The organism is Streptomyces sp. NPDC091649 (assembly GCF_044756785.1).
Classification (GTDB): domain Bacteria; phylum Actinomycetota; class Actinomycetes; order Streptomycetales; family Streptomycetaceae; genus Streptomyces.
Genome location: NZ_JBIVTR010000011.1, coordinates 111,529 through 164,551 on the forward strand (window position 1 = coordinate 111,529; position 53,023 = coordinate 164,551).

Here is a 53,023-nt window from a genome sequence, read left to right on the forward strand (position 1 = left end):
CTGGACATCGCCCGCCGGGTGATCGCGCTGACCGGGTCCCCCTCCCCGCTCGCCTTCATCGAGCGCCCCGAGGACGACCCCGAGCGGCGTCGGCCCGACACCACCCTGGCCCGCGAACTCCTGGGCTGGGAGCCGCGCGTGAGCTGGGAGGAGGGCATCAAGCGGACCATCGCCCACTTCTCCGCCACGCCCGGCCCCGCATCCCCTGCCCCGCAGTACTGACGGAGGTTCCCATGCGCGTCCTCGGCGTCAACGCCCTCTTCCACGACCCGGCCGCCGCCCTGGTCATCGACGGCACCATCGTCGCCGCGGCGGAGGAGGAGCGCTTCAGCCGTCGCAAGCACGGCAAGCGACCCGTCCCGTTCTCCGCCTGGGAGATGCCCGAGCTCAGCGCCCGTTGGTGCCTCGAACAGGCCGGCCTGCGCCCCGCGGACCTCGATGTGGTCGCCTACTCCTACGACCCCGGTCTCGCCGCCCCCGCGGACCGCCTGGGCCTCGACGACCCGTGGGACCATCTGCGGCAGGAGTACGCGCGCCGCGCCCCGGAATTCCTCGCCGAAGCCCTGCCGGGGCTCGACGCCGGGAAGGTCCGCTTCGTCCCCCACCACGTCGCCCACGCGGCCTCCGCGGGCCAGGCGTCCCCCCACCCCGACTGCGCGGTCCTCGTCCTCGACGGGCGGGGCGAGTGCGGCTCCCACCTCTCGGGCCGCTATGTCAACCGTCAACTGACCGTCCTGGCCGCCCAGAAGCTGCCGGACTCCGTGGGCCTGTTCTACGAGGACCTCACCCAGCACCTGGGCTTCCTGCGCAGCAGCGACGAGTTCAAGGTCATGGCGCTCGCCTCCTACGGGAAACCCCGCTTCGCCGACCGGCTGCGGGAGTTCGTCCACACCGACGGCGCGGGCGGCTTCACCGCCCGCCCGGTGCCGTGGGAGTCCCTCGTGCCGGGACGGGCGCCCGGCGCCCCCTGGACGCAGGAGCACGCCGACGTCGCCGCGAGCGCCCAGGCCCGCCTGGAGGACGTCCTTCTGGAGCTGGCGTGGTGGCTGCACGGCCGCACCGGCGAGGACGTGCTCGCCCTCGCCGGGGGAGTCGCGCTCAACTGCGTGGCCAACACCCGGCTGTACCGCGAGAGTCCCTTCCGGGAGATCTGGGTGCAGCCCGCGGCGGGCGACGCGGGAACCGCCCTCGGGGCCGCTCTCCACGTGGCGTCCGAGAAGGAACCCGTGGACGCGATGCCGACCGCCGCGCTCGGGCGGGGCTGGAGCGACGAGGAACTGCGCGGCTGGCTGGAGCGGGCGGCCGTACCGTACGAGGAACCCGACGACATCGCCGAGACGGTGGCGGAGGAGCTGAGCCGGGACGGAGTCGTCGCGTGGTTCCAGGGGCGTTCCGAGTTCGGTCCCAGGGCGCTCGGCCACCGCTCCCTGCTGGCCCACCCGGGACGGGCCGCGAACCTGGAGCGGCTGAACGCGGTCAAGGGACGCGAGGAGTTCCGGCCGGTCGCGCCCATGGTGCTGGAGGAACGGGCCGCGGAACTCTTCGACGGGCCGGTGCCGAGCCCGTACATGCTGTTCGTCCATGACGTCGCCGAGGAGTGGCGCGAGCGCATCCCCGCGGTCGTCCACGTCGACGGCACCGCCCGGGTCCAGACCGTGAACGCCGCGTCCGAGCCTCTCGTGGCCCGCATGCTCCAGGCTTTCGAACGGCGTACCGGCCTGCCCGTCGTCGTGAACACCAGCCTCAACACGGCCGGCCGGCCCATGGTCGACGACCCCCGCGACGCCCTGGAGTGCTTCGGGTCGGCTCCGGTGGACCTGCTGGCGCTCGGTCCCTTCGCGGTGCGGCGAGGGAAGGTCTTCGCATGACGGGGCCCGCGGATTACGCCGTGGTCGTCCCCACCATCGGCCGCGCCTGCCTGGACGACTGCCTGCGGGCCCTGGCCGCGTGCGCCGGGCCGCCGCCGGCGGAGGTCGTCGTGGTCGACGACCGGCCCGCGCCCGGCGGCGCTCTCCCGCTGGGGTCGGCCGGAGACCTCCGGGTGCGCACCCTCGCCACCGGCGGGCGGGGCCCCGCCGCCGCCCGCAACGCCGGCTGGCGAGCGGTGGACGCCCCCTGGGTGGTGTTCCTCGACGACGACGTGCGGGTACGGCCAGACTGGCGGCACCGCCTCGCGGCGGACCTCGCGGCGGCCGACGGCGACACCGGCGGCGTGCAGGGGCGGCTGACGGTGCCCCTGCCCGCGTTCCGCAGGCCCACGGACTGGGAGCGGGGCACCGCCGGCCTGGAAGGGGCTGCCTGGGCCACCGCCGACATGGCCTACCGGGCGGTTGTGCTCAAAGAGGTCGACGGCTTTGACGAAAGGTTTCCGCGCGCCTATCGGGAGGACGCCGACCTCGCGCTGCGCGTCATGGACGCCGGGTGGTCGCTGCGCCGGGGCGAACGCGTCACCCACCATCCCGTCCGACCGAGCGACCGCTGGGCCTCGGTGCGCGCCCAGCGGGGCAACGCCGACGACGCCCTCATGAACCGCCTCCACGGACCCGGATGGTGGACCCGGGCCCAGGCGTCGCGCGGCCGGCTGCCCGGCCACCTCGCCATCACCGGCCTGGCGGGCGCGGCCGTCCTCTGCGCCGCCGCCCGGCGCCCCCGGGCCGGGGCGCTCGCCGCCGGACTGTGGGCCGCGGCCACGGCCGAGTTCGCCTGGGCCCGCATAGCCCCCGGCCCCCGGACCCGGCAGGAGGTGGTCACGATGGCCGCCACGAGCGTGCTCATCCCGCCCCTGGCCTGCTGGCACCGCCTCGCCGGCGAGGTCCGGCATCGCTCCGTCCGGCCGGCGGGAGGTGCCCGATGAGCAGCCTCGACCCCGCTCCCCGCCCGGTCTCCGCCGTCCTCTTCGACCGGGACGGCACCCTGGTGGAGGACGTTCCGTACAACGGCGACCCGGAGAAGGTGCGGCTGCTGCCCGGTGCCCGCGAGGCCGTCGGACTGCTGCGCGACGGAGGCATCGCCACCGGGGTGGTCAGCAACCAGTCGGGCATCGGCAGGGGACTGGTCTCCGAGGACGACGTCATCCGGGTCAACCGTCGGACCGATGAACTCCTGGGCGCGCTCGGTACCTGGGTCTTCTGCCCCCACGTCCCCGAGGACCACTGCGCCTGTCGCAAGCCGCGGCCGGGGATGGTCCTGGAGGCCGCCCGCCGGCTCGGCGTGCCGCCCACCGCCTGCGTGGTGATCGGCGACATCCGCGCCGATGTCCTCGCCGCGCGGGCGGCCGGAGCGCGAGGCGTCCTCGTCCCCAACGCGGCGACGCTGCCCGCCGAGGTGGAAAGGGAGCGCTGGACGGCCCCCGACGTGCTGAGCGCCGTCCGGCTGGTACTGGAGCGACAGGGGGACGTGTGGTGAAGGCACTGGTCGTACGGTTGGACAGCTTCGGCGACGTGCTACTGGCGGGCCCCGCCGTCCGCGCGGTCGCCGCCCACGCGTCTCACCTGACGATGCTCTGCGGACCCCGTGGCGAAGCAGCCGCCCGACTGCTTCCCGGGGTCGACGACGTGCTCGTCTGGGAGGCGCCCTGGGAAGGCGTCAGCCCCCCGCCCGTGGACCCGGCCGATGTCGACGCGCTGGTCCGCCGCGTACGGGCAGGCGCGTACGACAGCGCGCTCGTCCTCACCTCGTTCCACCAGAGCCCGCTGCCCGTCGCCCTGCTGCTCAGAATGGCCGGGGTGGCGCGAACCGGCGCCGACAGCGTCGACCATCCCGGCCGCCTGCTCGACGTCCGGAACCACCGGCTCCCCGGGCGCCACGAAGCGGAGGCCGCGCTCGACACCGCCGTGGCCATGGGGTTCGCCCCGCCGCCCGGCGACGACGGGCGGCTGCGCGTGCTGCCCGCCCCCGACACCGTGCCCCTGACCGGGAACGGCCCCTACGTCGTCGTCCACCCCGGCGCCAGCGCACCGGCCCGCGCCTGGAGCCCCGAACGCTGCGCCGCCACGGTCCGGAGCCTCGCCGACGCCGGCCACCGGGTCGTCGTCACCGGCGGGCCGGACGAGAAGGCGCTCACCCGGCACGTCAGCGGTGAGACCGCCCTCGACCTCGGAGGCCGCACCGACCCCCGCACCCTGGCGGGCGTCCTGCGCAACGCCGACGTGCTGGTCAGCGGCAACACCGGACCGGCCCACCTGGCCGCCGCCGTCTCCACCCCCGTCGTCTCCCTCTTCGCCCCCGTGGTCCCCGCCGAACGCTGGGCCCCCTTCGGGGTGCCGTCCGTCCTGCTCGGCGACCAGTCCGCGAAGTGCGCCGACAGCCGCGCCCGCCACTGCCCCGTCCCCGGCCACCCCTGTCTGAACGACGTCACCCCCCAAGAAGTGGTGCGAGCCGTTCGGGAGCTCATCGAGGAGCACGCATGAACATCCTCATCTGGCACGTCCACGGCTCCTGGGCCACCTCGTTCGTCCAGGGTCCGCACACCTATCTCGTGCCCGTCACCCCGGACCGCGGACCGGACGGCCTCGGCCGGGCGGCCACCTGGCACTGGCCGCCGAACGTCCGCGAGGTGACGCCGCGGGAGCTGCGCGAACAGGACATCGACCTCATGGTGCTCCAGCGCCCGCACGAGATCTCGCTGGCCCGGCAGTGGACCGGACGGCGGCCGGGCGCCGATGTCCCGGCGGTCTACGTCGAGCACAACAGCCCGGACGGCACACCCGTCGGCACCCGCCACCCGCTGGCCGACCGCGACGACCTCCCCCTCGTCCACGTCACCCACTTCAACCGGCTGATGTGGGACAACGGCCGGGCCCCCGCCACCGTCATCGAGCACGGCGTCATCGACCCGGGCCCGCTGTGGACCGGTACGGAGGCCAGGGCCGCGGTCGTGGTCAACGACCCGGTGCGCCGGGGCCGTACGACGGGGACCGACCTGCTGCCCCGCTTCGCCGGGGCCGCGCCCCTGGACGTCTTCGGCATGCGCACCGAAGGACTCGGCGCCCACCTCGGGCTGCCCCCCGGCCGCTGCCGCACCCGCGACCTGCCGCAGGGCGAACTCCACCCCGCCATGGCCCGCTGCCGCCTCTACCTCCACCCGGTCCGGTGGACCTCGCTCGGACTGTCGCTGCTGGAGGCGATGTTCCTCGGGATGCCCGTCGTCGCCCTGGACACCACCGAGGTGCGCGAGGCCGTGCCCGACGACGCGGGGGTCGTGTCCAACCGCCTCGACGTCCTCGAAGAGGCGGTACGCGCCTTCCTCGCCGACCCCGAACAGGCGTCGTACGCGGGGCAGCGGGCCAGGGCGGCGGTACAGGCCCGGTACGGGGTCCAGCGCTTCCTGGACGACTGGGAACACCTGATGAAAGAGGTCACGCGATGAGCCCCACCCACTCGGCCCCGCTCCGTGTCGCTCTCGTGTCGGAGCACGCCAGCCCACTCGCCGACCTGGGGGGACCGGACGCCGGCGGACAGAACGTGTACGTCGCCCAGCTCGCCGGCCACCTCGCCCGGCGCGGCCACGAGGTCACCGTCTACACCCGCCGGGACGGCCCCGGCCTGGCCCCGGAGCTGACCACCGCACACGGAGTGAAGGTCGTCCACGTGCCGGCCGGACCGGCCTCCCGCGTACCCAAGGACGAACTTCTCCCGTGCATGCCCGAGTTCGGGGCGTTCCTCGCGAAACGCTGGAGGACCGCCCCGCCGGACGTGGTGCACGCCCACTTCTGGATGTCCGGCACGGCGGCCCTGGCCGGTGCTCGCGGCCTGGGGGTCCCCGTGGTGCAGACGTACCACGCGCTCGGGACGGTGAAGAAGCGGCACCAGGGGAGCGAGGACACCAGTCCGCCCCAGCGCCTGGCCGTCGAGGCGGCGATCGGCAGGGCCTGCCGGCGCGTCCTGGCGACCTGTGCCGACGAGGTGGCCGAACTCATCGCGATGGGGGTGGACCGCGACCGCGTCTCCGTCGTCCCCTGCGGCGTGGACCCGAGGCACTTCGCACCGGTCGCGGGCGCCCGCACCGCCGCCGGGCCCCGCCGTCTGCTCGCGGTGGGCCGGCTCGTACGGCGGAAGGGCTTCGACCGTGCGATCGGCGCGCTCGCCGCGGTCCCCGACGCCGAACTCCTCATCGCCGGCGGGCCCGAGGCGGAGCTGCTGTTCGCCGAGCCGGAGGCGGAGCGGCTGAGGAAGGTCGCCGAGGACCACGGGGTCGCCGACCGGGTCACCCTGCTCGGCGCGGTGGCCCACGACCGGATGCCCCGGTTGATGTCCGGCGCGGACCTGGTGCTGTCCCTGCCCGACTACGAACCCTTCGGCATCGTGCCCATCGAGGCCATGGCCTGCCGGACCCCGGTGGTCGCCACCGCCGTCGGCGGCCACCTCGACACCGTGGTGGACGGTGTCACCGGCGCCCTGGTGCCGCCCGCAGCACAGGGCGGGCAGGAACACCTCGCCCGGGTGATCCGCACGTTGCTCGACGATCCGGAACGGCTGGCCCGCTACGGCAGGGCCGGCCGGGAACGCGTTCTCGCGCACTACAGCTGGGACCGTGTCGCCGACGGGGTCGCCCGCGTCTACAGCGCCGTGCGCGCCACCTCCTCACTCTCGGGAGCCGTCCGATGAACCCCACCCGCCACGCTCAGCACTGCGACGACCTGACGGAAGCCCTCGCCGCGTTCCGGAGCTCGTGCTCCGTCCTGCACCGCTGGGGCGGCGAGCTGGCAGGCCGCCTCGGCGGCGGCGCCAGGCTGCTCGTCGCCGGCAACGGCGGGAGCGCGGCGCAGGCCCAGCACCTGACCGCCGAACTCGTGGGCCGCTACCGCGAGGACCGGCCGCCGTTCTCGGCACTCGCCCTCCACGCCGACACCTCCTCCACGACCGCCATCGCCAACGACTACGGTGTCCAGGAGGTGTTCGCCCGGCAGACCTGCGCCCACGGCCGCCCCGGCGACGTCCTGATGCTCCTGTCGACCAGTGGTGCGAGCGCCAACCTCCTCTCCGCCGCCGCCGAGGCCCGCCGCATCGGCATGACCGTGTGGGCGCTGACCGGCCCGGCCCCCAACCCGCTCGAAGCGGCCTGCGACGAGGCCCTGTGCGTGGCCGCCCCCGCCTCGGCGACCGTTCAGGAACTCCACCTCGTGGCGGTCCACATGCTCTGCGAAGCGTTCGACCAGGTATGTGAGGAGCGGGCGTCGGTCTCGCGACGGCCCTCCCCCTCTCCCTCCCCGGTGGCCGTCGAGAGGGGCGCGCTGTGACCGTGCCCGCACCCCTCCTCGTCGTCGGGGACGCCCTCCTCGACCACGACCTGTCCGGCCGGGCCGACCGGCTGGCCCCCGACGCACCGGTCCCCGTGGTGCACGGCGCCCGTCGCAGCACACGGCCGGGCGGCGCGGCGCTGGCGGCCTACTTCGCGGCCGCCGACGGCCGCGAGGTCACCCTCGTCACGGCGCTGGGCGACGGCGAGGCCGACCGTACGCTGCGGCTCCTCCTCCAGGACCGCGTCCGCCTCGTCGAACTGCCGCTCACCGGTGAACTCCCCCGCAAGACACGGGTCATGGCCCAAGGGGTCCCGGTGCTCAGGCTGGACGACGGCGACGGGCGAGCGGCCGGGGCGACGGACGAGGCGCGGGCGGCGATCGGCGCGGCCGGGGCCGTCCTGGTCGCCGACTACGGCCGGGGCGCCGCCGACGTCCTGCGGGAGGCGCTCACCCGGGCGGCCCGCACGGTCCCCGTGGTCTGGGACCCGCACCCCCGGGGCGGGCCGCCGGTGAAGGGCACCAGGCTCGTCACGCCCTCGGCCGCCGAGGCCCGCGCCTTCGCCGCCCGCACCGGGGACGAGCCGCCGGGGGAACGTCCCGGTCCCGGCGGCGATCCGCACCGCCCGCGGCCCGACCTGCACCGCGCGGCCGACGACGCACGGGAGCTGATCCGGGCCTGGGGCGTCGCCTCCGTCGCGGTGACCCTGGGGTCGGACGGGGCGCTGCTCTCCCACGGGGACGACCCGCTGCTGGTCTCCGCCCCCCGTACCGCGTCGGGGGACGCCTGCGGAGCGGGCGACCGCTTCGCCGCGACCGCCGCCGGGCTGCTGGCCGACGGCGCGCTGCCCGAGAAGGCCGTGCAGGCGGCGGTACGGGCCGCCACGCGGTACGTCACCGACGGCGGGGCGGCGGGCCTGCGGTACGACCGCCCCGCCGCCCCGCCGGACCCGGACGCCTCCCCGAACCCGGAGTCGGCGCGGCTGGCCGACCGCGTCCGTGCGCAGGGCGGCACCGTCGTGGCGGCGGGCGGCTGCTTCGATCTGCTGCACGCGGGCCACGTCGCCCTGCTCCAGGCGGCCCGCCGTATCGGCGACTGCCTCATCGTGTGCGTCAACTCCGACGCCTCGGTCCGTCGGCGCAAGGGGCCGACCCGGCCGCTCGTGCCGGTCGCCGACCGGGTCCGGGTCCTGCTGGCGCTGGGCTGTGTCGACGCGGTCGCGGTCTTCGACGAGGACACCCCCGAGCAGTTGCTGAAGGAGCTGCGTCCCCACATCTGGGCCAAGGGCGGCGACTACGCGCTCGCCCAGCTCCCCGAGACGCCGCTCGTGCGGAGCTGGGGCGGCGAAGTGGTGCTCCTGCCCTACCTCAACGGCCGTTCCACCACCGATCTCGCCGCCCGGGCCGCCCTGGTCCCGGCCGAACGGGCCACCGGACGCGCCCGTACGGGCAGGAGGTGACGACCATGTCCGGCCCGGCCGCCGCCGCCCGGCCCCGCCTGCTCGTCCTCCGGGCCCTGGGGCTCGGCGACCTGCTCACCGCGGTGCCCGCCCTGCGAGGGCTGCGCCGCGCCCACCCCGGCCACGAGATCGTCCTCGCCGCCCCCTCGTCGCTGCGGGACGCGGCCCTGGCGACCGAAGCGGTGGACACCCTCTTCCCGGCCCAGGCGCCCGGACGCGGAGTCCCGACCCTCACCGGCTGGTACGGGGGCCCGCCGGACGTCGCCGTCGATCTGCACGGCAACGGGCCCGAGAGCCACGCCGCCCTCGCCGCCCTCGGACCGCGCCGCATCCTCTCGTACGCCTCTCCGACGCCGACGATGTCGTCGGCCGGGGCCGCGCCGCCCGTGTGGCGGCACGAGGACCACGAGCGCGAACGCTGGTGCCGCCTGCTGGCGGCCTACGGCATCCCGGCCGATCCCGCAGACGTCCGGCTGCCCCAGCCGTCCCGCCCCTCACCGGCTCCCGGCGCCGTGGTGGTGCACCCGGGAGCCGAGGCGGCGGCCCGGCGCTGGCCGGCCCGGCACCACGCCATCGTCGTGCGGCGGCTGCTGGCGGAGGGCTGCCGCGTCGTGGTGACCGGTGGGCCGGGGGAGGAGGAACTGGTCGCGGACCTGGCCCGCGCCGCGGGCCTCGGCCCCCGGGACGTCATGTCCGGCGGGCTGCCGTTCGCGGAGCTGTCCGCCCTGGTCGCAGGCGCGGCCTGCCTCCTCAGCGGCGACACCGGACCCGCCCACCTCGCCGTCGCCCACGGCACACCGTCGGTGACCCTCTTCGGCCCGGTGGCGCCCCGTCTGTGGGGGCCGCCGCCGGACCCGCGGCACACGGCCCTGTGGCACCCCGGCCCGCCGGGTGACCCGCACGGCGCCGTTCCCGACCCCGCGCTGATGCGGATCGGCACCGTCGAGGTGCTCGCCTCCGTCCTGGCCCAGGTCCGCCGGGGCAGGGCGGGGTCCCGGAGCGCGGCGAGCGAGTCCGCGGGGGCGAACGGCCATGGCTGAGCGGTCCGGCGGGAGCCCGCCGGGAGGCGACGCCCGGACCACCGTCGCCATGATCACCCGGAACCGGCCGGACAGTGCCCTGCACACCCTGGACCGGCTGGCCGAGCTGCCCGAGCGGCCCCCGGTCGTGGTCGTCGACAACGGCGTCGACCCGGCGGTGACCGCCGCCCTGCGCGCCCACCCCGTCGGCGCCCGGGTCCTCGCCCCGGGACGCAACACCGGGGCCCTGGGCCGCAACCTCGCCGTACGCCGCGCGACGACCCCGTACGTCGCCTTCAGCGACGACGACTCCTGGTGGGGCCCCGGCTCCCTGCGGCGCGCCGCCGACCTCCTCGACGCCCATCCGCACCTCGGCCTGCTGGCGGCCCGCAGCCTGGTGGGGCCCGACGAACGGGACGATCCGCTGAACGACCTGCTGGCGCGCTCGCCGCTCCCCCCGGAACCCGGTCTGCCGGGCCGCCCCGTCCTGGGCTTCCTCGGCTGCGCGTGTGTCGTGCGCAGGCAGGCATATCTCGACGTCGGCGGATACCATCCGCTGCTCTTCTTCGGCGCGGAGGAAACGCTCCTCGCCTACGACCTGGCGGCCGCCGGCTGGGGCGTCTCCTACGAACCGTCCGTGACCGCCCACCACCACCCCGACCCGGGCGCACGGCCGGGCCGCTCCGCACTGCTGCGCCGCAACGCGCTGCTCACCGCCTGGCTCCGCCGCCCGGCCCACGTGGCGCTGCGGCACACCCTGGAGCTGGGCGCCGCCACGTTCCGGGGCGAGGACGGTGCCGCCACGGCGCTGCGCGGGGCTCTGGCCCGGGCCCCCCGGGCCGTACGGCAGCGCCGCCGGCTGCCCGCGCGGACCGAACAGCGGGTACGGCTGCTGGAAGGCAACGCCCGCGCGGCGAAGGGCCTCTCCGGGGCCGGGAAGAAGGGAAGCGCCGCATGACCGACGACCGGATCACCGTCGTGGTGATCACCCATGGCCGCCGCCCCGAACTCCTGCGTACCCTGCGGGCCCTGCGAGCCCTGCCGGAGGCCCCGGCGGTCATCGTCACGGACAACGACTCCCAGGACGGCACCGCCGAGGCGGTGGCGCGCCTGTTCCCCGAGATGACCCTGCTGACGCCCGGCCGCAACCTCGGAGCCGTCGGCCGCAACCTGGCGGTCGAGCGCGTACGAACCCCGTACGTGGCCTTCTGCGACGACGACACCTGGTGGGAGCCGGGCTCCCTGCGGCACGCGGCCGATCTCCTCGACCGGCGGCCGCTGCTGGCCGCGGTGACGGCGCGCATCGTCGTGGAACCGTCGGGCGAGGAGGACCCCGTCGTCGCCGAGCTGCGGGATTCACCGCTGGAGGGGCCCGCCTGGCTGCCGGGGCCCGCACTCGGTTCGTTCCTCGCCGCCGCCACCGTGATGCGTACGGACGCCTTCCGGTCGGCCGGCGGTTTTCACCCCGGGCTGTGGCTGGGAGGCGAGGAGGAGCTACTGGCCACCGATCTGCTCCGGCGGGGATGGTGGCTCAGCTACGTGCCCGAGCTGCTGATCCACCACGCCGCCTCTCCGGTCCGCGACAGCACCGCGCGGCGAACGCTGGGTCTGCGGAACACCCTCTGGTTCACCTGGCTGCGCCGCCCGTGGGCCCCGGCTCTGCGCCGTACCGCCCACCTCCTGGCCACGGTCCCCCGGGACCGCGCCTCGCTCCGGGCGTTCGCCCAGGCCGCCGAAGGACTGCCGTGGGTGCTCAAGCAGCGGGCCCCGGTGCCCCGCGAACTCGAAGCCCGGCTGCGGGCGCTGGAACGGGCGCGACGGACGTCGGCCGCGCGGCGCTACGTCGGCTGACACCGGAAGCGTTCCCGGGCCCCCCGGGACGCCGTGCTGGACGACGGCGAACAGGTCCTCCCGGACGTCGGACACGGCCATGGGAGGCAGTCCGCCGCGTGCCGAGACCATCAGGAGGCCCGCCGGACGGGCGTCCGTGAACGTCACGCTGTGGGAGACCGGGCGATGCGCCGGCACGGAGGAAGCGACGATCTCGTCGAGGCCGGCGGACGCTTCGGCCACCTTCTGAGCACCAGGGGCCGCCGAGCCCGGGGATCTGAACACGGTCTCGGCCCGGAGCCCCACCGCCCGCGGCCCCGGGAGGCCACCCGCGATCCCGGCGGCGGAGACCGGCCCGTCCTCCGCCGAGGGCAGGAACGATCCTTCGCCGCCACCCCGCCGCCGGTCCGCGTGTCGGGTGCAACGGGCCCGCGGCCCCTGCCTATGCTCCCTGCGGTGGAGGGACGTACCGGACACACCGCGTCCGCCCTTCCGCCGACAAGCCGGCCGGGCGAAGAAGTCAGCCAGCCGCGGGTGGGACCCCACGACGGCCGCTGCCGTGCCCGGGGGTTCACCGGCAGGTGTGCTCGCCCCATGAGCCGCACCTGCCTCGGGGCCCCTGCGACGCCCCCCGCAGGGGGCCCGGCCCATGTATCCGAGCACTGCCCCGGCAGGCTCCGGCCGACGCCCGTCCGTGCGCGGCCGGGGCGGAGTGATGGACAGACAGGGAAGCCGGAAGGAGCAACCAGGCATGCGGGAACCACTCGACCAGGACCACAGCACGTGCACCGCGGCGTCGGGCGGCGAGAGCCCGGCACAGTCCGCCCGCCTGCCGGCGGCCGACATCGCCGCTCTGCGGAGCGAGCTGGAGGGGCTGCGCGCCGCACTCAGCAGTCGGCCGGTCATCGACATCGCCCGGGGCATCCTCATCGCCTCGACGCCCTGCACCAGCCAACAGGCATGGCAGATATTGGTGAACGCGTCCCAGGACAGCAACATCAAGCTGCGGGACATCGCTCACCAACTCGTCGAGAGCTTTCACGGCTCCCCCTTGCCGCCCGCCACCCGTCGCGCCCTGCACACCGCCATCCGGCACACCCGCGCCCGCTGAGCCGGTCCTCGTCGCACGGAAGCGGCGCGGTGGCCTCGCACGCCCCTGGCACCGGACGCGCCGCACGGGAGCGGTGCGGCGCGTCCGGCGCCACGGCGTGCGACCGGGGCACCGCCGGCCCGGGCCGGCGGCCCGGCCCGCCCGTACGCCGTGCGCCCGGTCGGCGTCGTCCAGCCGGGTGACCGCCCCCGCCCACAGGGTTCGTGGGCGCCGGAGCGTGGCAGGGCCAGGATGTGCTTCGGAGGTGAGGCGCGCCCCGCGGCGGACATCGTGCGGGACGTGCGCGCGGATGCTCGGCACGTCCCGCAGTCCCTCCCGGTTTCCTTGATCCCCGTACGGCGAGGAGTGGAGCCCCCCATGGCCGTCGAGAGCCGGTATGCCGACGACCCCGACACGGCAGCAGACTTCCGGAGGCTCGCCGAGCTGCCCGACGGGCCCGCCAAGGAGCACCTGCGGGGACAGATCATCTGCGCCTGGCTCCCCATGGCCCACCGGCTGGCGGCCCGCTACCGCAATCGCGGCGAGACCCTGGAGGATCTGCGGCAGGTAGCGGCCGTCGGACTGGTCAACGCCGTCGACCGCTACGACCCCGCGGTCGCCCGTGCTTTCGCCCCCTTCGCCATCCCCACCATCACCGGCGAGATCAAGCGGCACTTCCGGGACCGCATGTGGTCCGTGCACGTACCCCGCAGAATCCAGAACCTCCGGAACGCCGTCCGGCTGGCCACGGCCGAACTGGCCGCCGCCGGCGTCCCGACGTCCCTCGCCCGCCTCGCCGAGCACACCGGACTCAGCGAGGACGAGGTGCGCCAGGGGAACGAGGCGCTGCACGGCTTCACCGCCCTGTCCATCGACGCCGAGGTCGCCGCCGGGGACGGTGACGTGCTGCTCGGCGACAGCCTCGGCGTCGTGGACGAGGGCTTCGACCTGGTACTCGACCGCGAGGCGGCCAGATCCGGGATCAACTGTCTGGCGGAGCGCGAGAAACGGGTGCTCTACCTGCGGTTCTTCGCCGACCTGACGCAGAGCGCCATCGCCGCGGAGCTGGGCGTCTCCCAGATGCACGTGTCCCGCCTCATGGCCGAGTCCTGCCGCCGTATCCGGGAGCACGCGATGCGCGAGCCCGTCGCACGGCGGAAGTCCCCCGACACCGGACGCCCGCGCACCGTGTGACGCGGCCGGGCGCGGCGCACCCCGCCCCGCCGGCCGCCGGAACCTCTCCGTGTGAAGGGGGTCGGCTCGGGTACTCGGCCGCCCGTGCGCTCCCTCGCCCCCGCCGGCGACGGACACCACGTCACCTCCCCCCCTGTCCCACCGCCACCCCACGTTCGGAGCCGTCATGAGCGAAAAGAATCCCCTGAAGGCCGCGGCCCAGAAGGCCGCCGAGATGCTGGGGGCCTCGTCCTCGCCGGAGGAAGGCATTCCGGGTAAGCCCGCCGCGCAGTCGCCACCGGTCGAGGAGCCCGTCGGCGGAAGCGAGCAGCTGCCGCCCAAACCCGATCAGAGCGGCCCGGCGACGATGAGCCCCACCGGCCGCGCCCTCGACATCGACCCCGCCGACGTGGCGCAGTCGGGCACCCGTCTGACCACCGCCCAGGGCACCCGGCTGTACGACAGCGACCACTCCCTCAAAGCGGGGGAGCGGGGCCCCGTACTCCTTCAGGACCACCACCTGCGGGAGAAGATCACCCACTTCGACCACGAACGCATCCCCGAGCGCGTGGTCCACGCCCGGGGCGCCGCCGCGCACGGGGTGTTCGTGGGCTACGGCACCGCCACCGACGTCACGAAGGCGGCGTTCCTCGCCGAGGGCGTCGAGACCCCCGTCTTCACGCGGTTCTCGACGGTGCTCGGGTCGCGCGGTTCGGCCGACACCGTCCGGGACACCCGCGGTTTCGCCACGAAGTTCTACACCACCGAGGGCGTGTTCGACCTCGTCGGCAACAACATCCCGGTCTTCTTCATTCAGGACGCGATCAAGTTCCCCGACGTCATCCATGCCGGAAAGCCGCATCCGGACCGCGAGATCCCGCAGGCACAGAGCGCGCACGACACCTTCTGGGACTTCGTCACCCTGCACACGGAGGCCGCGCACCACACCCTGTGGAACATGTCCGACCGGGGCATCCCCCGCTCGTACCGGACCATGGAGGGCTTCGGCGTCCACACCTTCCGCCTGGTGAACGCGGAAGGCTCCACGACCCTGGTGAAGTTCCACTGGAAGCCCAAGCTCGGCGTGCACTCCCTGCTCTGGGAGGAGGCGCAGATCATCAACGGCGTGGACCCCGACTTCCACCGCCGTGATCTCGCCGACGCCATCGAAGCGGGCGCGTTCCCCGAGTGGGAGCTGGGCATCCAGACCTTCCCCGACACGCCCGACCAGACGTTCGAGGGCATCGACCTCCTGGACCCCACGAAGATCGTCCCGGAGGAGCTGGCCCCGGTGCAGCCCATCGGCCTGCTCACCCTGAACGCCAACCCGTCGAACTACTTCGCCGAGACCGAACAGGTCGCCTTCCACGTCGGCCACCTCGTGCCCGGCATCGACGTCACGGACGACCCGCTGCTCGCCGGGCGGCTCTTCTCGTACCTGGACACCCAGATCTCGCGGCTGGGCGGCCCGAACTTCGCCCAGCTGCCGATCAACCGCCCGCACGCCCCGGTCAACGACATGCTGCGGGACGGCATGCACCAGACGGCGGTCCACCGGGGCGTCGCGCCCTACCGCCCCAACTCGCTCGACGGGGGGTGCCCGTTCCTCGCCGGGGCGGACACGGGAGCGTTCGTCGAGAGCCAGGTCACGGTGCCCGCGGCGAGCAAGAAGCGCGCGGCCCCCGCCTCGTTCGCCGACCACTTCACCCAGCCCCGGCAGTTCTGGCTGAGCATGACCCCGGTGGAGCAGGAGCACATCATCGCCGCCTACACCTTCGAGCTGAGCAAGTGCTACGAACAGGCCGTCAAGGAACGGGGCCTGAAGGTACTGGCCAACATCGATCCCGTGCTCTGCGAACAGGTGGCGAACGGCCTCGGCCTGCCCGTCCCGCGAGCCACGGAGCCGCTGGGCTCGCCCGAACCCAGCCCGGCCCTGTCGCAGGTGGGCGGTACCTGGCCGTCGGACGGGCGCGTCGTCGGCATCGTCACGGACGGCCGGGGCGATCTCGCCGGAGTCCGCTCGGTGCGCGAAGCGGTGCTGCGGGCGGGCATGGTCCCGCTGGTCATCGCTCCGCGGGGCGGGGTGCTGGACGCCGACGGGGACCCGGTCACCGTGCAGCGCACGTTCGCCAACGCCCGCTCCGTGGAGTTCGACGCGATCCTCCTGGCCGGCGCGCCCGGCCGCGGGGACGACGCCTACGGGGCGCGCGACGCCAAGGCCGCAGGTCCGCAGGCCCAGAGCGCGGTGCGGACCGACCCGCGCGTCCTGCTGCTCCTGTCCGAGGCGTTCCGGCACGGCAAGGCCCTCGGCGGCTGGGGCGAGGTCGCCGGAGTGCTGGAGGTGGCGGGGGCCCCGGCCACCCGGGCGGGCGTGGTGCTCGGCGACCGCCCCGACGCCGTCATGGACCGGATCGCCGAACTCCTGGCCGCACACCGGGTCTGGGAGCGCTTCCCGGCCGCGATCTGACCGCCGCGATCCGACCGGAGCCCGCGCGGGCACAAGCCCGCGCGGGACTTCGTACCGGCTCGGTCTGCCTCAATTCCGGCTCGGGGAGCACGCCGGCGGCGGCGCAGCTCAGCCGCCGTTCGGCTCCGCGCTGCGAGCGGCCAGCAGGGCGCGGGTCTCACGGTCGACCTGCTGGGCCTCCCCGGTGGGCACGACGATGACGGGAACCCGCGCCCCCGGCCCGCTGATGACCTCGGGGCGCTCCGGGACGAGCGTCCCGAGGCCGCCCGTGAGGCCGAGCGCGGGCAGCCGGGCACACACCTCCTCGCGCACCTCGGGCTGGTCCTCGCCGATCTCCCCGGTGAAGACCAGCGCGTCGAGCCGGTCCAGGGAGGCGGCCATCGCGGCGACGCCCCGACGGCAGTGGTGGGTGAACACGTCCAGCGCGAGCGCCGCGCGCTCGTCCCCCGCCGCTCGGCCGCGGACCAGGTCGCGGGTGTCGTCCGAGGTGCCGGAGAGGGCGAGAAGGCCGGATTCGTGGTTCAGCGCCTCCTCGATCCCGGCGGCCGACAGACCGTGCCGGGTCTGCAGCCAGGTCAGGGCGCCGGGGTCGACGCTGCCGCTGCGGTGACTCATCACCAGCCCTTCGAGCGGGGTGAACCCCATGGTCGTGTCGACGCTCCGCCCGTCCCGTACGGCGCACGCCGAGCATCCGCCGCCGAGGTGCGCGATCACCAGGTGAAGCTGTTCGGGACGCCGGCCGAGGAGTTCGGCGGCCCGGGCCAGGGCCCAGGCGTACGACAGCCCGTGAAAGCCGTAGCGCCGCAGCCCGAAGTCCTCGCGCCAGGCGGCGGGCACGGCGTACTCCCGGGCGGCGGCGGGCAGGCCGGTGTGGAAGACGGTGTCGAAGCAGGCGGCGTGCGGGATGTCGGGCAGCAGGTCGCGGGCCGCGTCCACGACGGTGAGGGCGGGTGGCACGTGCAACGGCGCGAGCGTGGCCACCTCGTCCAGACCGGCGCGCACGACGTCGTCGATCAGACGGTGGCCGCGCAGCCGGGAACCGCCGTGGACGACGCGATGGCCGACAGCCGACGGGGCGGGCGCCTCGTCCAGGAGCCGACGCAGCGGGCCGTACGCGTCCCTGCCGGGCGGCGAGTCGCCGCGGTGATCGGCGAGGATCTCGCCGGCGTCGCCGAACACGGTCAGGCGCAGGCTGGACGAGCCGGCGTCGGCGACCAGGACCGGCCTGCTGTTCCGTACGGACACGTGGGCCCACTCCCTTCGTGACGCCCGGCCCGGCGACGTCGTCCCCCTTCCGAGGACGGCGGCCGACCGGGCGGGTACGCGCGAGGGGTGCCGGCCTGATCCGCACCGGTGAGGGCCGGCGCCCTGCCGGTCGGGCGGAGTTCACCCACCCGCGCGGCGGCCGGCCGGCGCCGCGGTGACGCCGCTGATGACGAAGCCGCTGCGCGGAGCCGTCGGGATCCGCCGCAGCGGAATCCGGAGGTCCTGTTCGGCGACGTCGTACGGCGTCCGCGCCAGGAAGCGGGCCACCGTGGCCAGGACGGAGACGGTCACGTCCTCCCCGGGGCACCGGTGGCCGTCCACAGGACCGCCGCCCTGGGGAACCAGCGCGTCGGCGGGGGCCGGTCCCGTCAGGAAGCGCGACGGGTCGAATCGATAGGGCTCGGGCCACAGGTCCGCGTCGTGATCGAGTCCGTACAGGTCCAGCAGCACCGTCGTGCCCGGGGCGATCGTCCGCCCGGCCCACTTCAGCCTCTCGGCGGCGAGACCTCCCACGAAGGGGGCGAACGGATAGAACCGGCGCACCTCCTGGGCGAACGCCCACGCGAACGCGGGGTCCCCGTCGCTCGCCAGAGCCTCGCGGTGTCCGGGGTGACGGTGCAGCGCGTGCGCGGCGAACACGGAGAACCAGGTGACGGCGACGGTCGGGCGCAGCACGTTGAGCACCTCGACCGCGGCGGTGCGCGGCGGGAGCGGGGACCCGTCCGCGTCCCGGTGCGCCGCGATCGTCCGGAGAACCGTGGGGCCCGGATCGCCGTCCTTGCGAACGGCTTCCACCAGGGACGCCAGCCGCTCCTCCTGACGGCCGCGCGCCCGTCGCGCGGCGATGTGGCGGGGGCCCACGGCGGCGAAGCCGTCGACCATGGCGATCAGGTCCCGCGCCGTCCGGCTCACCGCGTCCTCGGCCAGCGGCACACCGGCCCAGGCGTGCACGGCGCGGGTGAGCACTCTCGCCAGCTCGTCGAAGAGCACGACGCGCTCCGCCCGGGACCACTCCTCCCGCGCCCGCTCCAGCTCCCGGTCCACTCGTTCCGCGAGGTTCCGCACCGCCGACGGGTCCATGAGCAGGCCCGTGAACAACGCTTTGCGCGCCCGGTGGCGCTCGCCGTCGAGCGTGTGCACCGCGCCCCGGCCGAAGAGGGTGTCGATCACCGGACCCGGCAGGGCGTCGTGCCGGTGGATGTGCTCCTCGTCGTAGAAGAACCGCACCGCGGCCGGGCCGTGCAGCGCGATGGCCCTCTTGCCCAGGAGGCGGGTGCGCACCGGTGCCCCGCCGCTGCGCCGCCTGCGGTCCGGCAGCCAGGCGTATCCGTGGAGAAGGAGCGGGAGAGTGCTGTCGACCATGGGGGCCTCCGGGGCGAGCGGGGGATGTGGTGAGCGCGGTTCGGAGCCGACGGCGCGGGTCAGCCGCGGCGCCAGTCGTCGGAGCGCAGATGGGAGCCCGCCTGTGGCCCCATGCGCAGCATCCCGCCGTCCACCACCCAGGAGGCGCCGGTCGTGTACGAGGACTCCGGTCCGGCGAGGAAGGCGACGACGGAGGCGACCTCCCGGGCGTCGCCGGGCCGCCCGAGCGGAATGCCCGGCCGGTCCACGCCCGCCACCTCGACGTCCTCCTGACCCGTCATCGGAGTGGCGATCTCCCCGGGGGCCACCGCGTTCACCGTGATGCCGTGTTCGGCCAGTTCCAGGGCCATCACCTGGGTCAGCAGGCCGAGCCCGCCCTTCGCGGCGCAGTAGGGGGCGGCGCCGACCCGGGGCTGGTGCTCGTGGACCGAGGTGATGTTGACGATGCGCCCGCCGTCCCCCTGGGCGATCATGCGGCGGGCCGCCCGCTGCGAGCAGAGGAAGGGCCCGACGAGGTCCACGTCGATCACCTGCCGGACGGTGGCGTGGTCCAGGTCGAGGAACGGAGTGGCCGTCCCGGTGCCCGCGCAGTTGACGAGGACGTCGACGCGGCCCAGCTCGTCCGCGAGGGCGTCGACCACCTCGGCGGCCACCGGGAGATCGCTGAGGTCGAGCCGGGCGACGGCGGCGCGCCGGCTGGCCGCGCGGACCTCGGCGGCGGTGTCCTCGCCGCCCTGACGGTCGCGGTGGTAGGTGATGCCCAGGTCCATCCCCTGTTGGGCGAGCTTCACGGCGACCGCTCTGCCGATGCCCGAGTCGGCCCCGGTCACCAGGGCGACCGGGGCCACCGGCCCGGTGTCTTTGGTCATGTCTCCTCCAGGGGCGGTGTCGGGCGAGGGGCGGGGCGCTCCGGCGGCCGGACGGAGCCGGCCCGTGGCAGCGGCCGGGTACCACCGTCGCCCCGGGCCAAACCTGCGGATCGCCCCGCGGCCGTCGCCCGGGCCGGTGTGCCGCGGGGCAGGCGCTCGCTCCGCCGGCGGGCCGCCGCCCGCCCCGCGGGGGAGAGGCACCAGTCCCACCAGTGGTCCAGGAGCCCGGTGGTCAGCTCCTCGCCGGCCACCAGCGCGGGCCAGCGCAGGACCCGGCTCTGCGCCGTGACCTTCGCGCCGCCCAGGACCGGGTCGACGGCCAGGGCCGGGACCCCGGCCCGCAGGGCCAGCACCAGACCGTGCAGCCGGTCGGTGACCATGAGGTCCAGACGGCTTGCCAGAGAGAGGTACTGCTCCGGCGTCCGGCAATGGCGCCAGTCGCCCCGGGCCAGCCGGGTGTCGGCGTCGATCCGCGCACAGTCCTGACCGGCCAGCCAGGGGAGAAGCACCTCGGAGACACGGTCGTGGGCGCGCCGGTCACCGTACTCCCCCTGCCCGTGGGTGAGGGCCACCCCCACGACGGGCGCGGGCCGAGAGACGGGCGCGTCCGCCGCGAGGTCCGGCAGGGTGGCGTCGTCCGGTCCGTCGCGGGCCAGTACGCGGTCGAAGCCCCGGACCGCCGGACTGTCGGGGTCCACCACGCTCACGCCGACGGCGACGCGACGGCAGGAGGCGTATCGCTGGTGGAGTGCGGCGACCTGTCGCCCGTGAACGGGCCCGCAGACGAACACAAGCTGTTCGTAGCGCGGTGGCGGCGCCTCCTCCAGGCTGGGTCCGCCGGGAGCGAACGCGGGGCTCCAGGCGGTGTCGTGCGCGACGCCCAGCCGGTCGAGCGACGCCGAGACGGCCCGTTGGGCCAGCGCGTCTCCGGCGGTGACCTCGCCGTCCAGGAAGCTGAACCAGCCGGTCACCAGGACCCGCCCGGCGTCGGTGCGGGGCCGGAGCAGCTCGTCCAACCGGGCATCGAGGAGAAACGGCATCAGTCGGTACTCCCTTCCTGGTGGACACGGGCCGGCGGAACGCCCGCGTCCCCTTCGTCGGGTGCGAGGTCGTCGAGGAGGGCATGGCAGTCGGCCACCAGGCTGCCGAGCGCGGCCCCGACATCGGGGCCCTGCCCGTGCAGGTCGTCCTTCACGACGGCGAGGGCCTCACGGGCATCGGCCAGAGCGGCGTCGCGCCGATCGCACCGCTCCTCGTCCGCGCCGTGCTCCATGATGGACTCGTCGGCCGCGCAGACCTCCGCGGCGGCGGAGAGCAGAGGACCGAGTCGGTGCAGGGAACGGCGCGGAGGCCGGGGCAGCCCCCTCCTGTCGGAGGCGGTCTCCCACAGAGTCAGGGTCAGGGCGAGCAGACGGTTCGCCACCCGGGCCCAGACGATGTCCCATCCGGTGGAGGGCGGCGGCGTCCGGCGGCGGAGGCGGTGGCCGGGGTTGAGCCGCAGGCTCTCGGCGTCCCGTCCCCGTGCCACATGGAGCTCCGACAGGGCGGCCGACAGGTCGCGGGCGTCCCGGTGCCACTGTTCCGCCCGCTGTGCGTCGTAGTCCTCCACCTCGTCGCCGATGTCTCGCAGGAGCCGACCGCAGTCGCGCGGCAGGGAACGGGCCAGCCCGGTGACGTGGAGCGAGTGGATCGGCGGCAGGACGAGAGCGTTGACCGCGATGCCCACGGCGGCTCCCACCACCGTCTCCAGCAGCCGGTGTCCCACGGCCGGCAACGAGTACGAGCCGTAGGCCAGCACGAAGAGGGCGGTCGTCGGCGCGTACAGGCCCTGCCCGCCGACCGGAGCCACATTGCCGAGCAACACGGTCACGGGGAGGACGATGATCATGGCGATCATCGTGTCTCCGGTGAGCGTCGCGGCGCCGGCGGCGAGCAGGGTCCCCGCCGTGATCATCATGATCAGCTGGGTCGCGGTGCGCACGGACCGGTAGACGGTTCCCTGGACCAGTGCCACGGCCGCCCACGGGGCCATCAGCGCCATGGGCGCCGTGAGCCACCATCCGGTCAGGGCCCAGGCGATGATGGCCGCGGCGGCCGCCTTCAGGGACTGCACCACCTGCTGCCGGTCGGGGCGGTGCATCCGGGGCGTCAGGCGGGCGAGCAGCGCGTTCATGACTCGCGGGCGGGCAGCCGGGGACGTGGACCCGCCGGCCCGCCGACCGGTCGGCGCGGCCGTCGGCAGAAGCCGCTCACGCCGCCCCCTGGAGCACATCGTCGCGCAGTCGTTCGCAGGACTGACTGAGCAGGCGCGAGACGTGCATCTGGGAAATCCCGAGGCGTTCGGCGATGCTCACCTGAGTCATGTCGCGGAAGAAGCGGAGGTAGAGGATGGTGCGCTCCCGCTCCGGGAGCTTGCTCAGTCCCGGCTTCACGGCTTCGCGGTCGACGGCCACGTCCAGAGCCCGGTCGCAGGAGCCCAGCCGTTCGGAAAGGGGGCTGCCGCCCTCCGCACCCGCCGGTTCGGCGTCCAGCGAGAGGGCGCTGTAGCTCTCCAGCGCTTCCAGGCCCAGGAGCACGTCCTCCTCGCTGAGCCCGGAGGCGGCGGCGATCTCGGCGCACGTCGGCGCGCCGCCGCCCGCGGTCTGGGTGAGATCACGCCGGACCGTCCGCACCCGGTTGCGGAGGTCCTGGACGCGGCGGGGCACGTGGACGTCCCAGGTGTGGTCCCGGAAGTGCCGCTTCAGCTCGCCCGTGATGGTCGGGACCGCGTACGTCTCGAACGCCTTGGCGCGCAGGGGGTCGTACCGGTCCACCGCCTTGACGAGCCCCATCGCGGCCACCTGGCGGAGGTCGTCCATCGCCTCTCCCCGGTTGCGGAACCGGGAGGCTATTCGGTGGGCCATCGGCAGCCATGCGCAGACCAGCTCGCCACGCAGCGTGTCCCGCTCGCGTCCGGGAGGCAGCTCACGCAGTCTGCGAAAGGCGTCGTGCCCGGCAGCGTCGTCCCCGTCCGTGCGTCGTTCCTGGCCAGGTGCAGCCTGCATACGAGCTCACTCCTCGACGGCGGTTGATCGGGTCGCCGTGGGAGCGCGGGGAGCCGGACACATGCCGCCCGGGGCCCCCACGGGCGCGCCTCATGTCCGAAGCACACACGTCGCATACCCGTGCTAATAGGCGCTAAACGTGTGAAACTCCGCAGATACGCGGGCCTCTCGCCGTCCTGTCGGTCCCTTGTTCCGGAACCTGGGCGGCGCGAGGGCCGGGCCACGGGGCAAACCCCTGAATCCCGTGCTCCACGGCTCGGAGCCCTCGGCCGACCAGCCGGGTTCCCGCGCCCGGAGGAGCCAAACGGAATCGTCCCGGACCCCGGACCCAGGAACCGGTCCCCGGGAGCCGGGCCCCGAAACCAGCCCGCGGTCCGGCTCCCGCCGGCGTGTGTAGCCGTGGCCTGCCGGGGTACTCGGTTGAGTCGAGCGCACCCCGACATACCGGGAGGAAATTATGGATCTCGCGCACCTGACACCCTTGTACGACCGCCCTGGGCCCTGGGCCACGGCCTATCTCGACACCTCGGCGGCGGACGAGTCCACGCTCAGCCGCCGCGAGCTCAAAGGACGACAGATCAGCGAGGAACTGGCGGAACAAGGGGCGGACCAGGAGACCTGTCTGGCGGTGCGCCGGGCCATCGACTCGTACGCCTTCGGGGACCAGACGGCGGGCAGGGCGGTGTTCGCCGCCCACGGCCAGGTCGTACTGGATCCCGTACTGGGCATTCCACCGCCGGGCGAGTCCCTCAGCGTCTGGGCTCCCCTCCCGCACGTGGCGCCCCTGGTGGAACTGACCCCCGACGAGCCGGACACGCTGGTCGTGCGCGTCGATCGCGTCGGCGCCGACATCGAGCTGAGGACCTCCTCCGAGCGCAGTTCCCTCGATACGGTGCAGGGCCGTGACTGGCCCGTGCACCGCACGGCGTCCGCCGACTGGTCCGAGCGCCATTTCCAGTTGAGCGTCGAGAACACGTGGGAGGAGAACGCCCGCACCGTGGCGGCGGGTGTGGAGGACGCCGTGACCACGACCGGCGCGCACCTGGTCGTTCTCGTCGGCGATGTACGGGAACGGCGTTCCGTGCGCGACGCTCTGCCGGAGCATCTGCGAGCGACCGTCGTCGAGACGGAGCACGGGGGACGGGCGGCGGGTTCGCACACCGCGCTCCTCGACGACTGGATCGCCGCACAGCGCCGCGAGTACGCCGGTCTGCGCGCGGCGGAAGCGCTGGAGCGGTTCACCGCGGCCAAGAACCGCGACGACGGCAGGATCGAGGCGGCCGACGGTGTTCCGGCGCTGGTCGACGCGGCGCGTGAACACCGGATCGCCACCCTCCTGCTTCGGCCGGACGGGCCCGACACCCACCGGGAGGTCTGGGCCGGCCCGAAATCCGAACAGATCGCGCTGCGCCGGACCGACGCCCGCTCGCTCGGCGAACCGGAACCCTTCACCGTCCGTGCCGACGACGCCCTGCTCAGGTCGGCGACGCTGACCGGTGCGGAGGCCGTCGTCGTCGGCGGGGCGGCCGCCGCTCGCGACCGCAGCCCCGACGAGGACCTGGCGGCGGACAACCGCGGGGAGGCCGAGCCGGAGCAGGCCGAACCGGTCGGGGGCCTCGGCGCGCTGCTGCGCTGGCCGACCGAGGGGGAGCACCCGCTGCCGGAACCGGGGACCTGACGCCACACCGAGGGCCGCGCCGGGACGGACGGGGGCCGTCCCGGGGCGTGCTGGCGGCCTTCCCGGGGCGTGTCGCGGCGCGATTTGCATGAACGGCGCCGAGGTGGGAAAAGTGATGGAGAAGGTCAGGAAGCGGCCTGTTCGGACCCGCTGCCGTCCTTTCCGGGGTGTGCCGTGAGGTTGCCGAGTCACCCTTGACCCACTCCTTCGCGAGTCCCGCTTTCCCCTGCCGCGGGGCGGTCCCGCCGTGTTCCCGACGAGCTCGCGGCGCCGGCCCCGTAGGCCCGCTGTCATCCCGTTGCGAGAGAAAGGCCGAGTGCGATGCTGATGGCCCACCCCGCGGTACTCGAAGAGCTTCTGCGTCGTTACGACGAACTGAAGGCCGGACGCGGAAAGGACGCCCGGGAGGTGACCCGGCGCCTGGAGGACGTGAGCTACACCTTGTGCGTGACCACCGGCACCCGGGACATCGCCTCGGCACTCGTGGCCGCTCGTGGGCAACTGCGCCGCCTGGTGGCGGAGAAGGCGGCCACGGCCCTTTCCTGACGGGACGGTGAGTGCGGTGCTGGGTCGAGGAACGCCGTGATGTCGTGACGGGCTTTCAGTACGTTCTGCGAGGCCGTTCGGCGGTGGTGACGGGTGCCGCGCGGGGCATCGGTGCGGCGGTCGCCCGGCGCCTGGCACAGCGCGGGGCGAAAGTGGCCCTGCTCGGCCTGGAGGCGGACGCCCTCGCCCGGGTGTCGCGGTCCCTGCCGACCGAATCGGCGCACTGGGAGGTCGACGTCACCGATGACGCGGCGATGGCGCGCGTCGCCGACGAGGTCCGGGACCGCTTCGGTCCCCCCTCGGTGGTGGTGGCCAACGCCGGAGTCGCGGAGGGCGGACCGTTCGTCGGCTCCGAACCGGCCACGTGGCGTCGAGTCATCGACGTCAATCTCGTCGGGAGCGCCGTCACCGCCCGGACGTTCCTGCCCGCCCTGCTCGACACGCGGGGGTACTACCTCCAGATCGCCTCCCTGGCGTCCATCGGCGCAGCCCCCATGATGAGCGCCTACTGCGCCTCCAAGGCCGGTGTGGAGTCGTTCAGCCGCGCCCTGCGCGCCGAAGTGGCTCCCCGGGGGGTGGCCGTGGGCATCGCCTACCTCAACTGGATCGACACCGACATGATCCGCGACGCGGACCGGCACGCCGTCATGCGCGACCTGCGCGCGCACCTGCCCCGGCCCGCCCGCAAGGTCTACCCCGCCGCGGACGTGGCCGTACGCCTGGTGTCCGCCGTCGAGTCACGCTCGGTCACGGTGTACTTCCCCGCCTGGCTGCGGGGCGTCCAGGCCGTACGGGCGGCACTGCCCGGCCTGGTCACCCTGTGGTCCCGCCGGGCCGTCGGGGCCGCGTACCCCTCCACCGGTCTCCTCGGCGCGGGCGGCCGTGCCGGGGGCGCCGACGGCGGCTGAGGCCGACGGCGTTCGTCGGTCGCCGTCCGGCGAGCGGCCGGACGGGATCAGTCGGCGACGGCCGGCTCGGAGGCCCCGGCCAGGCCGTCGCGTGCCCCCAGGCGCAGGTGCTCGACGTGGTAGAGGGCCTGGTCGAGAAGTTCGGCGACGTGGTCGTCGTAGAGGGCGTAGATGATCGAGCGGCCGTGTCGCTCGCCGGTGACCAGGCCGAGGTTGCGCAGCAGGCGTAGCTGGTGGGAGCAGGCGGAGGCTTCCATGCCGACGGCGTCGGCGAGGTCGCCGACCGAGCAGGGCCCTTCCTGGAGCCGCGCCAGGATGTGCAGGCGCGACGGGGTGGCGAGGGCCTGGAGGGTGGCGGCGACGTCCGCGGTGCCGACCGCGTCGAGGCGTTCGCGGGTGGTGGCACTGCTCGTGGCGTCGGATCCGTGGCCCATGACGCCATCATACGCGCGACACCTGAAAAGCTGTTCAGGTGTTCCTGTATGGTGACCCTGTTGCCCGTCGTCCACCCGTGAAGGGTTGTTCCGTCATGTCTTCTGTCGTGGATCAGCGGTCCGTGCCGGCGGTTCCCGGGCCGCCGCGTCCGGTGCCGACGGTGCGGCGCACCCGTCTGCTGGCCCTGCCGGAGGCCCGGTGGGCGCTGGCCTCACTGGTGCTGTTCCTGCTGGCGCTCCCGGTGTACCTGCTGGGGGCTCCGGCGTGGGCGTGGGGACCGCTGTTCGCCGCGACCTACGTCACCGGCGGCTGGGAGCCGGGGTGGGAGGGGCTCAAGGCCCTGAAGGAGCGGACCCTGGACGTGGACCTGCTGATGGTCGTCGCGGCGCTCGGCGCCGCCTCGATCGGGCAGGTCCTGGACGGTGCGCTGCTGATCGTCATCTTCGCCACCTCCGGTGCCCTGGAGGCGGTCGCCACGGCCCGCACCGAGGATTCCGTGCGCGGCCTGCTCGACCTCGCCCCCACGGTCGCGACCCGGCTGCGGGCGGACGGCACCGAGGAGACGGTCGACGCCGAGCGCCTGGCGGTGGGGGACGTCATCCTGGTGCGGCCCGGTGAGCGGGTCGGCGCGGACGGACACGTGCTGGACGGGGCGAGCGATGTCGATCAGGCCACGATCACCGGCGAGCCCCTGCCGTCGGCCAAGCAGGCGGGGGACGAGGTGTTCGCCGGCACGGTGAACGGCACGGGCGCTCTGCGGGTGCGCGTGGAGCGGGACCCGGGGGATTCGGTGATCGCCCGGATCGTGCGGATGGTCGAGGAGGCTTCCGGGACCAAGGCGCCGACCCAGCTGTTCATCGAGAAGATCGAGCAGCGCTACTCGATCGGCATGGTCATCGCGACGCTGGCCGTCTTCGGCATCCCGCTCGCCTTCGGCGACGATCTCCGGTCCGCGCTGCTGCGTGCGATGACGTTCATGATCGTCGCCTCCCCGTGCGCGGTGGTCCTCTCCACCATGCCCCCGCTGCTGTCCGCGATCGCCAACGCGGGCCGCCACGGGGTGCTGGCGAAGTCGGCGGTCGTGATGGAACGCCTGGGCCAGGTCGACGCGGTCGCGCTGGACAAGACCGGCACCCTGACCGAGGGCGCCCCGCGGGTCACCGACGTCCGCCCCCTTAGCGCCTCGGGTCTGGACGAGGACGGACTGCTGGCGCTGGCGGGTGCGGCCGAGCACCCCAGCGAACACCCCCTCGGCCGCGCCGTCGTCCGGGCCGCCCGGGAACGCGGCCTCGTTCTCGCCGGGGCGACCGGTTTCGCCTCCGCCCCCGGGGCCGGTGTCACCGCGACCGTCGAGGGACACACCGTCCGGGTCGGGTCTCCGGCCAGGCTCCTGCCGACGGGCGGACCGGAGTTCGCCGACACGGTCCGCTCGCTGGAGGACGGGGGGCGCACCGCGGTCGTCGTCCTGCGCGACGGCGCTCCGGTCGGAGTGCTGGGCATCGCGGACCGGCTCCGTGGCGACGCGAGGGCCACGGTGGCCGCGCTGACCCGGCTCACCGGCCGCGCCCCGGTCCTGCTCACCGGCGACAACGAGCGGGCCGCCCGCCACCTGGCCGGCGAGGCCGGCATCACCGACGTCCGCGCCGGACTGCTTCCCGAGGACAAGGTCGCCGCGGTACGGGCGTGGGAGGCCGAGGGCCTGCGCGTCCTGGTCGTCGGCGACGGGGTCAACGACGCGCCCGCGCTGGCCGCGGCGCACACCGGCATCGCGATGGGCCGGGCGGGGTCCGACCTGGCGCTGGAAACGGCGGACGCCGTCGTCGTACGCGACGAACTCGCCGCGATCCCCGCCGTCGTGGCCCTCTCCCGCACCGCCCGCCGCCTGGTCGTCCAGAATCTGGCCATCGCCGGGACGTTCATCGCCGTCCTGGTCGCCTGGGACCTCATCGGCACCCTCCCGCTGCCGCTCGGCGTGGCCGGGCACGAGGGCTCCACCGTCATCGTCGGCCTCAACGGCCTGCGACTGCTGCGCGAGGCCGCCTGGCCCCGCCCCGCCGAGGACGCTCCGTGAGCAGGCGGGGGGCGTACGGGGCGCGTACGGGGACGAGCCGCCCGAGGCCGCCGCGAGGGCGCTCTGCCCGCTGAGGCCGCCGGCCCGGGTGTTCCCCCCGCGGCCGGCCCGGGAAGCGGCTGCCCGGGGTCAGCCCAAGGAGGAGAGCAGGTCGTCGCACGCCTGCTCACAGCGACGGCACGCCTCGGCACAGACACGGCAGTGACCGTGCCGGTCCGCGTGGGTCTCGCACTCGTCGGCACAGGCTTTGCAGACGGTGGCGCAGGCTTGGAGGACCGCCCGGGTCACGTTGGCGTCGTAGCCCGTGTGGCGCGAGAGAACGGCGGCGGTCGTCGCGCAGACGTCGGCGCAGTCGGCATCGGTGCGGATGCACTTGGTGAGGTCGGCGACCGACTCCTCGGACAGGCAGGCGTCGGCGCACGCCGTGCACGCCTGGGCGCAGGCGACGCACTCCTCGATGCAGCGGGCGAGCTTCTCGCGGTCCACCCGGCCCAGGTCGGCGGGGTAGGCGGTCAGCATGTCCTTGACCACGGTGGTCATGAGTACCTCCAGGGTGTGGTTCGTCCCGTACGTCGCGGCCGGTGCCGCTGTCCCGTACGGGTACACCGATCGCCGACCGCGAAACGCCCGCGCGGTGGGAAACACCGGTCGCCGGTCGCGAAACCCCCGTGCGGCGGAGAACGACGCCCGTGCGGAGGGCCGGGGCGGGAGGCGGCGCGGGTGATGAGCGGGGCGGCCGTTAGGCAGGGGCATCAGGGGGTACCCCATGCGGACAAAGCGACCATGGCGCGTGCGGAATGAGGATCACATGCAGGTGGGATACAAGCTGGCGGCGGAGGCGTTCGGTCCGGCGGAGCTGGTCAGGCAGGCGGTGCTCGCCGAGGAGGCGGGATTCGACTTCGTCGAGATCAGCGACCACTACCACCCCTGGCTCGACAACCAGGGGCATTCACCCTTCGCCTGGACGGTGCTGGGGAGCATCGCGGCCCGGACGTCACGGATCGGACTGGCGACCGGGGTGACCTGCCCCACCGTGCGCTACCACCCGGCCGTCATCGCTCAGGCGGCCGCGACCCTCGCCCTGCTCTCGGAAGGCCGCTTCGTCCTGGGCGTCGGCTCGGGGGAGAGGCTCAACGAACACGTCGTCGGCTCCGGCTTCCCCGACGCGGTCAGCACCCGCCACGAGATGCTCACCGAAGCCCTGGAGATCATCCGCCTGCTGTGGAGCGGAGGTTACCGGTCCTACGAGGGGAAGCATCTGCGGCTGCGGGACGCCCGCGTCTTCGACCTCCCCGACGAAGCGCCGCTGATCGCGGTGGCCGCCAGCGGCCCGGAGTCGACCCGTATCGCCGCCGAGCTGGGCGACGGCCTGTTCGCCACGGAGGACAAGCCGAGCATCGTCCGGCACTACCGGGACGCCGGCGGCTCCGGCCCGTGCTACGCGGAGGTCCCGATGGCCTGGGCCCCCGACGAGCACACCGCCGCGCGCGCCGCCCTGGAGACGTCGCGCTGGGCCCTGACCGGGTGGAAGGTGATGAGTGAGCTGCCCAATCCGGTCAACTTCGACGCTGCGACCACCACCGTGCGCGAGGAGGACATCCTGGGCAAGTTCGCGTGCGGAGCGGACCCCGGACGGTACGTCGAGGTGGCTCAGCAGTTCGTCGACGCGGGCTTCGACAGGCTGGTCATGCAGAACGCGGGCCCCGACCCCGACGGCTTCGTCGACTTCTACCGCCGTGAACTCGACGGGCGCATCCGACAGCTCACGCCGAACAGCCCGCGAGCCTGAGGCCGCGGGGCGTTTGGCCATCCGTACCCGTGGTACCCGGTAGCGGCACGACGTCGTGCGGTCGGGACGTCCCGACCGGCGAACCGAGGCAGAACCCCGATCGACGAACAGGACGAACATGGCCGCCCGGCAGCATCTCATCGACCGCTCCCCGTCCGCCGTGTGGGCCGTACTGGAAGACGAACGCCTGTACGGCAAATGGGTGGTGGGCACCTCGGAGTCCCACCTGGAGCAGGGCGACTGGCCCGAGCTGGACTCCTCGATCACCTACTGCGTGCGCCTGGGGCCCAAGGAGTTCACCGGCCGCACGGTGGTCCGGCGCATCGAAAGGCCCCGGACGCTGGAACTGGAGGCCGAGGCCGGTCCGCTGGGATCGGCGCGCATCGCCCTGGACATCCGGCCGTGGGGCTCCCGAACGCTCGTGATCGTCGACGAACACCCCTTGCGCGGGGTGGGCGGCACGCTCCACAACGTCCTGCTGGACTCCCTGATCCAGATCCGCCACCGCACCATGCTGGCGCGCCTCGCCCGGCTGACCGAACGCATGACGCCGGCGGGCGAGGGTGACGGTGAGCGCCTCGCCACGCCCGGCGGCTGACCGCCGGATCCCGGCGCAGAAGGGAATCCCGTCGCTGCAACGGAGGGTGACACGTCCATGGTCGACGCGGTAGTGATCGGCGCCGGTCCCAACGGCCTGGTGGCGGCCAACCTGCTCGCCGACGCCGGCTGGTCGGTGGAGGTGCTGGAGGCACAGGACGAACCGGGAGGCGCGGTCCGCAGCGACCGCGGAGTCCACCCGGAGTACGTCAACGACCTGTTCAGCTCGTTCTATCCGCTGGCCGCGGCCTCCCCGGTGCTGGCCCGGCTGGACCTCGGACGGGAAGGGCTCCGCTGGAGCCACGCGCCCCATGTGCTCGCGCATCCGCTGCTCGACGGCAGCTGCGCCGTGCTGGACCGCGACCGGTCGGCGACCGCCGCCGCCCTCGACCGTTTCGCACCCGGCGACGGCGACGGCTGGCTGGGCCTCTGCCGCATCTGGGACCGGCTGGGCGACGACATCGTCAACGCCCTCTTCTCGCCCTTCCCCCCGGTCCGGTCCGGGGCGGTGCTGGCGGCGCGGCTCCGGGCCGCGGGCGGGCTGCGGCTGGCCCGGTCACTCGTCCTGCCGGTCCGCAGGCTGGGCGAGGAGGAGTTCGCCGGGGAGGGCGGCCGGCTGCTGCTGGCGGGCAACGCCCTGCACGCCGATCTGGCCCCGGAGGCGGCGGGCAGCGGCGGCTTCGGCTGGCTGATGTCCATGCTCGGGCAGTTCCACGGATTTCCGGTCCCCGTCGGAGGCGCGGGGGCCCTCACCGCGGCGCTCGTGAGGCGGCTGCGCAACCGTGGGGGCAGCGTGCGGTGCGGGCAGCGGGTCACCGAGGTCGTCGTGCGCCGGGGCCGTGCCGTGGGCGTTCGTACGATGTCCGGGGAGGCGGTCCCCGCGCGCCGGGCCGTAGTGGCCGACGTCGCCGCCCCCGACCTGTACGGATCGCTGATCGCCGCCGAGCACCTGCCCGGCCGGCTCCTGGACGACATGCGACGGTTCCAGTGGGACTTCGCGACGTTCAAGGTCGACTGGGCGCTGAACGGTCCGGTCCCGTGGAGCAGCGCGGCCGCCGCCTCGGCGGGGACCGTCCACCTGGCGGAAGGGGTCGACGAGCTCACCCGCTGGGCGTCCCAGATCGCCCGCGGGCTGGTCCCGGACCGACCGTTCCTGCTGGTGGGGCAGATGACCACGGCCGACGCGACCCGGTCGCCGCTGGACACCGAGTCGGCGTGGGCCTACACGCACGTGCCGCACACGGTGAAGGCGGACGCGGGCGGGGACGGGCTGACCGGCCGCTGGGACGCCGGGGAACAGGAGCGGATGGCCGACCGGGTGGAGGAGCGGGTGGAGCGGTACGCCCCCGGTTTCCGCAGCCGGATCCGGGCCCGGCGGATCCTTGCCCCGGCGTCCTTGCAGAGCGCGGACGCCAATCTGCACAACGGCGCGATCAACGGGGGCACGGCCTCGATGCACCAGCAGCTGGTGTTCCGGCCGGTGCCGGGCACGGGCCGCCCCGAAACGGCCGTGAAGGGCCTGTACCTGGCCTCCGCGTCCGCCCACCCGGGCGGCGGGGTGCACGGCGCTCCGGGCGCCAACGCCGCTCGCGCCGCCATCCGTTCCACCCGGGCCGCGGCGACCGCGCTGTCGGCCGCCCAGCGCCTGCTGGCCGGCCGGGACCGGACCGGCAGCAGGTCCGCGACTCAGTCGACGTAGGACTCCAGGGTGCCGCGACGCCGGATGTCGAGGGTCGCGCAGTGGAAGGACCCGCCGAAGGGCGCGTAGTGCAGCAGGTCGCACGGGATGGGCTCGAATCCCCACTTCTCCAGGGCGCGCAGCATGGTGGTGTGATGCCGCTCCGCGATGACACGCCTCTCGTCGATCATGAGGACGTTCATGCTGAGCCACTTTCCGCACAGCGAGGTGATCTGGAGCAGGGGATCGCGGATCGGGTCGGGCTGGGGCGCGACCAGGATGTCCCAGGAGTCCAGGACCTCGGGAAGGCGGTCCACGTCGATGTACTCCGGATTGACCAGCGCCTTGCCGGGGGCGAGCACGAGAAACGTGGTGTCGATGTGCATGGGCGTACGGCAGCGGCTCTCGATCTCGTGGACCCGGTAGTCGGGACCGAGGTGGCGTCGCACCCATTCGATGCCCATGCCATTGGTGACGTTGCTCCGGGTGACGAACAGGTCCCGGCCCGCACGGACGAAATCAGCGGCGTCGAAGACGGGCTCGAACTCGGTCAGGATGTAGCGCATGGGTTCGCCCGGCTCCGGAGGCCGGTAGCGGGGGTCGTACAGCGCTTCGGTGAGCTGCGGCTTCGGTGCGGCCGTCCAGCGGGCGCCTCTGCGGAAGTAGTCCTTGAGCAGCGCGCGGTAGGAGTGGGTCTCGAAGTACCTGCACGGCCAGGCCATCGGGGTTTCGATGATCTCTTCGCCGATCACCAGCATGCTGTCCCGGGGACAGGTGTTGCAGAAGCCCCGCGACGACCAGTCCGGAGTCGAGAACCGCTGCCGGTGGTCGACCGGATCGGGGCGGGTCACCGTGATGCCGAGGGACTGGAGGAGCGTGACGAACTGATCGAGCTCGCGCTGAGCCGGTTCGATCAGGGCCTGCGGATACCTGAAGCCCGCGGCGAGCCGCTGGAACCGGGCGGCCCACGGCGGCACATTGCAGGAGACGACGGAATGCCGCGAGGGGGTGGTGGCGCCGTCCAGGCGGCCGACGACGACCTCCTCCAGCGGGTCCCATTCGTTGTGCGAACTGACGGGCGACCGGAGTTCGCCCCCGTCGTCCCCGTGTCTCTCCCTCGACGGAGTGCTCATGCTCGTCCTCCGGCCCCGACAGGGGCTCCGCTGGGCACGCGTCCTCTGGTTCCCGTCGCCACGCTCACGACACCCTCCCGTGTCACACCGCCGGCCGGGCCTCCGGGCCGGCTGAGAACCGCTTGGCCCCGTGAGTATCCCGCCGGGCCCGTTCGTAACGTCCTCCGACCCGTCCAGGCGTTTCCCGTCCCGCCCGGAGCCCGGCGCGGGGCCGCGGAAGCGAGTTGGCTCGAACTAGCGATCGGGCGGGGGAGTGGAGTGGGAGGCCGAGTGGAAATCCCAGTCGGCCCGCCCTCCGGCCCCCAGGACCTCGGCGGGGGAGGACAGCGCGTCCTCCCGGTGGCCCCGCAGTTCGCGGCGGGCGACCCGGGCGACGAGTGCGGGGAACAAGGGGCGCAGCGGCTGGCACCAGCGGAGCCAGGGCGGGGCGTAGATGTTCGGGGCGCGGTGGGCGATGCCCCGGGTGAGCCAGTGGGCCACCTGGTCGGGGGTGTGGACCCGGCGGGCCGGGCGGGGCTGGTTGCGGCGCAGCGCTCGGAGGACGGGGTGGTCGTCGATGCCGGTGAGCATGTCGGTGCCGGTCCAGTGCAGATAGGCGACGCCGACCTGGATTCCGTCCGGCAGGACCTCCCCGCGCAGTGCGAGGGCGAACGACTCCGCTCCCGCCTTGGAGGCGCAGTAGGCGCTCATCATGGGCGCGGCGCCGAACGCGGCGGTGGAGGCGATCTGGAGGAAGTACCCCCGGGTGGCGGTGAGCTGTGGCAGAAAGGCGCGGGCGGTGTTCGCGGAACCGGTGAGATTGACGTCGATGACCCGCTGCCAGAGCTCGGCGGCGGTACGGTCGAAGGGCCCGCTGACGGCGATGCCCGCGTTCGCCACGACCACGGAGGCGGGCCCGAGGCCGGCCTCCACACGGCGCGCGGCGTCCGCGAGCGCCGCCCGGTCGGTGATGTCGCACTCGACACAGATGCTCGGACCGGAGAGGGACGCGGCGGCCTCCCGCAGGGTCGCCGTCTCCCGGCCCAGCAGGGCGACGTGCATCCCGGCGTCGGAGAGACCGCGGGAGAGCGCTTCGCCGACGCCGCGAGCGGCGCCGGTGACGACCGCGACCCGCCCGCGCGGAAGACCGGCGGGGGTACGGCGGATTCTGCGACCGCCCGGGCCGTCGCCCATCGTCTCTCCTCGCTCGCTGACCACCCGCTGCCGGGCCGGCTGCCCCCGCAACACCGTCACGCCGGGCCCCGGCCACCGCAACCCGGGGCCCGGCCGACGGGGCTCGGGCGGCGGGACGGACGCCGGGCACGGAGCCGGCCCGCGGGCGGCGGGTTCGAGCGGAGAGCAGGCGGCCGGGCGGGGGAGTCCGGGAGGCCGCGTCCGGGGAGGCGGCCGGCCAGGAGCCGGCCGCTCCTACCGCCACTCAGGTGGGAGCGGCTGATCAGAAAGGGCCCGGGAGCGGACGGCGGGATACGGTCGGACGGCAAGCGCCCCGCCCGGCTGCCCGTCGCCCGGCGGCCACCCGGCCCCCCGGCGCGGAGGACTCCGGCTTCCCTCCCAGCGCGAGGGGTGTGTACCCGCCCGACCGAGAGGGGAGAGCCGTGCCCGCCGACTTCGACGTCGTCATCGTGGGAGCGGGAGCGGCCGGGCTGAGCCTGGCGTACCACCTCTGCGCGCCGGGCAGCGCCGTCCCGCTGTCGGTCGCCCTCGTCGACGCCCCGCCGGGACCCCTGAGGGCGCCCCCGCGGACCTGGTGCTTCTGGGAACCGCCCGGTGGGGACTACGACCCGGTCCTCGCCGCCTCCTGGCCCCGGTTACGGGTCCGGGCGGCGGACGGGGCGCCCACGGTGGCACGACTCTCGCGGCTGCGCTACAAGATGCTGCGCTCGGACGCCTTCGAAGCACTGGTCGAGCGGAGGTTGTCCCGCACACCGGCCCTGAGCCGGATCGAGGCCACCGTGAGCGCCGTACGCGACCGTCCGTCCGGCGGTGGCGAGGTCCTCTCGCGGGACGCGTACGGCGAACGCGTCCTCGTGCGCGGCCAGCACGTCTTCGACTCCCGCCCGCCCCGCCGCCTGCCACCCGCCCGCACCACCCTGCTCCAGCACTTCACCGGCTGGTTCGTCCGCACCGAGCGTCCCGCGTTCGATCCGGCGACCGCGGACCTGATGGACTTCCGTACGCCGCAGCCCGCGCACGGGCTCTCGTTCGGCTATGTCCTGCCGCTGGACACCCGCACGGCGCTGGTCGAGTACACCGAGTTCTCTCCCGCGCCGCTGGACGCCGACGGCTACCGGCGCGCTCTGCGCCACTACGCCCACGACGTCCTGGGCCTGGGGCCTCTCCGCGTCACCGCACAGGAGCACGGCGTCCTCCCCATGACCGACGGCCGTTTCCCGCCCCGGCAGGGGCGCTCCGTGTACCGCATCGGCACCGCCGGAGGCGCGACCCGCCCCTCCACCGGCTACACGTTCGCCGCCGTGCAGCGGCAGAGCCGGGCCGTCGCCGAGCGGCTGCGCGCAGGCCGGCCCCCGCGCATGCCCCTGCCGTACGGGCGGCGGGCACGCGCGATGGACGCCGTGATGCTGCGGGCCCTGGACAGCGGCCGGGTGGACGGCGCCGACTTCTTCGGCCGCCTCTTCAGGGGCGTTCCCGGCGAACGGCTGCTGAGCTTCATGGACGGCGGCTCCCGCGTGCACGAGGACCTGCTCGTCGGCCTGCGGACCCCCGTGGCCCCCATGCTGCGGACCGTCCTCGAACTCCCCTTCAGGACCCGGCGCGACCCCCCCGCCGCCCCGCTTCCCCCCTCACCGGCCGACCACGAGGAGAGCACCCCATGATCCTGTTGCGCGGTGACGCACTGTCCGCGGCCTTCGACCACGGCTCCACCGCCTACGACCGCCTCGTCGCGGCCAGCCCCGGTTACCACGCGCACCTGCGCCGCTCCGCACGCAGGCTGGGCCTGCCGGATGGGGGACGCGGGCTGCGCGTGCTCGACCTGGGTTGCGGCACGGGCGCCTCCACGGCCGCGCTCCTCGCCGCCGCCCCGCACGCCCGCGTCACCGGAGTGGACGCCTCCGCCGGCATGCTGGACCGCGCGGTCGCCAAGAGCCGGCTGGCCGGTGTCGACTTCGTGCACGCACCCGTCGAGGAACTGGCCGGCCGGCTGCGCCCCGGCTCCTTCGACGCGGTGTTCGCCGGCTACCTCTTCCGCAACCTCGACGACCCCGACAAGACGCTCGACCTGGTCCGCGGTCTGCTCGTCCCGGGCGGCCGCCTCGCCGTCCACGAGTACACGCTCGGCGGATCCCCCGTTCACCGTGCCGTCTGGAACACGGTCTGCTCGATGATCATCCAGCCCGCCGGGCGGCTCGCCGGGGACGCGGAGCTCTACCGCCACCTGCGGGACAGCGTCGCCCGGTTCGACACGGCGCCCGCGTTCGAGCGGCGGTTGCGCCGGGCCGGCTTCGCCGGCGTACGCGTCCTGCCGCTGCCGGGCTGGCAGACCGGGATCACCCACACCTTCGTCGGCCGTGCCACCCCCGGAGCGGAGGACCGGTCGTGATGCTCCTGCGGGACGGCGGCGGGGGGCGGCGGCCGGGCCGGGACCGGCGGGCGGCCGTCGTACCGGCCCCGGCCGGCCGCGCCCGGTTCACGGGAGAGGCCCCCGCCGTGGCGGTCGTCGGCGGGGGCATCGCCGGAATCGCGGCGGCCACCCTCCTGGCCGAGCGCGGCGCACGCGTCACGCTCCACGAGCGTGAACCCGCTCTGGGCGGAAGACTGTCGGGGTGGCCCACCGAGCTGGCCGACGGCACCAACGTGACGATGAGCCGCGGGTTTCACGCCTTCTTCCGGCAGTACTACAACCTCCGCGGTCTGCTGCGCCGGGTCGACCCGGACCTCGCCGCGCTGACCCGGCTGCCCGACTATCCGCTGCGGCACAGCTCCGGACTGCACGACAGCTTCGCCCGGGTGCCGCGCACCCCGCCGCTCAGCGCGATGGGATTCGTCGCCCTCAGCCCCGCCTTCGGGCCGCGGGACGCGCTCCGGATGAATCCGAGGGCGGCGCTGCCGCTGCTGGACGTGCGGGTGCCCGGGGTGTACGACCGGAGCGACGGCGTCAGCGCCACCGACTTCCTCGACCGCATCCGCTTCCCGGAGGCCGCCCACCACCTGGCGTTCGAGGTCTTCTCCCGCAGCTTCTTCGCCGACCCGCGTGAACTGTCGGCGGCCGAACTGGCGTTGATGTTCCATATCTACTTCCTCGGCTCCAGCGAGGGCCTGCTCTTCGACGTCCCGGCCGAACCGTTCCCCACCGCCCTGTGGGACCCGCTGCACGCCTACCTCGAAGGCCACGGCGTCGACGTGCGGACCCGGACACCGGTCCGGTGGGTGCGGCCCCGGCCGGACCACGGCCTCGACCTCGCCACCGACGACGGCACCACGCGCTACGACGCCGTCGTCCTCGCCCTGGACAGCGACGGCCTGCGCCGAGTCGTCGCCGCCTCACCGGGCCTGGGCGACGCCGACTGGCGCGCGCGGATCGCACGGCTGCGCACCGCACCGCCGTTCCTCGTCTCACGGCTCTGGCTCGACCGGCCCGTGGCGCGGGAGAGGCCCGGCTTCCTGGGCACCAGCGGCTACGGGCCGCTGGACAACGTGAGCGTCCTGGACCGCTGGGAGGGGGAGGCCGCCCGCTGGGCCCGGCGCACCAGGGGTTCGGTCCTCGAACTGCACGCCTACGCCGTGGCACCGGACGCCGACCGGTCCGCCGTGCAGCACGAGGCCCTGGCCCAACTGCACCGGATCTACCCGGAGACGCGCAGTGCCCGGGTCGTCGACGCACGCCACGTATGGCGGGCGGACTGCCCGATGTTCCCCGTGGGCGGCTACCGGGACCGGCCGGGCGTCCGCACCCCCGACCCCGCCGTCACCGTGGCGGGGGACATGGTGCGCACCGAGCTGCCGGTGGCCCTGATGGAACGCGCGGCCACCAGCGGGTTCCTCGCCGCGAACGCCCTGCTGGAACGGTGGGGCGTTCGCGGGCAGACACTGTGGACCGTGCCGCGCGAGGGGCGCTCGGCCCTGCTGCGCCGCCTCGCGGCGATGGGGGCGGAATAGCCCCCCGGGCCGCCCACCCGCACGCGCCCGCTCCCACCCACACGCCCCCACGCGCCCGTTGCCACGCGTCAGCCCGGGAACCTCCCGCTGTCCCGCAGCTCCCAGCGCCGCTCCGCGTACGCCAGGTCGTCCCGCCACAACCGTCCCGCCGAGGCGCGCATCAGGGGGCGCAGCAGCGGCGCGGCGGCCCTGGCCACGGCGAATCCGCGCCGGCCCGACCCCGCGACCAGCGCCTCCGTCACAGCCGTCCGGGGCCGCCCCCGCTCGTCCGGGGCCAGGGGCGTGGCGTGCGTCTCCACCACGGACCCCGCGCCCTCGCCCTCGACGATGCGCATGAGGACCGTCCGGGGCCCCGGGGCCGTGAACCGGGCCCGGACCGGCACCACCAGACGCCCGGCCACCTTGAAGGACACGTCGACGGTGAACCCGTCGTCGGCCGGGGCGTCCGCCGTGCCGTCGGCGGGCGTTCCCGTCACCGTCAGGTCGACGAAGGAGTACGGATGGAACCACGCGCCGTGCCATGGATCGAGGCGGTTGGCGACCACGTCCTCGGGCTCGCAGCGGCCGACGCCCGAATAGACCGTCTCGACGGCCTCCCCGAGCCTCGGCCGGACGGGTACGTACGGCCTCTCCGACGGAGGCTCGCCCCCCAGCTCATCGAGCCGTACCCACAGCAGGACCCCGTCGTCGTGGGCCGGATACGGCTCCCACCCGGCGAACGGCCCGCCGTCCAGGGCCAGCCCGTGCCAGTGGCAGACCAGGCTGCCGCGGCGGACGGGGCTGTCGCGCAGCGGCGCCCCCAGATGCGGGCACGCCCCCGGGCCCGCGCGGAGCTTCCCCCCGCCGTCGCGCCACGCCACCACCTCGGTGGAGCCGACCGTGACTCCTAGGGGCCGCCCGGGAGGAAGGTCCCGCGAGGCGCCGACGACGTACCAGTTGCCGGAAGGCCGGCCCCGGGCACGGGTGAGCGCCGCCGCGATCACCGCCGGTCGCGCCTCCCGCCACGTCGGCGCCTGCCGCTCCCACGGCGCGGGTGCGCGCCGCAACCGCAGCGGTAGGCGCCGGGGGCGCTCCGCCGCGGGGCTCATACCGCCTCCTCGCGCACCGCCGGTGCGGCGACGGCCGCCCGCGTGCGGGCGGGCGCGGAGCCGTGCGCTTCCGTGCCCGGCCCCGCCCCACGCCGGCTCATCGCGCGCACGGCGACCGCCCTGGCCAGCCCGTCCAGCGCCACGGCGGTCCGGCGGCGGCGCGGGACGACCGCCCGGCGGTGCAGGACGGCGTACCCGTCCGCCTCGATGGCGTCGAGGATGCCGCTGTAGAGCACGAACGCCGTACGGATGCAGGGCCGTGACACCGGGGCGAGCATCGCGACACCGGGCAGGGCGGTCCGGTAGACGGCCCGGTTGTGGGCGGCGGCGGCCCGCAGGACGCCGGTGATCCGGCTGTCCCGCGTCCCCGTGCTCCGGCTCCACTCGAAGCGTGCGCGGTCCACCCCGTGGGCGGCCAGCAGCTCGGCCGGCAGGTAGAGCCGGCCCCGGTCCAGATCCTCGCCCACGTCCCGCAGGAAGTTGGTCAGCTGGAAGGCCACCCCGAGCGCCGCCGCGTGCGCCGACGCCTCCTCGCGCGGCCCCACCGTCCCGAGCACCGGCAGCATCTGCAGGCCGATCACCGCGGCCGAGCCGTGCATGTAGCGGCCGAGATCCTCGTACGAGGCGTAGCCGCCGACGGTCAGGTCGCTGCGCATGGAGGACAGGAAGTCGGTGAAGTGCCGGGGCGCGATGCCGTACCGGTCCACCGTGTCCGCGAGGGCGCGGATCACCGGCTCGGTGGCCCGCCCGTGCCGCAGCCCCGCCTCCAGCTGGGCTTCCAGGTCGAGCAGGGCGCGGGCGCGCTCGCCGGGCGTGGCCGTGCTGTCGAGATCGTCGACGATGTCGTCGGCGTGGCGGGCGAAGCCGTACAGGGCGTGGACGGCCGGCCGGCGGTCGGCGGGCAGGAGCCGCGTCGCGAGGAAGTACGTCCTGCCGTGACGAGCATTGAGGTCGCGGCAGCGGATGTAAGCGGCTCGGAGTGCGGGGTCGTGGACGCCTGCTGCGTCGAGTTCGCGGACGGTCATGCGCGGGAACCTCTCGGGGCGGGGCGCGGGTTGGCCCGGGCGGCACGGGGACCGGTGATCCTCTCCGCCGCCAGCTTCCCGGAGATCAGGACGGTCGGCACGCCGACGCCGGGCGTGGTGCCGCAACCGGCGAGGACGGCGTTGACCGTGCCCCGCACCAGGTTGCGCGGGCGGAAGGGGCCGGTCTGGGGGAAGGTGTGCGCCACCGAGAAGGGGGTGCCCGCCGCGTGCCCCCGGGCGGTCCAGTCGACCGGTGTGACCAGCCCCTCCCGCTCGATCGCCGCGCCGAGGCCGGGCATCTCGCGGCGCTCCAGCTCGGCCAGCAGCTCGTCCCGGTAGCGGGGGCCGAGCTCCCGCCACTCCCGTACTCCCGGCCCGACCTCGGTGTTCGGGCAGGGCGCCAGCACGTAGTGCAGGTGTTTGCCCGGCGGAGCGAGGGAGGGGTCGCTCGCGGTGGGCCTCGTGATGAGGAGCGAGGGGTCCGACATCAGCTCGCCCGTGCGGGTGAGCTCGTGGAAGGTGCCCTTCCAGGCCGCGCCGAACGAGAGGGTGTGGTGGGCCAGCTCCGGCCAGCTGCGGTCCGTGCCCGCGTGCAGGATCACCGCGGACGGTGCGTGCCGCAGGGGGAGGGGCCGGTGCGGGGCGCGGCCGAGCAGCCGGTAGCTGACGGGCAGATCGGGCGTCAGGACGACCGCGTCGCACGGGATGCGCTCCTGGTCGGTGACGACGGCGGTGACCCGGTCTCCCGAACGCTCCAGCCGTGTCACGTTCCGCCCGTAGCGGAGGGACCCCCCCGCGTCGGCGGCCGCGTCCGCCATCGCCCGGGGCAGCGCGTGCATCCCGCCCCGGGGGAAGTACACCCCGGCCACCGTGTCCATGTAGGCGATGACGGCGTACGCGGCCAGGGCCCGCGCCGGGGGCACACCCGCGTACAGGGCCTGGAAGGAGAAGATCCTGCGCAGCCGTTCGTCCGAGACGAAACGCCCGATGCGCGCGTCGAGCCGGCCGAAGCCGCCGAGCGCGGCGAGCCGGGCGAGGTCGGGGTGGGCGAGCTGGAGCGGTGAGTCGAAGTTGGTGTCGATGAACCGGCGCATCTGCACCCGGTGGAGACGCTCCAGCCAGCTCCGCAGCCGCCGGTAGCCGACCGCCTGGCGGGCCCCCGCGAACCGCTCGACGGCGGCCTCCATCGCGGCGCCGTCGGTGTGCACGTCGAGCTGGGACCCGTCGGCGAACCGGGCCCGGTAGGCGGGGTCCAGCCGGATCAGCTCCAGCCGGTCGGCCAGGCGCTCCCCGACGGCGGCGAAGGCTTCCTCCACCAGGTCCGGCATGGTCAGCACGGTCGGCCCGGTGTCGATGCGGAAGCCGCCCGACTCCAGCAGCCCGGCCCGCCCTCCGGGCACGTCATCCCGCTCGACGACCGTCACGCGGCGGCCCGCGCCCAGCAGGTGGAGCGCGGCGGCCAGTCCTGCCAGACCGGCGCCGATCACCACCACGTGGTCGACGGGGCCCTTGAGAGTGATCACCGGGTGCTGCCTCCTTCGGCTCCGGTGAGGGGCCGGGGCGGCACTCTCCCGGTGTGGTGCCGGTGCGGATCCTCGGCGGCCGGGAAGCCGGCGGCGCGGTCCCCCGAGACCCTGCGCAGCATCTCCAGCAGCCGGCCGCCGCCGGGTGCGTCGACGTCGACGGCCCGGGCCAGCCGGTGTTCGGCCTGCTCGCGCAGACGCTCCGCCTTCCCCTCCACGTGGGCGCGCGCGCCCACCGCCTCGAAGACGCCGCGCACGTCCGCGAGATCCCGCTCGGTGAGGCCGGCGTTCCCGACGGCCCGGCGCAGCACGGCCAGCGCCCCCCGGTCGCCCGCCGCCTCGGCCCGTGTGCGGGCGACGGCCAGGAGATAGGTCGGCTTGCCCTCGCGGATGTCGTCGCCGGACGGCTTCCCGGTCGTCCCCGGATCGCCGAAGACCCCGAGGAGGTCGTCCCGCAGCTGGAAGGCGATGCCGGCGCACCGGCCGGCCGAGCGCAGAGCGCCGGTGGTCCGCTCATCGGCGTCGGCCAGGGCGGCGCCGATCGCCAGAGGCCGCTCGACGGAGTACGAGCCGCTCTTGAGGCAGGCGGTCCGCAGGGCCTGCGCCACGGAGTCACCGCCGCTGACCTGCCCGTGCAGCTCCAGATACTGCCCGGCGACCATCTCCGTCCGCATGGCGCGCCAGAGGGCGCCGATCCGTCGTCTGCGGACGGCGCACAGTTCGGTCTCCGCCACCGTGTCGTCGGCCCAGGCCAGCGCGAGGTCCCCCGCGAGCACGGCGGCCGACGTGCCGAACGCGGAGCCCCGCTCGGTGTCCGGGGAGAGGCCCGCGCGTTCGGCCAGACCGATGTGCACGGCCGGCTTCCCCCGGCGTAACCGTGAGCGGTCCATCACGTCGTCGTGGATCAGCGCGCAGGTCTGGATCAGCTCCAGTGCCACCCCGAGCCGCAGAGCGGCGGCGGTCTCCGCCGCACCGCAGGCCCGCATCCCCCACCACAGGAGACGCGGCCGCATCCGCCCGCCGCCGTCGAGGGTGAAGTCGGCGACCCGCCGCGCCAGCTCCTCGGAGAACGACGCGTCGCTCTCGGCGGCCTCGGCGAGCCGTTCGGCCAGCACCGCCTGTGCGGTGCGCAGGAAGGCGCCGGCCACATCCGCGTCGACGGCCCGCGGGTCCGTGGACGGTGGCGCGTCGCGGGGGCGCACGCCCTCTTCGGCGGTTGGCGGAGTCTCGGCGAACGAGTGGTCCGTGGGCCCGGGACAGCCCATCTCATGCCCTTTCGATGAGTGTGCGGTGACGACCGGTACGCCGCACCGCGCAGCCGCGCGGAGCGTCCGTGGCCCACCGGCGGGCCACGGTGTCCTCGTCCGCCTCGCCGCCGGCTCCCGGCCGGGAGCGCGATCTTCGAGCGGCCCGCGCGGGCGGGGCGGGCACCCGCACCGCACGGCCCCCGACGGCCTCGCTCCGGCTCATGCCGCGGGCGCCGGGGAATCCGGATCGGTGCCTGCCGTGCGCACGGGGCGCGAGGGCCCCGCGGGACCGCGTCGGGCACACCGGCGCGTCCGCGTCCCCTCGCCCCGGGCGGTGCTCGTCGAAAACGCGGATCACGCCGCCGGGTAGGCGTGGTCGGCGAGAACCCGCGCCAGGTGAACGGTGTTCGCGGCGAGCGCGCGGGTCGTCGAGGCGACGGCTTCGGGCGTCTCGTCCAGATCCTGGTAGTCGGTGCCGTGCATGGCTTCACCGACCCAGTACGTGACCGCCCCCGGCGCCAGCGAGAAGCCGACGTCGTTCAGGCCCTGGAACACGTCGGCGCTCACCTTGTGCGCGCCGTCCTCGTTGCCGACGACGGCCACGGCGGCGGCCTTGCCGTAGGTGTGCGGGCGGCCCTGTTCGTCGGTCTCGGAGGATTCGGCGTTCAGGCGCTCCAGGACCCGCTGGCAGACGCTGGAGGGGTGGCCGAGCCAGATGGGGGTGGCGATCAGCAGGATGTCGGCTGCCATGACCTTCTCCCGCAGAGCCGGCCAGGCGTCGCCGTCGCCCATGTCCAGGCCGATCCCCGGGCGGACGTCGTGGTCGGCGACCCGGATGATCTCGCCCCGAACGTCATGGCGGGCGAACTGGGCCATGACCTGCTCGGCGAGGTGGTGGCTGCTGGAAGGGGCGGGAGAGGCGTTCAGGGAGCAGACCAGGGCGAGCGCACGCATGACTGAGTGTCTCCTTCGGACCATTGGGGGGAGGGGGTGGTGCCGAGGTGGGCACGGCGACACTGGTGCCCGTAGCGGCCTGTTCCTAACACCGCGGCGCGGCCGAATCCTCCGAATGAAGAGCGGGGGTGCCATCGCCCTCCGAGCGGGAGCCCGTCGGGCCGGCCCCGTGCCCGGGACCCGGAGTCCCCGCGATCGGCGTCACGCGCGCCCCGGGACGATGTCCGCCCGAGGGGCGTGTCCCACGGCGGGCGCCCGTTTCCTCGTCCTGGGAGGGCGGCCCCGGCCGGCCCTCGCAGGACGAGGAAACGGGCGCCGTCTCAGGCTTTCCGGACGTCGGTGAGATGGGCGAACACGACGACGTTGGCCGCGTAACCGGCCTTCTTGTCGAAGCGCCCGCCACAGGTGATCAGCCGGAGTTCCGGACGCCCCCGCTCCCCGTAGACCTCCTTGTCGGGAAAGGACGACTTCTGGTACGTGCGGACCGCGTCGACGGTGAAGACCGCGGTGCGCCGGTCCGCCCGGGTGACCTGGACGGTGTTGCCGGGGCGCAGCATGCTGATGTTGAGGAACACGGCCGGTCCGGTCAGGGTGTCGCGGTGTCCGACCGCCAGCGCGGTGCCCCGCTCACCCGGTGTCGGACCGTCCCGGTGCCAGCCGACCAGCTTCGGTTTGCTGATGGGCGGGGTCCCGGGGTGTCCTGCCGGGTCGAGAGGGAGCCCCTGGACGGGGGCCTCCAGTGACAGCGCCGGGATCGACAGCTTCGTCGCGGGCGAACGGGGGAGCGGCGCCGGCGGCGGTGCGGACTTCGTCGGCCCGGGTGCCGGCTTCGCCGTCGTCCCCCCGCCGGCCGCGGTGTCCGGCCGCCCGTCCCGGGGGCCGTGCCCGTCCGCCTCCCGTCCCGGCGACGCCTGCTGGGAAACCTTCCCGTCGGCGGACGACGCGGTGGCGGCGCCGTGGTCCGGGGAGGCGTTGCCGCATCCCTGGACCACGGTGGCCACGACCGAGAAGGTGACGCTCAGGGTGATGGTGAGACGGCAGGCGCGGCTCGGTCCGCGCCGACGCCGCCGGCGGCGAACCGCGTTACGCGGCGCCATGGGCGCGGCGGCGGGCCGCACGACGGGCGAGGATCAGACCGACCACGCCCACGCCGCCGGCCGCCAGCGCCGACGAGGTGCCGATCGACATACCGCTGTCCCCGGCGGTGCTGCTCTCGACGGTGGGGACGCCGCCCCCGCCCGCGGGCACGCCTCCGGTGGGACGGCAGTCCACGGTGAAGAGCTTCTGCTTGGGCACGCCGCCCGGGAAGGTCCAGGTCACCTTGTACTGGCCGTTGGGCAGCGAGTAGTCCTGCGTGTGGCCCTTCCCCGTGGTCAGGGAGACCGCCGCGGTGAGCGTGGGACGGGTCGGGGTCGCCGGCTGCGGGGCGATGGTGATGTTGATCAGCGGAATGGTCTCGAAGTTCACGGCGGACAGGTTGAACCGGCAGACCTCGGTTTCGTCGCGGGAGTCGCCGTACGGCGTGCCCGCCTTGTGGATCTTGACCTCCCCACTGTCCCCCGGGGCGGCGAAGGCGGGAGACGCGGCGCCGAGGGACATGCCGGTGACCGCGAGGGCGGCGGCCGCAGCAGCGCCGAGACGCCGGGCGGAGGTGCGGGAAGGGGCGAACGGTGACATGACGACTCCTGAATAGCGAGATTGTCGTACAAATCGGCGATGCGGTTCCAGGAATGCCACATGCGCCAGGTGATGCCGTGTCGCCGGGCTGCGGCGCGGTCGTATTCGCCCCGAAAGGAGCACATCGAGGCGGGGTGGGAGCCTCGTGGGTCTGCTCCGGACCCTTTCGGAACTCGCGCGCTGGTGCCGGTCGTCGTGTCGGCCGCGAGCCGCGGGAGGCGGCTCGTGCGGCCTCGACTACTCCGTTCGTGCATACGTCCGGATCGCAGGGGCAGGCGAATGTCAGCCATGGACGACGGAGGCCGATCGGTAAGCGGCCATCCCCGGCGACAGGTGAAGGATGAGCACCGAGAAGAAGACCGATGAAGAACACGACGGAAAGCGCGTCGACGTTCCCACCGCCATGCGGCAGGCATCCGCACAGCTCACGGAATTGCTCCAGTGCGAGCCGGGCTCTGTTTCCGCGGTGAAGGCGACCGAGGACGGTTGGTCGGCGGACGTGGAAGTGGTCGAGCTGGAGAGAGTGCCCGACACCATGAGCGTGATGGCTTCCTACCGGGTCCAACTAAGCCCGCAAGGAACGCTGTTGTCGTACGAGCGACTGCACCGCTATGCCAGGGGACAGCTCGATCGTCGCTGAAATTCTGTCGTCCGACGCAACCTGGTTCACCGACGAAGATCACCGAAAGGAGTTCCCCCATGACACTCGTTCAGCAGAGCAATGCGACATCCGGTGGGAGCGGCTCGGGAAATCTCTACGACGTTCTTGAACTCATTCTCGACCGTGGGCTGGTCATCGACGCGTTCGTCCGCGTCTCCCTGGTCGGCATCGAAATTCTCAAGGTCGATGTCCGTGTGGTCGTCGCGAGTGTCGACACCTATCTGCGGTTCGCCGAGGCATGCAACCGGCTCGATCTGGAGTCCGGCCGGAAGGCGCCGAGCCAGCTCACCGATCTGGTCGGCGACATGACCGAGAACGGCGCGAAGGGCAAGTCCAAGGGAGCCCTGAGCGGTGCCGTCGAGGCGTTCAGCGAGTCGTTGCAGGGCAACAAGCGCGAGGAGTCCGAGGAGGAGCCTCGCAAGCGCCCGGCCCGTAAGTCGACGTCCAGCCGTCAGCCCCAGCGACGTGAGGAGTAGCGGTGCCCACCTACATCTACGCCATCACCGGCGCCGACCACCCCCTGCCCCTGAACGGTCTGCACGGGGTGGGCGACCCGCCCTCGGCGCTGCGGACCCTGCACACCGAACGGCTGGCCGCCGTGGTCAGCGACGCGCCTGTCGGGCTCCGCGCCAAGCGGCGCGATGTCATGGCCCATCAGAACGTGCTGGAAGCGCTGATGGCCAGTGGTGCGACCCTGCCCATGCGCTTCGGCCTGGTGGGGCCCGGGGACGACGAGGTCACCGCGGCCCTGGACCGGGAGGCCGACGCCTACCGGGAGCGGCTGACGGAACTGGACGGCCGGGTGGAGTACAACCTCAAGGCGGGCCGGGACGAGGAGGACCTCCTGCGGGAGATCATGACCGAATCCGACGAGATCCGGCAGCTCAACGAGCGGACCCGCGCCCAGGGCGGCCACGAGGACCGGGTCGCCCTGGGAGAGCGGGTGGCCAACGAGGTGGCCGCCCGGCACCGGAGGGAGGCCGAGGACATCGCCGCCCGGCTGGCGGACGCCGCCGCCCGCAGCTCGCACGCGGAGCCGGCGCCGCAGCAGTTCCTCAACCTGTCCTTCCTCGTGTCCCGCGCGGCGACCGAGGACTTCGTGGCCGCGGTCCGACGCGAGGCGGAGCGGCGCGGCGACGCGTACTCGTTCACGCTCACGGGTCCGCTGCCGCCGTACAGCTTCGTCTGACCGCCGGGGTCCGTACGACCCCGGGAGCGGAGGTGACCTGTCCGCCATGGGCCTCGTCAGCAGCATCCTGACCCTGCCGCTGGCCCCGGTACGGGGAACGGTCTGGGTTCTCGACCAGGTGGTCCGTGCCGCCGAGGAGGAGTACTACGACCCCGAGCCGGTACGCGCCCGACTCGCGCAGCTGGAACAGGACCTGGTCAGCGGCCACCTCGACGCCGAGGAGTTCGACCGGCGCGAGGACGAGCTGCTCGACCGGCTCGACGAGATCGAGGAGTACCGGAACAGCACACGGCACGCGCCGTGACCATCGACGACAACCACACGTGACCGGGGGGAGATCAGAGGTGCATCGCAGATGACGAAGAACGCCAGGATAGGCGCGGCTCTGGTGGGGGGATACCTGCTGGGGCGCACCAAGAAGGCCAAACTCGCGCTGGGCTTCGGGATGTTCCTCCTGGGCAAGAAGGCCGCTCTCGACCCGCAGAAGATAGGTGGGATGCTGGCCCGCTCGCCGGTCCTGGGCTCCCTCAACGACCAGGTGCGCAAGGAGCTGGTCGACGCCACCAGGACGGCGGCCGCCAAGGCCGTCACGCAGCGGGCCGGCAGCCTGGCCGACTCCCTGCGGCAGCGCACCCAGGAGCTGGAGGCCGGGCCCGACGACGAGGAGCGGGACCGGGGCGACGAGCGCCGGAGTGCCGACGACGAAGCCGGAGCGGCGGTCCGCGACGAGCGGACGGGCGGTGGAGGGGGCCGCAAGCGCGCACCCCGCAGGACCGCCGCGTCCCGCTCCGAGTCCGCTTCCGGGACCCGGTCCTCCTCCGGGGCCGGCCGGTCAGGGAGCGGGGGCAAGTCCTCCAAGCCCGCGCGCAAGGGTGCCGGGGGCGCCCGCGAGGCCACGGCCTCCGGCGCCCGCAGGACCCGGGGAGGCGACGATGCCTGACTCCACCCTCGGCGGCATCAAGGACGACGTGGCCTCGGACCCGGCCACCGACCGGCTCAAGGACGAGCTGCGGAACTACCTCCGCGCCCGTGCCGAACACACGGTGACCCGGCTGGGGCACCGGCTGGGCGACTCGGTGGCCCGGCTCGCGGAGCCGGGTGGCGGGGGCGGCGCGCTCAGGAACCTGGCCAAGGGCGGGCAAGCCCTCGGCGAAGGCAAGGCCCCCGGTCGAGCGGCCCTGAGCGCGGGCGCCTCCCATCTCAAGGACACCGTCAGGAACAAGGCCACCACCCTGTTCGGCAAGGGGCGTCCGTCCGGGGGCGGCGCCTCCAGGAGCGTCACCGTCGTCGAGGACATCGACGTCGGTGTGCCGGTCCGCGAGGCATACGACCAGTGGACGCAGTTCCAGGAGTTCAGCACGTTCGCCAAGGGCGTCGTGAGTGTGGAGAAGGCGGACGACACCACCAGCAACTGGAAGGTGAAGGTCGCCAGGTCGACCCGCAGCTGGCAGGCGAACGTCACCGAACAGGTGCCCGACCAGCGCATCACCTGGACCACCGAGGGCGCCAAGGGCACCGTCAAGGGCGTGGTCACCTTTCACGCCGTCACCGATGACCTCACCCGCGTCCTGCTGGTCCTCGAATACTTCCCCAAGGGCCTGTTCGAGAAGACCGGCAACATCTGGCGGGCCCAGGGCCGCCGGGCCCGGCTCGACCTCAAGCTCTACCGCAAGTTCATCATGATGCGCGGCGAGGCGACCGACGGCTGGCGGGGCGAGATCCGTGACGGAGAAGTCGTCGTCAGCCACGACGAGGCGCTCGACGAGGAAGAGTCCCAGAACGCCGAGGGCGCCCGCTCCGGCGAGGGTTCGCCGGACGACGCGCACGAGGACGAAGACGACGCGCACGAGGACGAAGACTCCGCGTACGAGGACGGCCCCGTCGAGGATGACCAGCCGCACGACGAGGATGCCGGTCAAGAGGAGGACGGTGGCCCCGAGTACGACGACGAGGGCCCGGAGGACGAGGAGTTCGTCGACGCCGAGGACGCCGAGGACGCCGAGGGTCTGGAGGAACCGGCGGACGAGCCCGCGGACGAGGACGATCTGGACGACGAGGAGCAGGAAGAGGAGCAGGACGAGGAGGAAGCGGCAGGAGAGGAGACGGCAGAGGAGCCGCCCCCGGCCCGTCGGCCCCGACGACGTTCGGCCGCCGCCGACCGGTGACCGGACGGGCGCACAACCGGTGTCGCCCGACGGGCGCACGCGTCCGGTACCACCGGGCCCCGCGCGCAGCCGCGGCGACACCCCACGGAAAGGCGTGAGACACCGTGTCCGATTCACTCGCCGGCCGTATGCCGGCCCCGCCCCGAGGGGCCGGCCCGGCATACGGGCAGCAGGGCTCCTCGGCCAACCTCGCCGACATCCTCGAACGGGTGCTCGACAAGGGCATCGTCATCGCCGGTGACATCCAGATCAACCTGCTCGACATCGAGCTGCTCACCATCAAACTGCGTCTGCTCGTCGCCTCCGTCGACAAGGCCAAGGAGATGGGCATCGACTGGTGGGAGCACGATCCCTCGCTCTCCTCACGGGCCCGCCCCGCGCGGGAGACCGAGGCCCGCCCCGACGGCGACGCGCTGGCCGAGGAGAACGAGCGACTGCGAGCCGAGCTGGCCAGGCTGCGTTCGGCTCCCGGGCTCCCCGGCTCCGAGGCCGCCGGAGCCGGGGCGGCTCCGGCCGAGAGGGAGGAGGAACGATGAACGAGGGACCGAACACCTCCGCCGACGCCCGCGGTACGGGCGCGGGGGAGATGACCTACGTCTACGCCGTCGGCCGTGAGGGCCCCGCCCTCGACGGGCTCGCCGCCCGGCTTCCGGGCGTGGACGGCCGGCCGCTGCGATCCGTCGACGGCGGCGGACTGTGCGCGCTCGTCTCCCCCGTACCGGCCGACACGTTCAGTGAGCAAGGGCTCACCGCGCAGATGGAAGACCTGGACCGGCTCGAAGCCGTGGCCCGAGCCCACCACGCCGTGGTGGACGCCGCGTTCGCGGAGACCTCCGTCCTGCCGATGCGGCTGGCCACGGTCTATCGGGACGACGCGCGGGTGGCCGACGTGCTGGTCCGTCAACGCAGTGAGTTCCACGAGCTGTTGGCTCGCCTGGAGGGGCACGTCGAGCTGGGGGTGAAGGTCTGCGCCGACCCTCGCTCGGCCGCTCCTCCGGCGGCGGCCGCCGTGACGTCCTCGGAGGGCGGGGCGGGCCGCGCCTATCTGCGGAGGCGTCAGGCGCAGCAGCGCGACAGCCGGGACGCCTACCGTGCGGCATCCGAGGTGGCGGCCCGCGCCGCGCGGTTGGCGGAGGGGGTGGCGGCCTCACGGGCGGTGCACCGCCCGCAGCAGGGCCAACTCGCCTCCGGGCCCGGGGTGAACATCGCCAACGACGCCTACCTCGTGCCCCGGGAGCGCGCGGAGCAGCTCCGCCGGGAGCTTCCCGCACTGGCCGAGGGCGTCTCCGGTGTCTCGATCGAGGTGACCGGGCCATGGGCGCCCTACTCGTTCGCCACCGCCGTGGCGGCGGAGGGTGCGGACGGCGGTGGTCCACGGTGAGCACGGACGTCATCGGCGGAGTCCTCGGTGAGAGCGAGCCCCGGGGCGGCCCGCCCGTCGCGCTGATCGACCTCCTGGACCGCCTGCTGAACGGAGGCGCTGTGCTCACCGGTGATCTCGTCCTGTCCATCGCCGACGTGGACCTCGTCCACATCAACCTGCGCGCGGTGATCCGGTCGGTCACCGGAGAGGAGCCGGCCCCGTGGTGAGGCGACGCCCCGGTTCGGCACCCGACGGAGGCATTTCCGAGAGGAGGGGACCACGATGACCGACGGCGACGGCGACGGCGCGCGAGGCGCGATGGGCCCGTCCGCCGCGGCAGAGGAGATCGCGGGCGCCGCGGCCCGGGCCTTCGGGCTCGGCCCCGCGCAACCGGGCGGCCGGGGGCCCTCGACGACGGCCCAGCGGCTGCACACCGACCCGGACACCGTGGAGCGCGATCTCATCAAGCTGGTGCTCACCATCGTCGAGCTGCTCCGCCAGCTCATGGAGCGCACAGCGGTCCACCGTGTCGACCAGGGCGACCTGAGCGAGTCGCAGGAGGAGCGGATCGGCATGACGCTGATGATCCTGCACGAACGCATGACGGAGCTGTGCGACCGCTACGACCTGACGATGGAGGACCTCAATCTCGACCTGGGGCCGCTCGGCTCGCTGCTGCCGCGCGACGGTGCCTGAGCGGGCAGGAACCGGGTTTGACCGCAACACGCAAGGCAAGGAGGAGGCCATGAACACTGACGACAAGGACGCAAGGAAGCCGGCCCGCGGCAAGGGCGGGACCACCACCGCCCGCACGTCGGCCGCCACGGCCCGCAAGGGGGCCGGTGCTGAAACCGCGGGCAAGGGGGCCGGGGCGGCGGCCGACGAGGCGCGCCCGGCCGCCGCGGGCGCCAAGGAGGCGGCGTCGGAGAGCGTACGGGCGGCCGGTGAGACCACCCGGCGCGTGGGCCGTGCCGCGGCCGCCGGTCTCCAGGGCGGGCAGCGGGCGGTGACGGCCAACGCGGCCAGGGCCGCGAGCGCGGCCACCACCGCCTGGACCGCCGTCAAGCACAGGAAGGCGGTAGCGGCGGGGGCCGCCGCGGGGGTGGCCGGTGTCGCCGGAGCGGCGTTCGCCATCGGCCGTACGACCGCCAAGCCTCCGGTGGGTCCGCTGACCCGACTGGCGCGCGGGCGCATCTGACACCGCGCGGCGGAGACACCGAAACCGCACGGGCGCCGGACCGGGGGCGGGGGGGGGGGGGGGGGGCGGCCCCCCCCCCCGGGCCCCCGCCCCCCCCCCCCCGGCCCGGGCCCCCCGGCCCCCGGCGGAGGGGGGGGGGTGGGGCTGGCCCCGCCCCCCCCTGGG

At 74.2% G+C, this 53,023-nt stretch carries 53 protein-coding genes (1 of these 53 cut by a window edge); 36 read left to right on the plus strand and 17 right to left on the minus strand.

Annotated features, from left to right (window positions below; all coding sequences use genetic code 11):
* The 15 genes from ACIQMU_RS19965 to ACIQMU_RS20035 form a co-directional block, all read left to right on the plus strand.
* On the plus strand, positions 1–222 hold the 3' portion of the coding sequence (locus ACIQMU_RS19965; RefSeq protein WP_402689327.1) for an NAD-dependent epimerase/dehydratase family protein. Its footprint begins 774 nt before the window's first position; the window shows 222 of its 996 coding nt (coding positions 775–996); its start codon lies off the left edge, out of view; its stop codon occupies positions 220–222.
* 11 nt (positions 223–233) lie between these two features.
* Positions 234–1,868 (plus strand): carbamoyltransferase C-terminal domain-containing protein, encoded by a 1,635-nt coding sequence (locus ACIQMU_RS19970; RefSeq protein ID WP_352240914.1) that lies wholly within the window; start codon positions 234–236, stop codon positions 1,866–1,868.
* Positions 1,865–2,854 (plus strand): glycosyltransferase family 2 protein, encoded by a 990-nt coding sequence (locus ACIQMU_RS19975; protein ID WP_402689328.1) that lies wholly within the window; start codon positions 1,865–1,867, stop codon positions 2,852–2,854. Before ACIQMU_RS19970 ends, ACIQMU_RS19975 begins: the two co-directional genes overlap by 4 nt.
* Positions 2,851–3,405, plus strand: a complete 555-nt coding sequence (locus ACIQMU_RS19980; protein ID WP_356725209.1) for an HAD family hydrolase — start codon at positions 2,851–2,853, stop codon at positions 3,403–3,405. The genes ACIQMU_RS19975 and ACIQMU_RS19980 overlap by 4 nt, the downstream gene beginning before the upstream one ends.
* Complete coding sequence (locus ACIQMU_RS19985) at positions 3,402–4,409, plus strand: glycosyltransferase family 9 protein (RefSeq protein WP_402689386.1); 1,008 nt, start codon at positions 3,402–3,404, stop codon at positions 4,407–4,409. Before ACIQMU_RS19980 ends, ACIQMU_RS19985 begins: the two co-directional genes overlap by 4 nt.
* Positions 4,406–5,368 (plus strand): glycosyltransferase, encoded by a 963-nt coding sequence (locus ACIQMU_RS19990; RefSeq protein WP_402689329.1) that lies wholly within the window; start codon positions 4,406–4,408, stop codon positions 5,366–5,368. The genes ACIQMU_RS19985 and ACIQMU_RS19990 overlap by 4 nt, the downstream gene beginning before the upstream one ends.
* Positions 5,365–6,606, plus strand: coding sequence for a glycosyltransferase (locus tag ACIQMU_RS19995; protein WP_356725213.1), 1,242 nt, complete (start codon positions 5,365–5,367; stop codon positions 6,604–6,606). Before ACIQMU_RS19990 ends, ACIQMU_RS19995 begins: the two co-directional genes overlap by 4 nt.
* On the plus strand, positions 6,603–7,238 hold the full coding sequence (locus ACIQMU_RS20000) for an SIS domain-containing protein (RefSeq protein ID WP_402689330.1): 636 nt from the start codon (positions 6,603–6,605) through the stop codon (positions 7,236–7,238). The genes ACIQMU_RS19995 and ACIQMU_RS20000 overlap by 4 nt, the downstream gene beginning before the upstream one ends.
* Positions 7,235–8,698 carry a D-glycero-beta-D-manno-heptose 1-phosphate adenylyltransferase gene (gene rfaE2 / locus ACIQMU_RS20005; protein WP_356725217.1) on the plus strand — a complete coding sequence of 488 codons (1,464 nt, stop codon included), beginning with the start codon at positions 7,235–7,237 and terminating at the stop codon, positions 8,696–8,698. Before ACIQMU_RS20000 ends, rfaE2 begins: the two co-directional genes overlap by 4 nt.
* Before the next feature lie 5 nt (positions 8,699–8,703).
* Positions 8,704–9,738 (plus strand): glycosyltransferase family 9 protein, encoded by a 1,035-nt coding sequence (locus ACIQMU_RS20010; protein WP_352240907.1) that lies wholly within the window; start codon positions 8,704–8,706, stop codon positions 9,736–9,738.
* A complete protein-coding gene (locus ACIQMU_RS20015; RefSeq protein ID WP_402689331.1) occupies positions 9,731–10,675 on the plus strand; it encodes a glycosyltransferase family 2 protein in 945 nt (314 codons plus the stop codon). The genes ACIQMU_RS20010 and ACIQMU_RS20015 overlap by 8 nt, the downstream gene beginning before the upstream one ends.
* Positions 10,672–11,568, plus strand: coding sequence for a glycosyltransferase (locus tag ACIQMU_RS20020; RefSeq protein WP_356725220.1), 897 nt, complete (start codon positions 10,672–10,674; stop codon positions 11,566–11,568). The genes ACIQMU_RS20015 and ACIQMU_RS20020 overlap by 4 nt, the downstream gene beginning before the upstream one ends.
* A gap of 730 nt (positions 11,569–12,298) precedes the next feature.
* Positions 12,299–12,658, plus strand: coding sequence for an ANTAR domain-containing protein (locus ACIQMU_RS20025; protein WP_356725222.1), 360 nt, complete (start codon positions 12,299–12,301; stop codon positions 12,656–12,658).
* 357 nt (positions 12,659–13,015) lie between these two features.
* Complete coding sequence (locus ACIQMU_RS20030; RefSeq protein ID WP_402689332.1) at positions 13,016–13,831, plus strand: SigB/SigF/SigG family RNA polymerase sigma factor; 816 nt, start codon at positions 13,016–13,018, stop codon at positions 13,829–13,831.
* A gap of 166 nt (positions 13,832–13,997) precedes the next feature.
* Positions 13,998–16,277: a catalase gene (locus tag ACIQMU_RS20035; protein WP_402689333.1), complete on the plus strand. Its 2,280-nt coding sequence runs from the start codon at positions 13,998–14,000 to the stop codon at positions 16,275–16,277.
* A 108-nt stretch (positions 16,278–16,385) separates the two neighbouring features.
* Here ACIQMU_RS20035 and ACIQMU_RS20040 read toward each other — a convergent pair whose 3' ends face one another.
* From ACIQMU_RS20040 to ACIQMU_RS20065, 6 genes are all read right to left on the minus strand, one after another.
* The gene (locus tag ACIQMU_RS20040) at positions 16,386–17,522 is read right to left on the minus strand and encodes an acetate/propionate family kinase (protein WP_402689334.1); all 1,137 of its coding nucleotides are present in this window, start codon (positions 17,520–17,522) and stop codon (positions 16,386–16,388) included.
* Between the two features lie 141 nt (positions 17,523–17,663).
* Positions 17,664–18,905, minus strand: a complete 1,242-nt coding sequence (locus ACIQMU_RS20045; protein ID WP_402689335.1) for a cytochrome P450 — start codon at positions 18,903–18,905, stop codon at positions 17,664–17,666.
* A gap of 59 nt (positions 18,906–18,964) precedes the next feature.
* The gene (locus tag ACIQMU_RS20050) at positions 18,965–19,774 is read right to left on the minus strand and encodes an SDR family oxidoreductase (protein ID WP_402689336.1); all 810 of its coding nucleotides are present in this window, start codon (positions 19,772–19,774) and stop codon (positions 18,965–18,967) included.
* A complete protein-coding gene (locus tag ACIQMU_RS20055; RefSeq protein WP_402689337.1) occupies positions 19,771–20,814 on the minus strand; it encodes a polysaccharide pyruvyl transferase family protein in 1,044 nt (347 codons plus the stop codon). The genes ACIQMU_RS20050 and ACIQMU_RS20055 overlap by 4 nt, the downstream gene beginning before the upstream one ends.
* Positions 20,814–21,947, minus strand: coding sequence for an aromatic acid exporter family protein (locus ACIQMU_RS20060; RefSeq protein ID WP_402689338.1), 1,134 nt, complete (start codon positions 21,945–21,947; stop codon positions 20,814–20,816). Before ACIQMU_RS20060 ends, ACIQMU_RS20055 begins: the two co-directional genes overlap by 1 nt.
* A 76-nt stretch (positions 21,948–22,023) precedes the next feature.
* Complete coding sequence (locus ACIQMU_RS20065; protein WP_352240896.1) at positions 22,024–22,818, minus strand: SigB/SigF/SigG family RNA polymerase sigma factor; 795 nt, start codon at positions 22,816–22,818, stop codon at positions 22,024–22,026.
* Positions 22,819–23,275: 457 nt separating this feature from the next.
* On the opposite strand from ACIQMU_RS20065, the gene ACIQMU_RS20070 reads away from it, so the two are divergent.
* The 3 genes from ACIQMU_RS20070 (at position 23,276) to ACIQMU_RS20080 (ending at position 25,950) form a co-directional block, all read left to right on the plus strand.
* A complete protein-coding gene (locus ACIQMU_RS20070; protein ID WP_352240895.1) occupies positions 23,276–24,496 on the plus strand; it encodes a Vms1/Ankzf1 family peptidyl-tRNA hydrolase in 1,221 nt (406 codons plus the stop codon).
* Between the two features lie 321 nt (positions 24,497–24,817).
* A complete protein-coding gene (locus tag ACIQMU_RS20075; RefSeq protein ID WP_352240894.1) occupies positions 24,818–25,042 on the plus strand; it encodes a DUF5133 domain-containing protein in 225 nt (74 codons plus the stop codon).
* 44 nt (positions 25,043–25,086) lie between these two features.
* Positions 25,087–25,950, plus strand: coding sequence for an SDR family oxidoreductase (locus ACIQMU_RS20080; RefSeq protein ID WP_402689339.1), 864 nt, complete (start codon positions 25,087–25,089; stop codon positions 25,948–25,950).
* Between the two features lie 47 nt (positions 25,951–25,997).
* On the opposite strand, the gene ACIQMU_RS20085 is transcribed toward ACIQMU_RS20080, so the two are convergent.
* Positions 25,998–26,384 carry an ArsR/SmtB family transcription factor gene (locus tag ACIQMU_RS20085; RefSeq protein WP_402689340.1) on the minus strand — a complete coding sequence of 129 codons (387 nt, stop codon included), beginning with the start codon at positions 26,382–26,384 and terminating at the stop codon, positions 25,998–26,000.
* A gap of 95 nt (positions 26,385–26,479) precedes the next feature.
* Between ACIQMU_RS20085 and ACIQMU_RS20090 the strand changes: the two genes are divergently transcribed.
* Positions 26,480–28,456 (plus strand): heavy metal translocating P-type ATPase, encoded by a 1,977-nt coding sequence (locus ACIQMU_RS20090; protein ID WP_402689341.1) that lies wholly within the window; start codon positions 26,480–26,482, stop codon positions 28,454–28,456.
* Between the two features lie 129 nt (positions 28,457–28,585).
* On the opposite strand, the gene ACIQMU_RS20095 is transcribed toward ACIQMU_RS20090, so the two are convergent.
* Positions 28,586–28,996 carry a four-helix bundle copper-binding protein gene (locus ACIQMU_RS20095; RefSeq protein WP_352240889.1) on the minus strand — a complete coding sequence of 137 codons (411 nt, stop codon included), beginning with the start codon at positions 28,994–28,996 and terminating at the stop codon, positions 28,586–28,588.
* 268 nt (positions 28,997–29,264) lie between these two features.
* On the opposite strand from ACIQMU_RS20095, the gene ACIQMU_RS20100 reads away from it, so the two are divergent.
* From ACIQMU_RS20100 to ACIQMU_RS20110, 3 genes are all read left to right on the plus strand, one after another.
* Positions 29,265–30,245, plus strand: a complete 981-nt coding sequence (locus ACIQMU_RS20100) for a TIGR03557 family F420-dependent LLM class oxidoreductase (RefSeq protein ID WP_352240888.1) — start codon at positions 29,265–29,267, stop codon at positions 30,243–30,245.
* Positions 30,246–30,363: 118 nt separating this feature from the next.
* Positions 30,364–30,843 carry an SRPBCC family protein gene (locus ACIQMU_RS20105; RefSeq protein ID WP_352240887.1) on the plus strand — a complete coding sequence of 160 codons (480 nt, stop codon included), beginning with the start codon at positions 30,364–30,366 and terminating at the stop codon, positions 30,841–30,843.
* Positions 30,844–30,900: 57 nt separating this feature from the next.
* Positions 30,901–32,541 (plus strand): phytoene desaturase family protein, encoded by a 1,641-nt coding sequence (locus tag ACIQMU_RS20110; protein WP_402689342.1) that lies wholly within the window; start codon positions 30,901–30,903, stop codon positions 32,539–32,541.
* On the opposite strand, the gene ACIQMU_RS20115 is transcribed toward ACIQMU_RS20110, so the two are convergent.
* Both ACIQMU_RS20115 and ACIQMU_RS20120 read right to left on the minus strand, forming a co-directional pair.
* Positions 32,529–33,653, minus strand: coding sequence for an amidinotransferase (locus tag ACIQMU_RS20115; RefSeq protein WP_352240885.1), 1,125 nt, complete (start codon positions 33,651–33,653; stop codon positions 32,529–32,531). The two genes, ACIQMU_RS20110 and ACIQMU_RS20115, sit on opposite strands and share 13 nt — an antisense overlap.
* A 234-nt stretch (positions 33,654–33,887) precedes the next feature.
* On the minus strand, positions 33,888–34,826 hold the full coding sequence (locus ACIQMU_RS20120; RefSeq protein WP_352240884.1) for an SDR family oxidoreductase: 939 nt from the start codon (positions 34,824–34,826) through the stop codon (positions 33,888–33,890).
* 422 nt (positions 34,827–35,248) lie between these two features.
* Here ACIQMU_RS20120 and ACIQMU_RS20125 point away from each other — a divergent pair, with 422 nt between their 5' ends.
* From ACIQMU_RS20125 to ACIQMU_RS20135, 3 genes are read left to right on the plus strand one after another with little or no spacing between them, the layout of a single operon-like run.
* Positions 35,249–36,487 carry a lycopene cyclase family protein gene (locus tag ACIQMU_RS20125; protein ID WP_402689343.1) on the plus strand — a complete coding sequence of 413 codons (1,239 nt, stop codon included), beginning with the start codon at positions 35,249–35,251 and terminating at the stop codon, positions 36,485–36,487.
* Complete coding sequence (locus ACIQMU_RS20130) at positions 36,484–37,212, plus strand: class I SAM-dependent methyltransferase (RefSeq protein ID WP_352240881.1); 729 nt, start codon at positions 36,484–36,486, stop codon at positions 37,210–37,212. Before ACIQMU_RS20125 ends, ACIQMU_RS20130 begins: the two co-directional genes overlap by 4 nt.
* Entirely contained in the window at positions 37,212–38,768 is a 1,557-nt protein-coding gene (locus tag ACIQMU_RS20135; protein WP_352241013.1) for an NAD(P)/FAD-dependent oxidoreductase, read from the plus strand. Before ACIQMU_RS20130 ends, ACIQMU_RS20135 begins: the two co-directional genes overlap by 1 nt.
* Positions 38,769–38,836: 68 nt before the next feature.
* Here ACIQMU_RS20135 and ACIQMU_RS20140 read toward each other — a convergent pair whose 3' ends face one another.
* The 7 genes from ACIQMU_RS20140 to ACIQMU_RS20170 form a co-directional block, all read right to left on the minus strand.
* Positions 38,837–39,856, minus strand: a complete 1,020-nt coding sequence (locus ACIQMU_RS20140; RefSeq protein WP_402689344.1) for a DUF5914 domain-containing protein — start codon at positions 39,854–39,856, stop codon at positions 38,837–38,839.
* Positions 39,853–40,881, minus strand: coding sequence for a phytoene/squalene synthase family protein (locus ACIQMU_RS20145; RefSeq protein ID WP_402689345.1), 1,029 nt, complete (start codon positions 40,879–40,881; stop codon positions 39,853–39,855). Before ACIQMU_RS20145 ends, ACIQMU_RS20140 begins: the two co-directional genes overlap by 4 nt.
* A complete protein-coding gene (locus ACIQMU_RS20150) occupies positions 40,878–42,404 on the minus strand; it encodes a phytoene desaturase (RefSeq protein ID WP_352240878.1) in 1,527 nt (508 codons plus the stop codon). Before ACIQMU_RS20150 ends, ACIQMU_RS20145 begins: the two co-directional genes overlap by 4 nt.
* Positions 42,401–43,669 (minus strand): polyprenyl synthetase family protein, encoded by a 1,269-nt coding sequence (locus tag ACIQMU_RS20155; protein ID WP_352240877.1) that lies wholly within the window; start codon positions 43,667–43,669, stop codon positions 42,401–42,403. The genes ACIQMU_RS20150 and ACIQMU_RS20155 overlap by 4 nt, the downstream gene beginning before the upstream one ends.
* 336 nt (positions 43,670–44,005) lie before the next feature.
* On the minus strand, positions 44,006–44,605 hold the full coding sequence (locus ACIQMU_RS20160; RefSeq protein WP_352240875.1) for an NAD(P)H-dependent oxidoreductase: 600 nt from the start codon (positions 44,603–44,605) through the stop codon (positions 44,006–44,008).
* 320 nt (positions 44,606–44,925) lie between these two features.
* Entirely contained in the window at positions 44,926–45,702 is a 777-nt protein-coding gene (locus ACIQMU_RS20165) for a class F sortase (protein WP_352240874.1), read from the minus strand.
* Complete coding sequence (locus ACIQMU_RS20170; RefSeq protein ID WP_402689346.1) at positions 45,689–46,282, minus strand: hypothetical protein; 594 nt, start codon at positions 46,280–46,282, stop codon at positions 45,689–45,691. The genes ACIQMU_RS20165 and ACIQMU_RS20170 overlap by 14 nt, the downstream gene beginning before the upstream one ends.
* Before the next feature lie 340 nt (positions 46,283–46,622).
* Between ACIQMU_RS20170 and ACIQMU_RS20175 the strand changes: the two genes are divergently transcribed.
* From ACIQMU_RS20175 to ACIQMU_RS20225, 11 genes are all read left to right on the plus strand, one after another.
* Entirely contained in the window at positions 46,623–46,922 is a 300-nt protein-coding gene (locus tag ACIQMU_RS20175; protein WP_352240872.1) for a gas vesicle protein, read from the plus strand.
* 59 nt (positions 46,923–46,981) lie between these two features.
* Positions 46,982–47,419: a gas vesicle structural protein GvpA gene (locus ACIQMU_RS20180; protein ID WP_352240871.1), complete on the plus strand. Its 438-nt coding sequence runs from the start codon at positions 46,982–46,984 to the stop codon at positions 47,417–47,419.
* Between the two features lie 2 nt (positions 47,420–47,421).
* Entirely contained in the window at positions 47,422–48,132 is a 711-nt protein-coding gene (locus ACIQMU_RS20185) for a GvpL/GvpF family gas vesicle protein (protein WP_402689347.1), read from the plus strand.
* A gap of 46 nt (positions 48,133–48,178) precedes the next feature.
* On the plus strand, positions 48,179–48,436 hold the full coding sequence (locus ACIQMU_RS20190; protein WP_352240869.1) for a gas vesicle protein GvpG: 258 nt from the start codon (positions 48,179–48,181) through the stop codon (positions 48,434–48,436).
* 51 nt (positions 48,437–48,487) lie between these two features.
* A complete protein-coding gene (locus tag ACIQMU_RS20195) occupies positions 48,488–49,072 on the plus strand; it encodes a hypothetical protein (protein ID WP_402689348.1) in 585 nt (194 codons plus the stop codon).
* Entirely contained in the window at positions 49,065–50,297 is a 1,233-nt protein-coding gene (locus ACIQMU_RS20200; protein ID WP_402689349.1) for an SRPBCC family protein, read from the plus strand. Before ACIQMU_RS20195 ends, ACIQMU_RS20200 begins: the two co-directional genes overlap by 8 nt.
* A gap of 104 nt (positions 50,298–50,401) precedes the next feature.
* Positions 50,402–50,833 (plus strand): gas vesicle protein, encoded by a 432-nt coding sequence (locus ACIQMU_RS20205; RefSeq protein WP_402689350.1) that lies wholly within the window; start codon positions 50,402–50,404, stop codon positions 50,831–50,833.
* Positions 50,830–51,678 carry a GvpL/GvpF family gas vesicle protein gene (locus tag ACIQMU_RS20210; RefSeq protein WP_352240866.1) on the plus strand — a complete coding sequence of 283 codons (849 nt, stop codon included), beginning with the start codon at positions 50,830–50,832 and terminating at the stop codon, positions 51,676–51,678. Before ACIQMU_RS20205 ends, ACIQMU_RS20210 begins: the two co-directional genes overlap by 4 nt.
* Positions 51,675–51,887, plus strand: a complete 213-nt coding sequence (locus ACIQMU_RS20215) for a gas vesicle protein (protein ID WP_352240865.1) — start codon at positions 51,675–51,677, stop codon at positions 51,885–51,887. Before ACIQMU_RS20210 ends, ACIQMU_RS20215 begins: the two co-directional genes overlap by 4 nt.
* 55 nt (positions 51,888–51,942) lie before the next feature.
* Positions 51,943–52,356: a gas vesicle protein K gene (locus tag ACIQMU_RS20220; protein ID WP_402689351.1), complete on the plus strand. Its 414-nt coding sequence runs from the start codon at positions 51,943–51,945 to the stop codon at positions 52,354–52,356.
* Between the two features lie 49 nt (positions 52,357–52,405).
* Positions 52,406–52,858, plus strand: coding sequence for a hypothetical protein (locus tag ACIQMU_RS20225; protein ID WP_402689352.1), 453 nt, complete (start codon positions 52,406–52,408; stop codon positions 52,856–52,858).
* Positions 52,859–53,023 lie beyond the last annotated feature (165 nt).

Excerpts from the sequence above, each read along its gene's own strand:
- ACIQMU_RS20190 (WP_352240869.1), top strand. The coding sequence starts at position 48,179 with ATGGGCCTCGTCAGCAGCATCCTGACCCTGCCGCTGGCCCCGGTACGG.
- ACIQMU_RS19975 (WP_402689328.1), top strand. The coding sequence starts at position 1,865 with ATGACGGGGCCCGCGGATTACGCCGTGGTCGTCCCCACCATCGGCCGC.
- ACIQMU_RS20030 (WP_402689332.1), top strand. The coding sequence starts at position 13,016 with ATGGCCGTCGAGAGCCGGTATGCCGACGACCCCGACACGGCAGCAGAC.
- ACIQMU_RS20170 (WP_402689346.1), bottom strand. The coding sequence starts at position 46,282 with ATGTCACCGTTCGCCCCTTCCCGCACCTCCGCCCGGCGTCTCGGCGCT.
- ACIQMU_RS20200 (WP_402689349.1), top strand. The coding sequence starts at position 49,065 with ATGCCTGACTCCACCCTCGGCGGCATCAAGGACGACGTGGCCTCGGAC.
- ACIQMU_RS20195 (WP_402689348.1), top strand. The coding sequence starts at position 48,488 with ATGACGAAGAACGCCAGGATAGGCGCGGCTCTGGTGGGGGGATACCTG.
- ACIQMU_RS20210 (WP_352240866.1), top strand. The coding sequence starts at position 50,830 with ATGAACGAGGGACCGAACACCTCCGCCGACGCCCGCGGTACGGGCGCG.
- ACIQMU_RS19990 (WP_402689329.1), top strand. The coding sequence starts at position 4,406 with ATGAACATCCTCATCTGGCACGTCCACGGCTCCTGGGCCACCTCGTTC.
- ACIQMU_RS20115 (WP_352240885.1), bottom strand. The coding sequence starts at position 33,653 with ATGAGCACTCCGTCGAGGGAGAGACACGGGGACGACGGGGGCGAACTC.
- ACIQMU_RS20140 (WP_402689344.1), bottom strand. The coding sequence starts at position 39,856 with ATGAGCCCCGCGGCGGAGCGCCCCCGGCGCCTACCGCTGCGGTTGCGG.
- ACIQMU_RS20120 (WP_352240884.1), bottom strand. The coding sequence starts at position 34,826 with ATGGGCGACGGCCCGGGCGGTCGCAGAATCCGCCGTACCCCCGCCGGT.
- ACIQMU_RS19980 (WP_356725209.1), top strand. The coding sequence starts at position 2,851 with ATGAGCAGCCTCGACCCCGCTCCCCGCCCGGTCTCCGCCGTCCTCTTC.
- ACIQMU_RS20025 (WP_356725222.1), top strand. The coding sequence starts at position 12,299 with ATGCGGGAACCACTCGACCAGGACCACAGCACGTGCACCGCGGCGTCG.
- ACIQMU_RS20055 (WP_402689337.1), bottom strand. The coding sequence starts at position 20,814 with ATGCCGTTTCTCCTCGATGCCCGGTTGGACGAGCTGCTCCGGCCCCGC.
- ACIQMU_RS20000 (WP_402689330.1), top strand. The coding sequence starts at position 6,603 with ATGAACCCCACCCGCCACGCTCAGCACTGCGACGACCTGACGGAAGCC.
- ACIQMU_RS20015 (WP_402689331.1), top strand. The coding sequence starts at position 9,731 with ATGGCTGAGCGGTCCGGCGGGAGCCCGCCGGGAGGCGACGCCCGGACC.
- ACIQMU_RS20130 (WP_352240881.1), top strand. The coding sequence starts at position 36,484 with ATGATCCTGTTGCGCGGTGACGCACTGTCCGCGGCCTTCGACCACGGC.
- ACIQMU_RS20105 (WP_352240887.1), top strand. The coding sequence starts at position 30,364 with ATGGCCGCCCGGCAGCATCTCATCGACCGCTCCCCGTCCGCCGTGTGG.
- ACIQMU_RS20060 (WP_402689338.1), bottom strand. The coding sequence starts at position 21,947 with ATGAACGCGCTGCTCGCCCGCCTGACGCCCCGGATGCACCGCCCCGAC.
- ACIQMU_RS20035 (WP_402689333.1), top strand. The coding sequence starts at position 13,998 with ATGAGCGAAAAGAATCCCCTGAAGGCCGCGGCCCAGAAGGCCGCCGAG.
- ACIQMU_RS20095 (WP_352240889.1), bottom strand. The coding sequence starts at position 28,996 with ATGACCACCGTGGTCAAGGACATGCTGACCGCCTACCCCGCCGACCTG.
- ACIQMU_RS20090 (WP_402689341.1), top strand. The coding sequence starts at position 26,480 with ATGTCTTCTGTCGTGGATCAGCGGTCCGTGCCGGCGGTTCCCGGGCCG.
- ACIQMU_RS19970 (WP_352240914.1), top strand. The coding sequence starts at position 234 with ATGCGCGTCCTCGGCGTCAACGCCCTCTTCCACGACCCGGCCGCCGCC.
- ACIQMU_RS20180 (WP_352240871.1), top strand. The coding sequence starts at position 46,982 with ATGACACTCGTTCAGCAGAGCAATGCGACATCCGGTGGGAGCGGCTCG.
- ACIQMU_RS20075 (WP_352240894.1), top strand. The coding sequence starts at position 24,818 with ATGCTGATGGCCCACCCCGCGGTACTCGAAGAGCTTCTGCGTCGTTAC.
- ACIQMU_RS20220 (WP_402689351.1), top strand. The coding sequence starts at position 51,943 with ATGACCGACGGCGACGGCGACGGCGCGCGAGGCGCGATGGGCCCGTCC.
- ACIQMU_RS20155 (WP_352240877.1), bottom strand. The coding sequence starts at position 43,669 with ATGGGCTGTCCCGGGCCCACGGACCACTCGTTCGCCGAGACTCCGCCA.
- ACIQMU_RS19995 (WP_356725213.1), top strand. The coding sequence starts at position 5,365 with ATGAGCCCCACCCACTCGGCCCCGCTCCGTGTCGCTCTCGTGTCGGAG.
- ACIQMU_RS20070 (WP_352240895.1), top strand. The coding sequence starts at position 23,276 with ATGGATCTCGCGCACCTGACACCCTTGTACGACCGCCCTGGGCCCTGG.
- ACIQMU_RS20045 (WP_402689335.1), bottom strand. The coding sequence starts at position 18,905 with ATGGTCGACAGCACTCTCCCGCTCCTTCTCCACGGATACGCCTGGCTG.
- ACIQMU_RS20020 (WP_356725220.1), top strand. The coding sequence starts at position 10,672 with ATGACCGACGACCGGATCACCGTCGTGGTGATCACCCATGGCCGCCGC.
- ACIQMU_RS20010 (WP_352240907.1), top strand. The coding sequence starts at position 8,704 with ATGTCCGGCCCGGCCGCCGCCGCCCGGCCCCGCCTGCTCGTCCTCCGG.
- ACIQMU_RS20100 (WP_352240888.1), top strand. The coding sequence starts at position 29,265 with ATGCAGGTGGGATACAAGCTGGCGGCGGAGGCGTTCGGTCCGGCGGAG.
- ACIQMU_RS20225 (WP_402689352.1), top strand. The coding sequence starts at position 52,406 with ATGAACACTGACGACAAGGACGCAAGGAAGCCGGCCCGCGGCAAGGGC.
- ACIQMU_RS20135 (WP_352241013.1), top strand. The coding sequence starts at position 37,212 with ATGCTCCTGCGGGACGGCGGCGGGGGGCGGCGGCCGGGCCGGGACCGG.
- ACIQMU_RS20165 (WP_352240874.1), bottom strand. The coding sequence starts at position 45,702 with ATGGCGCCGCGTAACGCGGTTCGCCGCCGGCGGCGTCGGCGCGGACCG.
- ACIQMU_RS20065 (WP_352240896.1), bottom strand. The coding sequence starts at position 22,818 with ATGCAGGCTGCACCTGGCCAGGAACGACGCACGGACGGGGACGACGCT.
- ACIQMU_RS20050 (WP_402689336.1), bottom strand. The coding sequence starts at position 19,774 with ATGACCAAAGACACCGGGCCGGTGGCCCCGGTCGCCCTGGTGACCGGG.
- ACIQMU_RS20085 (WP_402689340.1), bottom strand. The coding sequence starts at position 26,384 with ATGGGCCACGGATCCGACGCCACGAGCAGTGCCACCACCCGCGAACGC.
- ACIQMU_RS20175 (WP_352240872.1), top strand. The coding sequence starts at position 46,623 with ATGAGCACCGAGAAGAAGACCGATGAAGAACACGACGGAAAGCGCGTC.
- ACIQMU_RS20160 (WP_352240875.1), bottom strand. The coding sequence starts at position 44,605 with ATGCGTGCGCTCGCCCTGGTCTGCTCCCTGAACGCCTCTCCCGCCCCT.
- ACIQMU_RS20145 (WP_402689345.1), bottom strand. The coding sequence starts at position 40,881 with ATGACCGTCCGCGAACTCGACGCAGCAGGCGTCCACGACCCCGCACTC.
- ACIQMU_RS20110 (WP_402689342.1), top strand. The coding sequence starts at position 30,901 with ATGGTCGACGCGGTAGTGATCGGCGCCGGTCCCAACGGCCTGGTGGCG.